This window comes from Embleya sp. NPDC050154 (assembly GCF_044460165.1).
GTDB lineage: Bacteria > Actinomycetota > Actinomycetes > Streptomycetales > Streptomycetaceae > Embleya.
The window spans coordinates 1-57,671 of record NZ_JBITJP010000032.1 but is presented as its reverse complement, the minus strand read 5'-3'; the positions used below and the strand labels follow the sequence as shown (position 1 = coordinate 57,671).

Genomic DNA, 57,671 nt, shown 5'->3' with positions numbered 1-57,671 from the left:
TTCTCGCGCGCCTTGTCCAGCAGTTGCGGGTAGCGGGTGGCGACCCATCGCGCGGCCCGCTCGTCGAACACCGCGCCCGTGGGCGCCGCGTCGTGGTGCGCGGTCACCACGAGGGTGCGCGGCGCGTCCGGGTCGCCGACGGAGGCGACCACGTTGTAGGCGCTGCACGGTCGGCCGCCGAGGGCGCGGCGCGCGTACTGGCCGCGGTAGGAGATGTCGTCGGCGATGCCGAGTGTGGCGGCGCCGGCGACCAGCGTCGCGGCCACGCGGGAACGCTTCGCGAGCAGGCCGGCGACGGCGGCGAGGGCGGTGAGGGTGCCGATCGGGCGCGCGTACGACGCGTACGCGGGCTCCTCCTCCACCACCGCGTCGCGCGCCCCGAGTTCGCGCAGCAGCCCGGCTATCCGATGCGCGGCCTCGCGCTCGCCGGACGACGTGGGCAGACGCTCGATCTTGGCCAACGGCTCTATCACGGCTCGCAGTTCGGCCTCGGAGGGTCGGCGCGACCGGCTCCTCGTGCCGTTCCCCCGACGCGAATCGTTTCCCTCACGGCTCGTCATCCCGCCACGATGCCACGGCCGGGCGGGTCGTGTCCGCCCCGAGGGGGACCTTTGTTACTCGCGAGTCGGCTCGGGTGCGGGGCGTGCGTTGCGTTGCGTTGCGCCTGGCGCGATGCGGTGCGGGGCGGCCCGATGCGGCGCGCGCGGCGCAGTGCGATGCGTGCGGTGCCACCACTCGATGGTGGAGCCCATAGGTCCGCTCCACCACCTGGGCTATTCATGCGACTTATCAATTTCGTTCATAAATATCCCGCTCATTACGCTTCGTTCCGTCGGTGACGGCATGTCGGGCCGCCATCTCCCGATGGTTCGGAGATTCATGACCTTGCAAGAAGCGGAAGCGTTGTCCGCGCCCTGGTCGCGCGCGCCGTCCCTGTCCTGCCCGGCGGTGCCCGCGCAGGGCTTCGCCGAGCGGTACGCGGCGCCCGCGGCGCGGCCCGGTGTGATGGCGGTGCGGCTGGCCGGCGGGCTGCCGGCGTGGGCGGTGACCGGGCACGCGGCCGCGCAGGCCATGCTCACGGATCCGCGACTGGTCAACGACATGACCGTGGTGGATGCCCTCTCCGCGAGTACACCGCATGGGCTGCCGCGCACCCGCTACCCCGAGAGCTTCCTGTCCACCGAGCCCCAACTCCTGGCGCGCGACGGTGCCGAGCACCGCCGTATGCGCCGGATCGTGAGCCCCTACTTCCAGACCGCCCAGGCCGGGCTGGTCGAGGCGGAACTCGATTCCTGTACCGCGGACTTGGTCGATGCCCTGGCCCGTCGGCCGCAGGGCGACCTGGTCGCCGACCTCGCGATCCCGCTGGCCGCCGCGGGTGTCGCCTCGATGTTCGGCATCACCCCCGACCGGGCGACGGCAGTCGTGCGCGCCACCATGGCCGCGGGTCTGGCCGGCCACCCCGACGCCCCGCACGGCCGCGCCGCGGGTCAGGCCTTCGTACTGCGGGTCCTGCAGATCGTGGCCACCGCCCGCAGGAAACGCCAGGACAATGCCGCCCGGGCACTGCTGACCGCCCACGGCGACGGGCGTCTGACCGGCCCGCAGACGGCCGCGATGGTGGGACTGCTGCTCGTCGGCATGGTGGAATCGCTCACCACCGTCATCCCCACTGCGGCCCTGATCGCGATGCAGCGCCCCGAGGTGCGGGCCGCGCTGCGGTCCGGCGACGCCGTACGCGTCGACGCCGTGGTGGAGGAACTGCTGCGCTTGTCCACCCCGTTCCACCACAGCGCCTGGCGCATGGCCAGTGAGCCGCTGGTCCTGGACGGGACGCCCATCCGGGCCGGCGACGTGGTGGTGGCGTCCTTCCTGCACACCAACCTCGACGAGCGGCGCTGGCCGCGGCCCACCGAGGTCCGGCTCGACCGCCCGACGCCCCGCGGCCACCTCTCGTTCGGGCACGGCGCGCACTACTGCCTCGGCGCCGCCCGGGGCCGCGCGCAGACCCGCATCGCGCTGACCCGGCTGTTCACCCGCCTGCCCCTGCTCACCCCGGCCGCCGACCCGGCCGGCCTGTCCTGGCACGGGGGCGGTCTGCGCCACCTGCACAGCCTGCCGGTGCACACGACCGGCGATCCGGCGGGACCGGTCGGAGCGGTCGGAGCGGTCGGACCGGTCGGACCGGGGGACGCCGGGTGAACACCGCCGGGAAGCCGTACGTCACCGGCGCTCTTCCGGCCGGAACCCCCGCCCGGGGCTTCGGTTGGCGCACCCGGCACATGCGGCACATCCGGCACACGTGAGATCTCCCTCTGGTGCCCTTCCCACCGAGACCCGGGCGCCGTCCGCACGCCCGAGCAGCACTCACCCGGAGCGCGGGCGGCCCCGGCCAAGGAAAAGAGCCGGCCGATGTCCGACCCCGACACAATCCTCCCCGCACGTCTTCCCTCGCTGACCAGCCTGCGGTTCGTCCTCGCGCTCACCGTGGTGCTGTGTCACCTGACCCTCATCTCGGGCATCTTCGATGTGGGGCCGGACAGCCCGCTGGCGGTGATGGAGCCGATCGCCACCGGCTCGGTCAGCGGCTTCTTCGTGCTGTCGGGATTCGTCCTGACCTGGGCGCACACCCCGGGAGAGTCACGGAGGGCGTTCTGGCGCAGGCGCCTGTGGAAGATCGTCCCCAATCACGTCATCGGCTGGGCCCTGGCCGTAGCCTTCTTCGCCGTCATCACCGCCACGCCGGCCACCGTGCTGGCCGACGGCGACAGTATCGGCGCCGCGGTGGCGGGCCTGTTCCTGCTGCAAAGCTGGATCCCGGACCCGGACTTCTTCTTCAGCTTCAACGCCCCGGCCTGGTCGATCTCCTGCGAGGCGTTCTTCTACGCCCTCTTCCCCGCGCTCCTCACCGCCGCGTCGAGGATTCCCACCCGGCGGCTGACCGCCTGCTGGGCGGCGCTGGCCGCGGCCACGCTGCTGATGCCGATGATCTCCACCCTCGTCCCGGGGCCACCCCTGTACGACTGGCTGCCCATCAACGCGACCAGCCTCTGGTTCGTCTACCTCTGCCCGCCGGTGCGGCTCACGGAGTTCGCCCTCGGAATCCTCACCGCCCGCCTCATCCGAACCGGCCGCTGGCCCCACCTGAACCGGGCGCAGGTCGCCGCCCCCGCGGTGGTCGTCTTCGTGGCGGTGGCCTACCTCCCCGCCCAGTACGCCCTCGGCATGGCCATGGCCGCCCCGCTCGCCCTGATCATCGCCGCCCTCACCCAGGCCGACCTCCAGGGCCGCACCCGGGTCATGCGCCATCCGTACCTGATCGCGCTGGGCGAGGCGTCCTTCGCCCTCTACATGACCCACTACCCACTCATACTGACGATCCGCCACATGCTCGGCGTCGAGAAAACCTTCACCCCGCTACCCGGCACCCTGATCGTCACGACCTTGACCGCAGCCTCCATCGCGCTGTCCCTGGTGGTCTACCGCTACTACGAACTCCCCCTCATACAGCGCTGGTCCCGCCCCCGCCGCCCGGCTCCCGCCGCCTCCGCCCGGGTTGCCGAAACCCCGCCCCGAGTCCTCACTCCCCGTCCCCCCACCACCGCACCGATCCATCAACCCGCCGACCCGACCGAACGGGACCCGCTCGACCGGGCGCCCACGTGAGGACCGCCTAGCAGCGCTCGGAGGCGTCCACCGCTCCCGGCAACTCCGGGGCGTCCTCCGTCGCCGCGACCGGCGTCGCGTTCTTGCGGGTCGCCAGCACCGCCCCGCCCAGGATCAGCACGAACGACGCCCCGATCGCCACCGTGAACTTCTCGTTCAGGATCAACACGCCGGCCGCCACCGCGACCGCCGGGTTGACGTACGTGATCACCGTGGCCCGCGCCGCACCCACCTCGCGCACCAGCTCGAAGAAGATCACCATCGCGATCGCGGTGCACACGAGCGCCAGCACCCCCATCGCCCCGAGCGCCTTGCCGCCCGGCACGTGGGCGGGCCACTGCGCGGCGGCGAGCGGTATGTACACCAGCGCGGTGAAGCCCAGGCAGACCACCGTCATCGGCAGGCTCGGCACCTCCTTGAGCCTGCGCTCGGCCACCAGCGCCGCACCGGCGTAGCACAGCGCGGTCGCGAGCACCTCGACCGCCGCCCACGGGTCCCCGCCGCCGAGCGTCGGCCCGGCCAGCACCGCGACCCCGCCGAACCCGATCGCCAGCCCGATCCAGCGCACCGCCCCCATGCGCTCGGTGCCACCGGTCAGGTACACGAGCACCGCGCCGAAGATCGGCACCGACGCGATCAGCAGCCCGGTCGTCGAACTGGACAGCCGCCGCTCGGCGTCCGAGAGCAGCCACCAGGGCCCGACGAACTCGGTCACCGCGAAGACGAGGAGCGGCCACTTGTACGGGGTGAGCCCGCGCAGCCCCGTGCCGCGCAACGCGAACGGCAACAGCAGCAGGGCCCCGAGCCCGGTACGCACGAACACCAGCACGCCCGGCGAGACCTCGTCCACCGCGACCTTGATCAGCAGGTACGGGATCCCCCAGATCACGCACATGCACGCGAACAACAACGCTCCACGACGACTCACGGCCGTGTCCCCTCAATCTCTGGATCGAAGAGGATGATCAACCACGCGGGGCCGATCGGTCTAGAACGTTGTTGCGCAGCACGCTGCTGCGGTAGCCGGCCGGGGTGACGCCCAGTACCCGCCGAAACCATCGCCCCAGGTGTGCCTGATCGGCGAACCCGACCGCGAGCGCCGCCCGGGCGGGCGTCATCCCCTGGGCGAGCAGCGCCTGGGCGCGGGCGACCCGGTGCTGGGCGAGCCAGGCGTACGGGGGCAGCCCGACCACGTCGCGGAACGCGCGCAGGGTCTGGTAGCGGGACAGTCCGATCCCGGCCGACAGCTCGCTCAGCGAAGGGGGCCGGACGAGTTCGTCGGCGAGCCGCTCGCGGACCGCGCGGGCCACCCGGGCGGCGTCCGGCGAGCCACACCGATCGGCCCGGGAATGTACCGCGTGCCGCCCGACGAGCGCGCGCAGCACCTCCACGACCCGGGTCTCGCCCTCGAACGCGTCGCCGCCGGCGGTCAGGTGCGTGTGTACGGCGACCAGTTCGGCGGCGAGCGCCGGGTCGGCCACGAGCAGCGACGGGAAGTGCGGGGCGGGGCCGGGCAGGTCCTCGCCGACCAGCGCGGCCGAGGGGTAGAAGACCCGGTAGGCGTACCCCTCCGGGATGCCCGGGCCGCCGGTGTGCGTCTCATGCGGTTCGGCGACCACGATCGTCCCGGGTCCGGACCGGTGCACCGCGCCGCGATAGTTGATCTGCTCGACCCCCTCGACGCACACCCCGATCGCGTACTCCTCGTGCGCGTGCGGCGCGTATCGGTGCCGCCGAAATCGCGCGGTCATCAGGTCGAGCGGCGTGTCCTCGACCCCGTACACGCGCGTCCACACCGCGGACTCGCCACCTCGGCCGCCCCTGCCGCCTCCGCCGCCTCGGCCGGCGAGGCCGTCGCCCGGGGCGCCCGGGGCGTCCGCGAGCCCGCCGCCCCCGCCGACGAAGTCGTTGCCGGGGGCGTCCCCAGGGCCGCCCCCGGCGGCGAAGTCGTCGCCCGCAGCGCCCCCGGGCCTGCCCGGTCCCACGTCACCACTCATGTCGATTCGCTCTCAAGTACCCGTGCACGGGCCGCCCCGGCACGATCGGCTCGAACCACTCCTCCGGCCCGGGATCCGACAACCGCAGCTCGACCGACTCCGGATCGTCCGACGCCGCGTCACTGAACGTCACGAACGCCGCCTCGACGTCGTCGTCGTACAACCCGTGCCGCTCCAACAGCGACGCCGCCTGATCCACCAACAACCGCAACGCCATCTCCTCCGCGAAGCACGCCGGCGGCGCCCAGTCGGTCCCACCGAGACGCCCGGTGACAGTCACGGCGGCCACCACGAACTGCCGGACGAACCCCTCCTCCAACAGTGGCAACGCGTCCAGCACGAAAAACGAGGCCCCGTCCGCCTCACGAAGATTCACCAGATCCGTGAACAGCAGATCCACCAGCACCCCGACCGAACTCGCCACCGCCCCCGCCGCGAGCCGGGCCTTCTCCTCCGGCACATCCGGCTGCGCGGTGTCCGGCTCACACCCGAAGGCGTCCAACCCGAAGGCCCGTACCCCCGCCGCCTGCCGCTCGATCCGCAGCCGCTCCTCCGGCATCGGCCGGCGCGCCCGCAACGCCGGATCCCCCGCCGGCGCGTCCGGCCCGTCGGCGGCCATCAAGCTCTCGTACACCAACTCCTCGTGCAACTGCACCTCACTGCGCACCACCCGCCAATCCGCGAGCAGCACACTGGCCTCCAACACCGCCAACACGATCTGCCGAGCGGTGCGCTCGGCCGCCTCCAACGTCGGCGCGTCCACCGACAACAACACCGCGGCCCCATCCGACCGAGGCGTGACCCGATAGTCCACCAGGTCCACCCCGACCCCGTCCGCCTCCTCGAACCCCTCCACGGACTCGAGCCCATCACTCAGCAACGCCCCGACCCCGAGCCGCTGGAGTTCATCCAGATCGGGATAGGTCTCGAGCGGCACGACATCGACATTCACCGGGTAAGCCACCCCAAGATCTTCCCGTGCCCACCCCCCTCCCCACGCCCGACACCACCGAACAACCACGTGGCGGACCACCCCCCAAAGTGCGATATGGTTTCCGTGTTCGGCCAGCCGAACACCGGGACGTGGCGCAGCTTGGTAGCGCACTTGACTGGGGGTCAAGGGGTCGCAGGTTCAAATCCTGTCGTCCCGACCAGCGTTTACGCAGGTCGGAGGTCGTCTTCTCAGAAACGGGAAGGCGGCCTTTTCTGCGTTCTGGGGCGTGGTGGTCGCAGTGTGGTCGCAGTGTGGTCGCACGACCGGCGCTCGGCTTTGGGACTCACGAGCAATCGGCCCGCGATCGCAGTCGTGTAGAGCGGTTTGAACAGGTCGCGCAGCCGGGCCGAGTGGTCGCGATGTGGTCGCGACCGATTCGGCGGGTGCCTCGCCACGTCCACTCAATCCAAGGACGTGGGCAAATGGACGACGCCCTCGGCGGGGCCGGCCGACCCCGCGAAGGTGTCCGGCACCGTATACGGCCGAACGTCCGCGTACCGCACACGTGCGTCCATGCCTCCAGTATGCCGACGGGCGCCCGGAGGCCCCGCCGGTGGGACCGCCACACGTTCCGGTCCATGTCCATCCGGTCCGGCGATGCGTCCGGGTGCGGCGGTGGCAGCAGCGCCTGTGTCGCGGGGCTCCGCGTGCGGCGGTGGCGGCGCCCGTGTCGCGGGCTCCGAGTTTCGGGTTTCACCGCTCGGTCGTCGCGCGCGGCGAGGAGACTACACATGGCGCCGAGACGGGCGCGCGTTCCGGAGGCGGGTCCATACCGCGCGGGGGCTTCGGGCGGATCGACGGGTTCGGCATGAACTCTCCTTCCGCGCGCTCTCGTTCGCGTGACGCCGCGCACGCGCGCGGCGAGGACGGGAAGCCGGTGGGGGCGGGCGCGGATGACACCGTCACGTCACCGCCGCCGACGCCCTCCTCGCCCCGCGCCGAGCCGGCTCACGCGGTCTCGGGTGTCCGGCTCGGAACATAGAAGTGTCACATGTGAAATGGTACCGTCCGGAATATCACAACGCGATGATCGGGGCGTGCAATGGGTGACATGGGCGACATGGGTGACAACGACATGACCGGCAACAGGGCGCGTGGGGCCGAGAAGCATGACCACGCGGTGCCGGCGGCGCTGGCGGAGGCGTTTCGACATGGGTGGGCCGACACCGCGATACAGGCGCCGCCCATGTCCGGGGCGGCGTACGCGGCCAAGCGGCGGGCGGCGGTGTCCGAGCGCTTTCCCGGTGAGCGGATCGTGGTGCCGTCGGGTGGGCTGAAGGCGCGCAGCAACGACTTCGACTACACGTTCCGGCCGCACTCGGCGTTCGTGCACCTGACCGCCGAGCAGGGCACGCAGGCGGTCCCGGACAGTGTGCTGGTCTTCGAGCCCGACGGGAACGGGCACTCGGTCACGCTGTTCACCCGGCCGCGCTCACCGCGCGACGGCGGGCCCGACGGTGCGGGGTTCTACGGCGACCGGCGGTACGGCGAGTTCTGGGTCGGGCGCCGGCGCACGCTCGCGGAGACCGCCGACGCCCTCGGGATCGAATCGGCCCCGCGCGAGGACCTCGAACGCGCCCTGCGTGGACGGAAGGTACCGACCCGGGTGGTGCGCGGCGAGGACGCGCTCGTCGACGCGCTGGTGCCGCCGGCCTCGGGAGCCGGCGCCGAGGCCGAGGCCGAACTGCTCACCTTCCTGTCCGAGTCGCGGCTGGTCAAGGACGAGTGGGAGGTCGAGCAGCTGCGTGCGGCCGTGGGCCACACGGTGGCCGGATTCCACGACGTGGTGTGCGAGTTGGATCATGCCACCGGTCTCGAGCGTGGTGAGCGCTGGATCGAGGGCACGTTCAATCGGCGGGCCCGGCTCGAGGGCTACGGGCTGGGCTTCGAGACCATCGCGGCGGCCGGCGCGCACGCGTGCGTCCTGCACTGGATGCGCAACGACGGACCGGTGCGCCCGGGCGACCTGCTGCTGCTGGACGCCGGTGTCGAGGCCGACTCGTTCTACACCGGCGACGTCACCCGTACGCTGCCGGTCGGCGGACGCTTCACCGACGTGCAACGCCGGGTCTACGACCTCGTCTTCGCCGCCCAGTCGGCGGGTATCGCCGCGCTGCGGCCCGGCGCGCGGTTCGGCGACTTCCACGCAGCCGCGATGCGCGTGATCGCCGAAGGCCTGGACGAATGGGGCCTGTTGCCCGGCGGAGCGGAGGCGGCCCTGGCCCCCGACTCGGGCCTGTATCGCCGCTTCACCCTCTGCGGCTCGGGCCACATGCTCGGCCTGGACTGCCACGACTGCGCCGCCGCCCGTCGACAGAGCTACCCGGACGGCCTGTTGGCACCCGGGCACGTACTCACCGTCGAGCCCGGTCTGTACTTCCAGCCCGACGACCTGACCGTGCCGGAGGAGTTGCGCGGGATCGGCGTTCGCATCGAGGACGACTTCCTGATCACGGCCGACGGCGCACAATGCCTGTCGTCGGGCCTGCCACGCGCCGCGGACGAGGTCGAGGCCTGGATGGCCTCGCTGCGATGACCGCGCGCGGTCCGCTGGTGGACCAGGTCTGCGGACAGTTACGGCAGGCCGGCGTGGTGGCGGTGGTCGGGCCCACCGGATTCGGCAAGTCCGCGGTCCTGGACGCGGTGTGCACGGCGTGGCAGGCGGCCGGGGATCCGGTGGTCCGGCTCAGCTCGGCGCGCGCCGACGCGAACATCGCCTACGCGCCGCTGATGGACCTGTTCACCGCGTGCCCGGCCGAGGTGCGCGGCGAACTGTCCGAACTGCAACGCTCGACGATGGACTGGGTGTTGCGGCGCGTTGCGGGGCCCGAGCCGGACACCGCTACGTTCCGCGGCACGGTGTTGTCCTGCCTTCAGGCGTGGGGACGCAGGGCCCGGCCGCTGTTGTCCGCCGACGACGTGCAGTGGTGGGGTCCGGGCAGCCTGGACGTCTTCGGTTTCGCCGCGCGGCGCAGTCGCGGCAGCGTGTCGCTGCTGGCCGCGTTGCGGCCCGACGGCCCGTCGCCGCACGACGTGCTCGGCGGCGGCGCGGTCGAGATCGGGATACCACCGCTGAGCCCGGAGGAATCGGCGACGGTCGTAGGGTCGTTCGGCATCCCGCTGCGCACCGCGGGTCGCATCCACGCGGCGACGGGCGGCAGTCCGCGACTGGTCTCGGACATCGCCGCCGGACTGGCCCGGGCCGGGCATTCGGCCACCGCGTGGGACGCCGAACCGTTGGCCCCGCACGCCCGCAAGGCGATGCGCGCGTGGCTGGCGGACCTGGCCGAACCGGTGCGCCGGGTGCTGCTGTTGGCGGCGTTGGCCGCCGATCCCTCGCTCGACGGCATCCGTCGGGCCACCGGGTACACCGCCGACGCCGCGCCGACCGCGGACGCCGCTCTGGCCGCCGCCCAGGACGCCGGGCTGATCCGGGTGGTCGACGGTGCCGTGTCCTTCCCGGCGCCGGTGCTGCGCGAGGGCATCGTCGCCGAGGCCGGCCGCGAGTCGGTGCGCCGCGCCCATCGCGCGCTGGCGGCGGTGTCGACCGGTGCCGACGACCGGACCTGGCACGAGGCGTCCGCCCTGGCCCCGGCCACGACCGCGGCGCGTCTGGTCCTGGTGCTCGCCGACGCCGCCGCGGCGGCGCGCGAGCGCGGCGACCACACGCGGGCCGCGGAGTTCGCCCTGCTGGCGGTCGACCGGGCCGGCGGCACCCGACCCGATCTGCTGGTGTGTGCCGCCCGGGACGCCGAGACCGCGGGGCGCTTCGACCTCGCCTGGACGGCCCTGGACCGGCTGGACCGCACCCGGGCCGGACCGGCGCAGCGCGCCCGGGCACGCATCGCGGTCGTGGACGCCGCCGGCCGCGGCGCCGCGCTGCTGGCGGACATCGCGGCCAGGGCGCTGGCCGACGCCACGGCCGCCGACGAACCCGCGCTGGTTTCGGCGGCGCATCTGCGACTCGCCTGGAGCACGCACCTGACCCGGGGCTATTCCGCCGAGGCCCTGGCACACGCGTGCGCGGCCGTGGAGTGGGCGGAACGGGCCGGCGACCCGGCGAGCCGCGCCGCCGCGATCACCTTGACCGCCCGGATCCAACAGGGCCGCGGCTCGCCGGAGCACGCCGGGACACTGCGCCTGGCGTTGGAGCCGGGCGCGGCGGGCGGCACCGGGGCGAGCGCCGGTGACCCGCCTCCGATCTCCGATGATCCGCGCCGGGTCGCGGTGTCCTTCGCCCTCCTGGAGGACCGCCTGGACGAGGCCGGGCAGTTGTTGGACGCGCTTCGCCCGGGGTTCGGGTCGGTCGCCGGGCGGGCCGACCCGGGGCGGCTCCTGGGCTGCGCCGTACTGATCCACGCGCACGGCGGCGACGGTCGGGCCGCGCGCGAGGAGGCCCGCCGACTGCTGGCGCTGGCCCGCGAGTTGGGCGCCTCCCCCGGTCCGCCGTGGTACGCGGCGGCGATCGCCGAACTCGCGGGCGGAACCCTGGAACAGGCGCTCGCCTACGCGGGGCTGGGATTGACCGCGTCGGAGGAGGAGAAGGACACCGTCTTCGCGGCGCACTGCCTGCATCTGTCCGGCCGTACGCGGCTGTTCCTGCGCGACACGGTCGGCGCGCTGGCGGATCTGCTGCGGGTGCGGGATCTGGTGCGCGAGTTGTCCGTCCGGGATCCGGCGGCGATCCGCTACGACGCCGACCTCGCCGAGGCCCTGGTCGCCGCCGGGGATGTCGAGGCCGCCGCGCGCACCATCGCCGATGCCCGAGACCCGGCGCGCGAGTTGGGGCGGCGCGGCGTGCTGGCCTCGCTCGACCGCGCCCAGGCGCTGTGCGCGGCGGCGACGGGCGAGTTCACGGCGGCCGAGCGGCTGCTCACCCGGGCTTGGGAGGCGTTCGCGCGGCTGGGCTACCCGTTGGAGTGCGGTCGGGTGTTGCTGACCCACTCGGCCGTCGAGCAGCGACGCAGACGCCCCGCCCGCGCCCGGGAGTTGCACGCGGCCGCGGAGGCGGTGTTCCGCAAGGCGGATGCGCCGCTGTGGGAGCCGGACCGGCCGGAGCGAACCGGGGCAAGGGCCGGGCTCGCGGGCCTGACCGACGCCGAACAGCGCATCGCCGAGCTGGTCGCCGACGGGCGCGGCAACCGGGACATCGCGGCGTCGTTGTATGTCAGCGTCAAGACCGTGGAGGCGGTCCTGACCCGGATCTATCGCAAGCTCGGCGTGCGGTCGCGGGTCCAACTGGTGGCGCTCGTACACAAGGACAGGCACCAGCCGGCCCGGTAGTGCCGACCGTGGTTGCTCCCGGGCGGGAGCGATCGGGGGAGGCGGGTGGGTCATCGAAGGCCGGGTGTCGTCGTAGGCGGGTGTCGTCGCAGGAACGGCAGTGTCGTCGCAGGAGTGGCGGTGTCGTCGCAGGAGTGGCGGTGTCCTCGCAGGAACGGCGGTGGCGCCGCAGGAATGGCGGTGGCGCCCAACCGTGGGAGGTGTCGTCGAGGGCTTGGGAGGCGTCGGGGAAAGCATGGGGAGTGTCGTCGAAGGGGGTATGTCGTCGAGGGGCCAGGTGCGTCGTCGAAGACCCGGCAAAGGCCCGGTGCAAGGCCCGGTGCAAGGCCCGGTGCAAGGCCCCGCGAAGGTGTCGAGGTCAGTCCGCGAATGCCCAGGAGATCGCGCCTCGGGAGGCGTTGACCACCTTGGAGTCGGCCGAGCCGCGCACCAGCGCCCCGTTGGTGCGATCGCCGTAGGCGTAGACGCCGAGCACGAAGTCGAACTCGACCGTCTTGCGGTGCCCGGCCTCCTCGGCGCTCGGACCGTCCGCGACCGGGAGTTCCAGTGTGGACGCTTCGACCATGCGCTGACAGGTCCAGGTCTCGACCCCGTCCGCCACGAAGCGCGCGCGCAGGGCCGGCGCGGAGTGCTCGGCGCCGATCAGGACGCCGTCGCCGCCGTAGGTGTAGCTGTGCTTGAAGACGTAGTCGCCCCGGGAGGCCAGTACGTCGTCGAGGATGTCCGGCGCGAGGTCGAAGGTCATCGGTACGTGGCGTCGGAGCGTCTCCACCTCTTCCGGGTCGAGCAGGTGGTGCAGGTCGGGATCGCACAGCAGGGAGAACCACTTGCGGTGCATGCCGAGTTCGGCCTCGAACATGCACGAGACGGTGGCGCCGCTGTCGTCGACGGCCTTGAGGAAGGCGCCGTCGTCGTCGGTGTCGGCGAAGGTGATCAGTCGGTGGACGAGGATGCGGCGCGCGTGCGGCGCGCGCAGCCATTGCGCCCGGTAGGAGGTCTCGTTGCAGTAGACGACGTCCAGGTCGGGCGCCATGATCCGGAGGAAGTCCACGAGCGGCTGGTCGCGACCGTAGCCGCGCCGGGAGTGCCGCACGGAGTCCAGGATGACCAGGCGGTCGAGCCCGAGTCGGGTGCACTGCGTCAGGTAGTGCCGGGCCAGGTCCAGGAACGGTGAGGCGCCCGCCGCGGGGAGTCCCAGCAGTTCGGCGTGCAGTCGCGCGCTGTGCTGGCATTCGCCGCCGCCCACGCCGGAGAAGGTGTTCAACTCGCAGAAGGCGTAGCCCGATTCGGTGGGGATGATGTCGGCCCGGGCCAGCGCGGTGCCCTCGGTCATCCATTGCCAGTGGATGTGGCCCGCCATCGCCTCCGGGATCCGGAACGTGGCGGCCAGTTCGGCGGTCGACAGGGACGAGCACACGTGCCGCATCACCTTGCGGTGGGCGGAGACCAACCGGGCTGTGGCCGAGTGGAGTTCGTCGAGGGTGGTCCGGTCCAGCCGGAAGTGTGTGGGCAACGTGGGGAAGAGGAAGCCGAGATCGCGCAGGTGCCGGTCGGAGATCTCTCGGGCCAGGGCGAGGTCGTGCGAGCTGTGTTCGGTGAACACTCGGTTCAGGAAGGCGCGGTTCTCAGCGGCGAACATCGGCGGGCTCCGATTCCGGGTCGGGGCGATGGGCGCGGATGGCGAGGTCGGGGCGCAGGCCCGGGTGAAGGCCGGGGCCAAGCCCGATGCCGGGGCCGGATCCGGCCCCGACTCCGGCTGCTCCACCTACGGCTCGGGTTCGGGCTCGGGTTCCGGCTGCTCCACCTACGGCTCGGGCTCCGGCCCCGGCCCCGGCCCCGGCCCCGGCCAACCGCGGCCTGGTGTCCCGCCGGCCGAATTCGGCCTCCAGCGCCGCCCCCGCCCGGAACAGGCTCGCCTCACCGAACTTGCGTCCCACGAGCTGTAGTCCGATCGGCAGCCCGTCGGCGGCGAATCCGAGCGGCAGCGACAGGGCCGGGTGTCCGGTGACCGCGAACGGGATCGTCTGCATGTCGTTGGCCAGACGCGGCGGCGGCCAGTCGGTGGGAAAGTCGTCGAAGCGGGCTGCGGTGGCCTGGCCGCAGGCGGTGACCAGCACGTCGTGGTCGGCGAAAACCTTCTGCTGGAAGGACTCGACGAGGCGCCGGCGCACGTCCATCGCGCGGAGCAGGTCACCCGCGCCGACCCCGGCCCCGGGCATCAGCTTCTGGTAGGTGAACCGCCCGTAGGACCAGGGGAACCCGCGCAGGTTGCGCTCGTGCACTGCGAAGCCCTCCGCCGCCAGGATCACCCGGCCGCAGGCGTCGAGCACCTCGTACGGAGGCAGTTCGCACTCCTCGACGATCGCGCCGAGCTTGTCCAGGTGGGTCAGGGCCCGCTCGATGCCTTCGGTGATCTCCGGCAGCGTCGCGGGGTCGTGGGCGTACCACGCGGTCGAGTACGCCACGCGCAGGCCCTTGACGTCCTCGCTCGCCGCGCCGAGGAAGTCCGGCGCGGGTGTGTCGCGGGTGCGCGGGTCGCGCGGGTCCGGTCCGGCGATCACGTGGAGTGCGGCGGCGGTGTCGGCCACCGTCCAGCCCAGCGGTCCGAAATGGTCCATGGTGTGCGACAGCGGGGTGGCGCCGTACCCGGACACGCTGCCGTAGGTGGGCTTGAGGCCGACGGTCCCGCAGTGGAACGCCGGGCCGCGGATCGAGCCGGCGGTGTCGGAGCCGAACGCGACCCGCAGGAACCCCGCGGCGACCGCGACCCCGGCGCCCGACGATGAACCGCTGGGGATGTGCTCGCCGTTCCACGGGTTCCGTGCCGGCGGGAAGGGCAGGTCGACGCTCGGCCCGCCGAGCGCGAACTCGTAGGTGGCCAACTTGCCCAGCAACACGCCGCCGCCGGCCCGCAGTCGGGCCTCCACGGCGCTGTCCTCGGCGGCCACGTCCGACACGGTCAGCCACGAGTGGTTCGTGGTGGGCAGTCCCTCGGCGGCGAAGATGTCCTTGAGCGCGTACGGGACGCCGTGCAGCGGACCTCGGTCGAGGCCCTCGCGCAGTTCCCGGTCGGCCTGCCGGGCGCGCCGCAACGCCTGCTCGCGGGTGACGAGTACGAAGGCGTGCAGTGTCGCGTCGCGCGCCTCGATCATGCCGAGCGCGTTCTCCACCAGGTCCACCGAGGTGAGTCGGCCCGCGCGCAGCAGCGCGCCGGCCTGTGCGACGGACAGTTCGGCGAGCGCGCCGGGGCCGGTGCTGTCGAGGTCAGCCATCGGTGGCCTCCGTGGTGCGCAGCAGTTCCATCTTCGCCCGCAGCCCGCGGTAGCCGGCCAGCACACCGGGCGCCAGGTCGCGCGGCATCTCGATGCCGAGCCGTTCCAGGGTGGCGGTGAACTCCCGGTCGGCGGGATCTACTTCGACGCAGGCGGGGAGTTCGGAGCGATCGGGAGGATCGGGGCGGTCGGCGTCATCGATGCCGGCACGGGCGCCGGCGATACCGGCGATACCGGCGATGCCGGCGCGGTCGGCGTGGCCGGCGCGGTCGGTGTGGCCGGTGTGGCCGGTGTGGCCGGTGTGGTCGGCGCCGTCCACGGCGATCCGGTCGGCGCTCACGCGGTGGGCCCGTGCCCGCCGGGCAGGCGCGGGCCGGCCTCGCGTTGCGCGGCGAGCCAGGTCTCGGTCTCGCGCGCGCCGACCGGCAGCGCCGCCGACAACACCTGAACGCCGTCCGCGGTCACCCGTACGTCGTCCTCCAACCGCACGCCGATCCCCCGCAGGCCCTCCGGCACCAATTCGTCGTGCGGTTGCAGGTACAGACCGGGTTCCATGGTCAGCACGTGGTCCTCGCCGAGCACGCCCTGTCCGTAGTACTCCGGGCGCGCGTGCCCGCAGTCGTGCACGTCCAGGCCGAGCATGTGGCCGAAGGCGCACAGGGTCCACCGCCGGTACGGCTGCCGCTTGTCCTGCATGGCCTCCTCGACGCCGCACTTGAGTACGCCCAGGTCGCGCAGGCCCTCGGTGAGGGTGCGCCGGCAGGCCAGGTTGACGTCGTCGAACGCGACACCGGGCGCCATCGCCGCCAGGCCCGCGTCGCGCGCGGCGTGCACGATGTCGTAGACGTCGCGCTCGGCGGTGGTGAAGGTGCCCGAGACGGGCAGGACGCGGGTCACGTCGGCGGTGTAGCAGCTCCGCGCCTCGGCTCCCATGTCCATCAGCAGGATGCCGTCCGGTCGGACCGGGCCGTCGTTGCGGCCCCAGTGCAGGATGGTCGAGTGCGCGCCGGCGGCGACGATCGAGTTGTAGCCGACGCCGTTGCCGTCGTGGCGCGCGCGGGTGGCGAAGATGCCTTCGAGCAGCCGCTCGGAGACCGCGCGATCGCTCGGCAGGGCGCGCGCGACATCCTCGAAACCGCGGACGGTGATGTCTACGGCCTCCTGGAGTTGCGCGAGTTCCCAGTCGTCCTTGCGCAGCCGCAGTTCGGCGAGCACGCTCGCGAGCAGCGCGTCGTGGGCCGCGTTCTCCTCGGTCGCGGGGAGCAGGCCGCGGTCGATGCCCGCGTCGTAGCCACGCAGCACTCGGGTGTTGCGGCCGGCGCGCCGCAACACCGTCGGGAGGTCGCCGATGGGACGGGTCTGCACTCCCAGCACCGTGGTCTTCTCCTCGGGCGAGAGGCAGCGGCCCTGCCACACCTCGCCGAGGATGCGGTCGAGGTAGCCGACGCCGGAGGCCGGGTCGTGCCGCGGGTCCACGTACAGCACCGCGTCGTGGCCGCCGGTGATCGGGTGCATGACGAGCACCGAGTTCGGGTCCTGGTCCGCCGTCAGCCACAGCAGGTCGCTGCCGCCGCGGAACGGGTAGGGCGCGCCGTAGCTGCGCCATTGGATCCGGCCGGTCGGGATGACCAGCGTTTCGCCCGGAAAGGCGTTCGACAGCAGGGCGCGGCGCGCCGACAGCCGGTCGAGGTGGGGTACCGGGACGAGCTCGATCTCCTGTTCCCGCCAACCGCTCGTCATGTAGTCGACGAACTCGGTGGGGATCTCGGTGTCGTGCGCTCCGGTGATCTCTTCCTTGCCGACGTTGGGCACGTTCGGTATTCCCTTCGATGCGGTTCAGTGGTTCGAGTGCGCGACCAGGTGGGCGCACGTGACGAGGTCGAGTGCGGCGTGGCCGGTGGAGCTGAAGACGGTCGGACGTTCGTCGAGTCCGGGGTGCTCGCCGGTCTCCAGGGATTCCAGGTCGATCGCGGTGCGGTGGATCTCGCCGGCCTCGGCTACGGCGGTCTCGATGGATTCGACGATCAGCGGGCCGGATGCCAGCCGTTCGCGCGACAGTTCGCGTGATTGCGGGGTGTGTGCGCCCATGCAGTTGATGTGCACGTGCGCCGGGAGGTCCGTGGCGATCGGCAGCGGGCTCGTCGAGGTCGTCGCGGTGGCCACGACGTCCGCTCCCGAGGTGGCTTCGGCGGCCGAGGCGCAGACGTGAGCCGTTGCCCGGCCGGCGGCTCGGATGCGCGCGCACAGGGCCTCGGCGTGCGCGGGGTTGCGCGAGTGCACCCGTACCCGGGTGATCTCCCGTACGGCCGAGACGCCGAGGTATTGCTGCCAGGCCTGGACGCCGGATCCGATGATCGCCAGGTCGGCGCTGTCGCGGGCCGCGCAGCGGTCGGTGACCACGGCGGTGACGGCGGCGCATTTGAGATTGGTGACGGCGGCGCCGTCCAGGACCGCGAGCAGTTTCCCGGTGCTCGTCGAGAAGACCGGGACCACGGAAGTCACGGTCGGCCCCGGGCCGTTGCCGATGGTGGCGATCTTGGCGATGTAGAGGCCGTGGTCGAGGGAGACGGCGGGCATCGACACGAACTTGACGCCGTGTCCCTCGTCGACGACTTGGCGCATGGGCACGGTCATCCGGCCGAGCGTGCCGCCGCGCAGGCCGTCGCGGATCAGCTCGGCCACGGCCAGGACGTCGCCGACGCGGGTGTCGGGCGGGGCGAGGCTCATTCGAGTCCCGCAAGGGCGTCGACGAGGTCGTCCGCGAACCGCTCGGCCAGTTCCGTGGGCATGTCGCCGCGCAGCATCATCCGCACGCCCGCGTCTCCTTGCGCCACGATCGGGAAGAACATCGCGGAGCAGTAGTAGCCGCGCCGGTAGAGGTCGGTGGACAGCCGTACGGCCCGGTCGTTGTCGCCGACGGTGACGAATTTGATGTGTGACCCGGTGCCGCGGACCTCGTGTCCGCGTAGCCGGTCGTCGAAGAGGGCGATGTTGTGGGCGAGTTGCCGTTGGCGTTGGGTCAGCTCGGGGCCGCGGTGTACCCGCAGGGCGCCCAGGGAGGTGCCCACCGCGGCCGTGCGCAGGCCCTGTGACCAGGCCAACGGCCCTGATCGGTAGAGGAAGTCGTAGATGTGGCGTTCGCCGATCATGGCGATGCCGCCGGTGCTGCCGAACGCCTTGGCGATCGAGGCGACGATCACGGTCCGTGCGCCGAGGTCCTCGAACACGGTGCGTGCGTAGCCTTCTCCGCGCGGCCCTACGGCGGACAGCGCGTGCGAGTCGTCGAGGTAGACGAACATCCCGTAGCGGTCCTGGAGGGCCTTGATGCCGGCCAGGTCGGCCTGTCCGCCGACCGAGTAGACGCCTTCGCAGACGTAGGCGACGCGCGGGTATCGCCGGCACACGTCCTCGAGGAACTGCATGTCGTTGTGCGGGCAGGTCAGCACCAGCGTCTCGTCGGCGACGATCGGCTTGAGGAAGTTCATCGAGAAGTGCGCGAACCGGTCGAAGACCACGACGAGGGGCTCGCCGTCGCCGAGGTGCCCGGAGGCCAGCAGCGGCAGGATCGCGGCGCTGAGCACCCCGCAGGACACGGACGGCAGCACGTGGGTGCCGAAGTGTTCGGCGAGTTCCTCCTCGAGTCGGTTCATGATGCCCAGCCGGATGCGGAACTCGCCCATCGACAGGCCGGTGATGCGCTCGTCGGCGAGCGCGGCGCGCCCGGCCTCGATCACCGCGGGGTGGCTGTTGAGTCCCAGGTACGAGCACGAGGACAGGTTGGCGAACTCGTGCCCGGAGTCGATCTCGCGCAGCCGGTTCTGGCCGTCGACGGCCTCGACCACCAGTCCGAGCATGCCGTGCTTCTCGGACAGGCCCCACGCCGCCTCGGCGGCCGGCACCATCTTGCGGTTGTTGCGGAATCGGTGCGGGCCGACGATGTCCTCGCTCATCGGGCCGCCTCGGCCCGCTCGTGCAGCCAGCCGCCGAGTCGGGCGATGGCCTGGCGTGCCTTGCCCAGCCGCGTGTAGTGCAGGTGCCACACGTGCACCATGCCGGGCCAGACCTCCAGGACGCCGGTGGAGCCGGCCCGGCGCAGCGCGGCGGTGAACCGTTCCGCGTCGCTGAGCAGGATCTCCCGGCTGCCCACCTGGATGAGCACGGGCGGCAGTCCGGTCGGGTCCCCGTACAGCGGGGACGCGTAGGGGGTGGTCGGCTCGGCGCCCGCCAGGTAGGAGCCGGCCACCAGTGCGACGATGTTCTTGCCGACCAGGGGGTCGTCGTCCGCCAGGGTGCGGAAGGTTTCACCGGTGCCGGCCAGGTCGGTCCACGGCGATACGCAGGCCGCCGCGGCGGGCAGCGGCAGTCCGAGGTCGCGGAGTTTGAGCAGTGTCCCCAGGACCAGGCCGCCGCCCGCGGAGTCCCCCGCGAATACCACTTCCCGGGCCGGCACGCCGCTCGCGAGCAGGTTCTCGTACGCGGCGACCGCGTCGTCCAGTGCCGCCGGATAGGGGTGTTCGGGCGCGCGGCGGTAGTCGACGAAGAACATCCGGCTGTGCGCCGCCCGGGCGATCTCGGAGACGAGTCCGCCGTGGCTGCGCAACGAGCCGTAGACGTAGCCGCCGCCGTGCAGGTAGATCCCGGTCCGCTCGCCGCGCACGTCCGGTGGGGTCAACAGCACGCCGCCGTCGCGGTGTTCGACCTTGATGTCGTCGGCGATCGGGGTGCCCCACGCGTCGTAGAACGGACGGGCCTCGTCGATCGCCTCGGGCCATTCGTCGGCCGTCAACGCGGCCAGCAGTTCGTCGAGTTCGGCCACCTCGTGCTCGGACATCACCGGCACGTCGGGTTCGGTCGGTGTGCTCACCGGGCCGTCCCGCCGTCGGCGCCGACCGGGTCGACGCCTCGGTGGTAGCGCTCGCGGGCGGCCTCGTCCGGGACCTCGAGGGTGGGCTCGGGGATCTCGAGGCGGTAGTGCCGGTACCACTTGGCCAGTTCGTCGCTGTCGGCGAACTGGTACTCCAGGTGCCGGATGGGCCGGCGCGAGGGCTTGCCGGGGTCGGCCGGGCGGGGGATGGAGCCGGCGTGTGCGAGGCCGCCGTCCACCTCGTTGAACAGCACGATCATCACCAGGTCGGTGTCCAGGTCGACGTCCACCGCGGTGGCGTGCTCGGCCAGGATGCGGTCGGCGTGTTCCTCCTTGACGGCCACGTTGAAGCTGTGCGGCATCAGCTCGACCAGGTCGGCGGGCGGTACCTCCGCGTCCCGGCAGTAGGCGCGGGTGTCGCACAGGATCGGGATGCCGCCGTCGATGTTGGTGTTGGGTCCGTAGATGTTCGCGATGAACGGCGTGGCGGCGTCGAAGTGCACGCATTTGGTGGTGAGGAACTCGCGTGCCGTGGTGTGGTCGTCGTTCGGGGTGAAGTGGGTGTTCTTGTTGTAGCCGTCGACGTCCATGCCGGCGATGCGGTCGTAGCCGATCGCGACCGGGGTGAACTTGGCGACCTCCACCCGGGTGCCGAAGGCGCGGAAGAGCGATTCCAGGTAGTCGCGGGCCACCGCGGCGTCCCGTTCGTCGTGGATGTCCAGCCCGTGGCGGGCCAGCGTGCGGTCGAGGCCGTGGCAGACGGCGACGCCGGCGCCGCCGGTCACCAGGCGCACCAGTTCGTCGACGAGTTCGTCGTCGGCCCGCTCCAGTCGGCCGTCGACGAGCACGCTCTCGTGGGCCGACACGTCGATGATCGCGTGCTGCGGCAGGATCTTCACTGGGTTCTCCCGATTCAGTGGTGCCGGTGCGGGGCGGGTTCGGCGTCGGCCGCGTACAGCCGGAGCATGCGTCTGGCCCGCAGCACGAACGGTGGGGCCAGCACGCGGTCCTTCTCGACCGCGAAGCCATAAGGCGTGGCGTCGTAGTCCTCGACCACGCGCCGGTATTCGGCGATCTCGTCCGGGCCGACCTTGAACGTCTGGGCGATCACGTCGACTTGGCGGGGGTGGATGGCCGCCTTGCCGGTGAAGCCGGCCTCCCGGGCCGCCTGGCATTGGGCCTGGACCACTGCCAGGTCGTGCAGTTCGAAGGAGTTGGTGTCGATCGCGGGCAGCCGGTACTTGGCCGCCGCGACGCACAGTCGGGCCCGTGCGTGGTCGAGGTAGGACTCGTTGGCGGTGTACATCTCGGCGGTCAGGTCCGCCTGGCCGAAGCACAGGCCGTCGCTCTCCGCGGCGATCGCGAAGGCGTTCTCGACGGCGTCGACGGTCTCGATGAAGCTGATCACGCTGGGTGGTTTCGAGGTTTGCGCGAGCAGTGAGCGGTAGATGGCCACGTCGCCCGCTCCGGCGATCTTGGGGATGAAGATCGCGTCGATCGCGATGCCGCCGATCATGGCGTCCTGTTCGATCACCGCCTTCATGTCCTCGAGGCCGTCGAGGGTGGCGATGGTGTTCACCCGCAGACCCAGCGCGGGCAGGCCGGCCCGGGTCAGATCGGCCGCGGCCAACATCGCGCGGGCCTCGGCCTTCCTGGCCGGGTGGGTGGAGTCCTCCAGGTCCAGGACGAGCATGTCCGCGTGCATCTTGCCCGGTTCGGCCACCGCCGCGATGCGCAGCGCCGGGGTGTACAGCAGGCTGGCGTGCGGCTTCATCGGGCACTCTCCCGTCCGAACAGCAGGTTCATCTTCCGCAGCGAGAACTCCTCGTAGCGGATCGGCTCGTAGCGCGCGGGGCGGTCGGTGGCGAACTTCGGGAAGCACTCGATGACGGTGTCGTCGTTGGCGAGCTTGAAGAACGCGATGGATTGGCGTCGCCGGTCGGCCAGGCGCACCCGGTGCGGGGTGGAGACGTACTCGTCGTTGGACCAGCGGGCCATCAGGTCGCCGATGTTGACGATGAAGCTGTCCCGGTCGCGGACCTCGATGTCCAGCCAGCGGCCCGAGCGGTCGCGGATCTGCAGGCCGGGCCCGTCCTGGGTGAGCAGCGTGATCAGGGTGCCGTCGGTGTGCTCCCCCATGCCCTGGTCGTTGACGAACTCGGGGTCGGTGCCCGGGTACAGGTGTGAGCGGAGCGAGTCGTTGGCGGTGTCGGTGCGGGTGGCGAAGAAGGTGCGCGGCAGGTCCAGGGCCAGCGCGAGCAGTTCGGCGATCCGGCCGGAGACCGCTTCGCAGGCCACGAAGTAGCGCTTGAGCGCGGTCCGCAGCGCGGCCCCGGACTCGTCGGCGGGGAAGGGCAGTTCCTCGTCGTCGTTCAGGATCAGTCGGCCGACGCTGAACTTCTCCACGTAGTCCGAGGGCATGCCCTGTCTGCCGGTGTAGGCGTAGGCGTTCTCGGACAACAGCGCGCTGTGGCCGTAGGGGCTGTAGTCGTTGTCGCCGCGCGCGGTGCTGGTGCGCATCGCGAACTCGCGCTTGGTGTCGAGCGGGAGCCGGAAGAAGCGCAGCGACTCGGTGTAGGCGTCGTCGAAGACCTCGGGGGCGATGCCGTGGCCGCGCGCGATGAAGAATCCGGTGGTCCGGCACGCGTCGGAGATCTCGTCGGCGATGCGCCGCTCGGCGTGGGGGTGTTCGGCGTGCAGGCTGATGACCGGGATCATCGGTCTTCCTTCTGCCGGGGGACGAGGATCGTCCGCTCGAAGTCGATCACGGTCGCGCCGTCCTGGTTGAGGCCGGTGGAGTGCACGGTCACGATGCCCTCGCCGGGTCGGCTCGCGGATTCGCGTTTGGTGAGCACGCGGGTGCGGGCGTAGAGGGTGTCGCCGATGAACACCGGTGCGGTCAGCCGTACCTTGTCCCAGCCCAGGTTGGCCACGCCCTTGGCGCTGATGGTGGCCACCGTCATCCCGTTGACGATCCCGAAGGTGACCAGGCTGGAGACCACCGGGCGGCCGAAGGGGGTCTGTTCGGCGTAGACGGCGTCGATGTGCAGCGGGTGCTGGTTCAGGCACAGCAGCGAGCTCCACACGTTGTCGCTCATGGTGATCGTCCGGCCGGGCCGGTGTTCGACGACCTCGCCGGGGACGAAGTCCTCGTAGACCATGCCGCCGTCCTCCCGGTAGGTCCCGGGACCGACGGCGATGAAAGAGTTCGTCTTCACCGTTCTCCTTCTTCGATGCCGGCCCGGCGCAGTGCCGAGCGGGTCGATCTCAGTGCCGCGTCGGCGGCGGTCGCGGCCAGGCCCAGGCCCCAGAAGGTGCGTCCGTCCGCGTCCAGGGCCGTGAAGCAGGCCTTGGCCTCGCGGCTCGCACCCGCGGTGTCGGTGACGAGCACCTGGGTGAACTCGACGCCGTGCGCCGCTGCGACGTCGGCGCGCACCTCGTGCTCGTCGGCGTAGGCGTGCGTGGTGGGCGTGTCGTCGACGCAGTAGGTCTCCCGCAGGAGCCGGTGGATCTCCGGCGGGTCGAGTTCGCGGCCGGTGGCGTCGGTGACGTCCTGGACGACGGCCGCGAAGTCGCGCCGCAGGGCGATCGGCAGGTCCAGGCCCCATCCGCTCTTGAGGACGTAGGCGATGCCGCCCTTGCCCGACTGGCTGTTCACCCGGATGATCGCCCGGTAGTCGCGGCCGACGTCCTTGGGGTCGATCGGCAGGTACGGGACCTGCCACGGCGCGTCCCCGGTGTGCCTGCGGGCGCGTTCGGCCTGGGCGGCGAGCCCTTTGGCGATGGCGTCCTGGTGGGTGCCGGAGAACGCGGTGTAGACCAGGTCGCCGGCGTAGGGGTGTCGGGGGTGCACGGGCAGCCGGTTGCAGTCCTCGACGATCTCGCGGACCGCGTCGATGTCGGGGATCTCCAACTCGGGATCGACACCGCGGCTGAACAGGTTGAGCGCGAGCGTCACCAGGCAGACGTTCCCGGTGCGTTCGCCGTTGCCGAAGAGCGTGCCCTCGACCCGGTCGGCCCCCGCCAGCAGGGCCAGTTCGGCCGATGCGACGGCTGTGCCGCGGTCGTTGTGCGGATGCACCGACAGGATGATCGCATCGCGTCGATCGAGGTTTCGGTGCATCCACTCCACCTGGTCGGCGAAGAAGTTGGGTCCGTGTGTCTCCACAGTGGTCGGCAGGTTCAGCACGAGCGGCCGGTCGGGCGTGGCGTCGACGACCTCCGCGACCCGGTTGGCGATCTCCAGCGCGAAATCCGGCTCGGTCACGTTGAAGGTCTCCGGCGAGTACTCGAACCGGATGTCCGAGCCGCTCTCCTGCTCCGCCAGGCGCACCATGTGCCGGGCGCCGTCGACGGCCATCCGCAGCACGTCCTGCCGCGACATGCCGAACACCACGTCGCGCCACAGGCACGCGGTCGCGTGGCACAAATGCACCACCGCGCGTTCGGCTCCGCGAATTGCGTCGAAGGTCCGCTCGATGAGTTCGGGACGCGCCGGTGTGAAAACCGACACCGTCACGTCGTCGGGAATCCCTTCCTTGATCACCGTTTCCCGTACGAAGTCGAAATCGTCGACACTGGCCGCCGGATATCCGATCTCGATATCCTTGAAACCCATCGTGACGAGCAGTTCGAACATTCGCTTCTTGCGGCGCAGGTCCATGGGTTCGGCCAGCGCCTGATTTCCGTCCCGGAGATCGACCGAGGCCCACATCGGGGCCCGGTCCAGTGCCCGGGTGGGCCACTCGCGCGGGAAATCGGCCGCCGGTCCCGGTGGCTCGTCCCGCGTGTAGCGGTGGAACGGCATCGATGAGGGGCGTTGCGGAAATCCCCGCCTCGGCCCCGGCAAAGAAAATGGCGAGCCCGGCGCACTCACGTCCACGACGACTCCCTCTCACAGTTTTCAGCGCTGCGAAGGTACCGAGCGCCCACGCACCGGGAAATCAGAGGATCCTCTAGAGCGAACCCTGGAATCGGGCCAATTGCCCGCATATTGGCCGATGGGGTGAACTCCGCGGTTGACGTCACCGGTTTCGTCCCGGCTAGGATTTCGGCATACCGATCGGCACCGAATTCATCGGCTCCTGCGAAATGGCGGCCCATGGCCAACTCGACCAGTTCGGACAACCACGCGCCGAAGGTGGCCGACCCGACCGTGCGGACCGGCCGGGTGCTGACGGTGGTCAGCCTGGGCTACGGGATGATCGTGATCGACATCAGCATCGTCAACGTGGCGATCCCGGCGATCCGCTCCAGTCTCGACGCGAGCCTGGCCACGATGCAGCTCGTGGTGGACGCGTACGTGATCGTGTTGGCGAGCCTGGTGCTGGCCGGCGCGGCGGCGGTCGGCCGGTTCGGCGCGGTGTCGATGTTCCGGTTGGGCATCGCGGTGTTCGGGGCGACGTCGGTGTTGTGCGGAATCGCGCCCGACGGGGGCACGCTCGTGGCGATGCGGGCCGCGCAGGGGCTGGGTGCGGTGTTGCTGGTTCCGGCCACGCTGGTGATGCTCACCGAGACCTACCGGGATCCGAACGACCGGGCCAAGGCCGTCGCGGTGTGGGCGATGGTCGCCGGGAGTCCGGTCGCGTTCGGCCCCATCCTGGGCGGCGCCCTGGTCACCGCGATCGGTTGGCGCAGCATCTTCCTCGTGAACGTGCCGATCGTGCTGGTCACGTTGTGGTTGTCGGCCGCGCACATGCCACGCGACGATCCGCGGGCGCGGGCCGCCGCGCGCGAACCCCAGGATTTCCCGGGCCAGTTCCTGGCCATTGTGCTGCTCGGGGGCGTCGCGGTGGCGCTCACCGAGGGCCGCGAGCTGGGTTGGACCGCGCCGCTGCCGGTCGCCGCCGCGGTGACGGCGCTGGTCGCGCTCGTCGCGTTCGTGATCAGACAGCGCACGTACGCGTTTCCGATGATCCCGGGCGATCTGTTCCGGGCCCCGGGGTTCCGCGGTTTCGTCACGGTGGGGCTGTTGTTGTTCACCGGCTACTACGGACTGGTCTTCTCCATCAGCGTGTTCCTCCAACAGGTGCACGGGTATGGTCCGGTCGCCACCGGACTGTGCTTCCTGCCCTCCGCGTTGCCGATCACCTTCATGCCGCTGGTCGCGGGGCGGGTCAACGCGCGACTCGGTCCCCTGCGGGTCCTGGTCGTCGCGATCGTGCTGACCCTGGTCGGCGGCGTGCTGCTGGCCCTGATCGGCGGGGACGCGCCGATCGGCGTGGGTGTCGGGCTCACCTTCATCGGCCTCGGCTTCGGTCTCGCGACCGTTCCGCAGATCACCCTGGTCATGGCGACCGCTCCGGCGCACCGGATGGCGGTCGCGAGCGGACTGCTGTCGGCGGCCCGGCAGTCCGGAACCATGATCGGCGTCGCGCTGCTCGGCGGCCTCCAGTCCGGCGACGACATCGCCGCGCCGGCGATCGGTGCGGTCGTGGCCTACCTGTTGATGGGGGTGGCCGCCGGGCTGGGGGGCCGGAGACTGCCGGCGCACGGCACGACGTAGCGACATCGGCGCCGCGCGACGCGGGGGCGCACGTCGGTTCATCGGAACTCATCACATCCCGGAGTACTCATGTCCGATCAGCAACCGGATCGCGTTCGCGACCTTGCCACCCGGGTCGCACAACTGCGTGCGAGTGACCGCGAGTTCGCGCGGGCGGCGCCGTCACCGGAGGTCGTCGAGACGATCCGGCGCGCGGACGGCGGCCTGATCGCCACGATCGCGGCCGCCATGAGCGGCTACGCGGACCGGCCGGCGCTCGGACGACGAGCCGAGCGCTTCGTCCGAGATCCCGCCACCGGTCGTAGTGGCCTCGAACTCCTGCCCGAGTTCCGGATGTCGACCTATGCCGAGGTGTGGCAGCGGGTACGCGTACTCGCCACCGCCTGGGCCGGCGAGGGCGCCGGCCGCCTGGGCGTCGGCGACTTCGTGGGTGTACTGGGCTTCACCGGAGTCGACTACGCGACGATCGACCTGGCCTGCATGTACCTGGGCGCGGTGCCGGTCCCGCTGCCGACCGGATCGCCGGCCGTACGGCTGGCGCCGGTCGTCGCCGAGACCCGGCCGCGGATCCTCGCGGCGGACGTCTCTTCGATCGAGGCCGCGGTCGACACCGTCCTGGGCTGCGACTCCATCGAGCGCCTGGTCGTCTTCGATCACGACGCGCGCGTGGACGACCACCGGGACGCGCTCGTCGCCGCGGTCGACAAGCTGAGCGGGCGCGCCCCGGTGGTGTCGCTCGGGGACGAGTTGCGTGCCGGCGCGCGGCTGCCGGCGGTGGAACCCTGCGACGACGACGATCCGGATCGGCTGGTCGGCCTGATCTACACGTCCGGCAGCACCGGCACCCCCAAGGGCGCGATCTACACCGCGTCGATGCTCACCCGGATGTGGCAGACCGGGCGCGGCGGTATGAGCAACGCGGGGGCTAGCGGCGACACCCCGCTGCCGACGATCGTCCTGCACTACATGCCGATGAGCCACGTCAACGGCCGCGCGTGGCTGATCTCCGGTCTCTCCTCCGGCGGGATCGGGTACTTCGCGGCCCGCGCGGACATGTCGACCCTGTTCGACGACATCCGTCTGTCGCGCCCCACGGTGCTGAGCCTGGTGCCCCGGATCTGCGACATGGTCCACCAGCGGTACCTTCTCGAGGCCGACCGCCTGTGCCGGACCACCGCGGACGCCGGCATCGAGCGGTCGGCGGCCGAGACGATCGCGCGCGAACGGGTTCGGGACGACATGCTCGGTGGCCGGATCGTCAGCGCGCTGTGCGGCAGTGCGCCGCTGTCGGCTTCGATGCACACGTTCATGGCCTCGGTCCTGGGCACGAAGGTCGTCGACTGCTACGGGTCCACGGAGACGACCCGGGCGGTCGTCGTCGATCAGCGGGTGCGCCGACCACCGGTGACCGACTACAGGTTGGTCGACGTACCCGAACTCGGCTACTTCGCGACCGACCGGCCGCACCCGCGAGGCGAGTTGCGGCTGAAGTCGGTGGGGTTGGTTCCCGGCTACTACCGGCAACCCGACGTCGACGCCCGGACCTTCGACGAGGACGGCTACTACCGCACGGGCGACGTGTTCGCCGAGATCGCGCCCGACCGACTGGTCTACGTCGACCGGATCAACAACGTCGTCAAGCTCTCCCAGGGGGAGTTCGTCGCCATCTCCGCGCTGGAGGCGCTGTACGCCACTAGTCCGCGCATCGCGCAGCTCTATGTCTACGGCAGCGCCGAACAGGCGTTCCTGCTCGCGGTGGTCGTGCCCGACCGGGAGCGCACCGACACGACCGACGACGACCGGCTGCGGGCCGCGATCCTCGACTCGATGCGCGAACTCGCCCGCGCGGCCGGGCTCCAGCCGTACGAGGTGCCGCACGACGTGATCGTGGAACCGCATCCGTTCACGGTCGGGAACGGCCTGTTGTCGGGAGCCGGCAAGGTGGTGCGACCCGCTCTCAAGGAGCGCTACGGGGCGCGGCTGGAGCGGTTGTACGCGGACATCGCGGCCGGGCGCGCGGGGCGGTTCGCGGCTCTGCGGGACGCGGGCGCAGGCGTCGAGCCTTTGGCCGCCGTGCTGGCCGCGGTGCAGATCACCCTCGGGTATCCCTCGTCGCTGGTCCGACCCGACGCGAACTTCACCGATTTGGGCGGTGATTCGTTGTCCGCGCACACGTTCTCGACCGCGCTCGAGCAGATCTTCAAGCTGGAGGTCCCCGTCCAGGTGATCCTCGCGCCCACCGCGACGCTGATCGGCGTCGCGGAGTACATCGAGGCGGCGCGCGGGGGCGACGTGACGCGTCCCACGTTCGCGTCGGTACACGGCCGCGGCGCGGTGGAGGTGCGGGCAAGCGAGTTGACCCTCGACCGGTTCGTGAACGAGCGTGTCCTGGCCCGGCTGCCGGGTACTTCGACCGCTCCGGCCGTTTCGGGCCCTGTTGATCCGGTCCGGAACGTGCTGCTCACCGGGCCGACCGGGTACCTCGGCGGCTTCCTGGCGATCGAGTGGCTGCGGCGTGTGGTGGCAACGGGCGGGCGGCTGACCTGCCTTGCCCGTGCGGGCGACGACGCGGCGGCACGGCGACGGGTGCTGGAGAGTCTGCGCGCCGCGGCGGCGGACCGTCTCGAGTGGTTCGACACGGTCGCCGCCGAGCACCTGGACGTACTGGCCGCGGACGTGTCCGCGCCGAGGCTGGGCCTGGACCGGGGCGCGTGGGAGCGGGTGGCCGCCGAGACGGATCAGATCGTGCACGCCGCCGCACTGGTCAACCACGTGCTCCCGTACAGCCGGTTGTTCACGCCGAACGTCGTCGCGACGGCCGAGCTGATCGAGCTCGCGCTCACCGGTCCGATGAAGCGCTTCGCCTTCGTCTCGACGATCGCCGCCGCGATGGAGGCGGACGGGTCGATCCTGGACGAGCGGGTGGACGTGCGTACGGCCTCCCCGTCGCGGCGGTTGCACGACTTTGACGCGAACGGATACGCGACCGGCAAGTGGGCCGCCGAGGTCCTGCTGCGCGACGCGCACGAGCGTACGGGTCTGCCGGTCGTGGTGTTCCGTCCCGACATGATCCTGGCGCACAGTCGCCTGCCCGGCCGGCTGAACGTCCCCGACCGGTTCACCCGACTGATCCTCAGCGTCGTCGCCACCGGCATGGCGCCGTACTCCTTCTACCGACTCGACGAGAGCGGCGAACGCCGGCGGGCCCACTACAGCGGACTGCCGGTCGACTTCACCGCCGAGGCGATCACCGCACTCGCCGCGCGTCACCGGGACGGATACGCCACCTACAACACCGTCAACGCGAACGACGACGGCGTCTCACTCGACGAGATCGTCGACTGGCTCGTCCACGCGGGCCGCCCGATCACCCGATTCGCCGACTACGACCAGTGGCGCATGCGCTTCGAGGCGGCCGTCCGCGGCCTCCCCGACCACCAACGCCGTGCGTCCCTGCTCCCCCTCCTCCCGGCCTACGCCCGCCCGGCCATCCCGCGACCCCCCGGCACGGTCCCCACCACCCGCTTCACCGAAGCGGTGGCCGGCCTGCCCGTCGCCGAAGGCCGAATCCCGTCGATCACCCCGAAGTTCATCACCAAATACCTCACCGACCTGACCGAACTGGGTTTGCTCCAGACGCCATAGCCACGGGCGCACAGGCGACGAGGCCACGCGCGCACGGCCGACCGCGTCACGAGGTCATGCGCCGATACTCGCTCCGCAGTTCGTCAAGCAGTACCGGGCCATCCTCGAACTGGGCGTTCCAGAAGTGCCAACCGTTGGTGTTCCCACCCAGGATCCGAACGGCGGCAGGCGACGGGGAATCGAACTCCTCACCATCGAGGACAATCCAGCCTCGGGCATCGACCACTGCCTCCGCCTCGTGACCGTCGCGCGCGGGCGTGAGCCTGGTTTCCGGAGCGAGCAATCCGGCGTCCAGCAGGTCGCTGAGCCGGACCCATCGCTCCTGGGCCGGGATATGGACTGGGGAAGGGTAGGTCGGTTCATAGCCGGGCTCTCGCAGTTGCTGATACGCGTCGTGCACAACCTTGGCAATCAGCGGCCGTCGGGCTGCCAGGAAGTCTTCGTAGGCCATCGACTCCCACCCCTTCGGCAACGCGTGCCAGTACATCTGACGGGACAGGCGCTCCTTGGACATCGGCTTGGATACGAGTTCGGTCGGCCAGTATTCGGCGGGCGCGCGATCGGAGATCTCGATGTTGTCGTGCCACTCGACAAGGGCCATGTTGGCCACCTGGTTGATCCGCTGGATGTCCTTAACACCCCGAGACTTCAGGAAGTTCCTTGGGAAGAGGTGATGGCGCTCGATGCCCTTCTTCGTGAGCACCGCGGGATCCAGCCTGGTGCGCACTCTCGTCGTCGACAGCAGCAGTTCGGCGTCCAGGATGTTGAGCGCCGCGATGTAGGCGAGTTGTGTAGGCGATCTCGTGCCGGAGGCGTCCAGAGCGTTGGGCAGCGTGATGCTCCAGAAGTCCGGTGTCAGAGTGGACTTGACCACACGATCCAGCACGGCAAGATATCCGTCCGCATCGCCGAGGGCGACTCCGTGCAGACGGGCGAGATCCTGCTCGACCCGGGTCTCGAACGATCCCGAATAGCGACTTGTCAGGTGGGCCATGAAGAACCACCGCGCGATGCTCTCGCGCAATCGGCCCACCGGAACCTGATAGTCGACGCGCCCGATGAGCCACATCGCGTAGCTGAAGAGCACCGCGTTGTCCGACGAGATCATCTTGCTGCCGCGATAGCCGGCACGTTCCAGGCATTGCATGAACTCGTGCCAGTTCGTGAGATCCAACACCCGGCTCTGCGCGTCCTGGAGCGTGGCAAACCGAGCTTCCCTCAGCTCCGGGGAGCGCTTGCCGGTCTCGGGGTCGCGTCCACGCAGAATCGTGTAGACCTGCTTGAGTACGGCCCGACGCAGAGCGAGCGTCGTGGTGACCCGAAGCAGTTGGTCGGCCTCGGGCCTGATGTACCAATTGAACGGCGACGAGCCACCCAGCGCCGGTTCGCGGGCGTTCCGGCAGAACCGTTCCAGTTCGCCGCGACCGGCGGGCCAATAGACGGACATCAGGGTAAGAATGAAGTCGGCCTGATTGAGCTTCACGCCCTCGCTGTTGATCCGGACGAAGATCTCGGCGACCTGCTCCTCGTCGATGTTGGCGTCGAGTTCGACCACCTTGAACATGGCCTTGTTCAAGTCGTGCAACTCTTCGAGCGCGGTCTCGAGGCGGTCGCGCTCGTCTTGATCCAGCGGACGCTTCTCGACAAGTTTCTTGATGAAGCGGCGGATCGTGGGCTTGCGGTTGTCGGGTTGCCATAGGGCACTGATGTCGGCCAGGAACTCCGGATCCTTCTCGACGGCGGCATCAGTAACCGCGAACGTGGCATCCGCCGGCCGGAAGGCGATCCGAATGGGTCCCGTGGTGTAGTCGCCGCGCAGGACGGGTTCGCCGGTAAGCACCGCGTACAGTGCGGTGAGCCGCTGCTGCCCGTCGACAACGAGGGCGCTCGGTGCGTGATCCTTGGCGTTGGTCCCGATCTGCCGCGCCGAGGGTTCGGCGCCGGTCAGCCAGAACAGCAGCGAACCGACCGGGAACCCCTTGTACATGGAGTCGAACAGGTCGCGGACCTGGGTTGCCTTCCACACGAAGGGACGCTGAAGTTCGGGCAACGCGATGTCACCCCGGCGGATCTCCGCCACGAGGTGGTCCACCGTTCCCGTGGTGTCCTTGTACAGCGTCCGAGCCATGAGTGGTTTCCCCCCGGGTCGATGAGCGGCGTGGGTCCACGCTCGGTCGAGTTGTCGTCGTGGAAACGGTGGCCGGCCGTCGCGAGGCAATGTGAGGCTACGCGACTTCCGCCTTCCTCGTGGCCGAAAGACATCCGACGGGTTCATACCTCGACATGAGCTCTTAAGTGGGGGCGGGTCGAGGTTGCCAGTGGCTTGTCAGGGAGTGGGCGGGGTGCCGAACCGGTGGTGTAGGGCATCGGTGAGGGCAGTGGGGTCGGTGGTTGGGGTGTCGGTAGCCCGGGCGGTGATGCCGTCGGGGCGGATCAGCAGGGCCGCCGTGGGGGTGTTGGCCCGGGTGGTGTGGATGGTGACGCGATCGGGGATAGGCGGCGGGCTTGCGGAGTTCGGGGGTGTCGCGGAGGTCGAGGAGCAGGGCTCGGCCGTCGTGCAGGTGCTCCGCCAGGCGCGTGCCGTCGGCCGGTTCGAGGTCGGGGGCGCTGCGGCCGACCAGGGGGCGGTCGCCGGGCAGGTCGTAGCGGTGCAGGACACCGAAGATGTGTTTGACGAAGTACGTGGTGCCGGTGGTGTTTTCCAGCAGGCCCTTGATCACGGCGCGCAGCGCGCGGGCGTGTCGGTCCGGGCGCATCATCGCCACTTGGGCCCGGCTCCAGTCCAGCACCCAGGCGCCGATCGGGTGTCGTTCGGCGGTGTAGGTGTCGAGCAGGCCCTCGGGCGCGTGGCCGGTGATCTCGGCGGCCGGCTTCCAGCCCAGGTTCAGGCCCTGGCCACCGAACGGCGAGTGCATGTGCGCCGCGTCGCCGGCCGGCAGCACGCGGCCCTTGCGGTACGTGCTCGCCTGGCGTGCGTTGTCGGTGAAGCGGGTCGCGGTGTGCACCTTGGTGACGGTCACCTCCACGCCGGAAACGGCGCGCAGCGCGGTCTGCAACTCCTCGGCGGTGTCCGGGGTTCGGCGGTCGGCCGGTGGGCCGTCGAACTCCACGGTCAGGATCCGGCCCGGCATCGGGCCGTGTGCGTAGCTGCCGGTGTCGGTCGTGTTCCCGCCGAGGGCGAGTCCCTCGGCGCCGGTCATCTCCACCATCGCCTTGTGGCCGGTGATCTCGGGGGGTGTTCCGGGGAAGTCGAATCCGGCGAGCTTGCGCGCCGTGCTGCGCTCGCCGTCGCATTCCACCAGCCAACCGGCCCGGAGTCGGGTGTCGCCGGCGCGGACCGTAACCCCGTGCTCGTCGGCGGTGAAGTCGGTCAGCTCGCTGCTCCGGCGGACTTCGACCTAACCGGGCGGCGCGCTCACTGAGCAGGCGCTCCAACGGCTCCTGCGGGATAAGGCCGACGTCGCCGGCGGGGTGCAGCGTAAAGATGGGGGTAATCAGGCGGACGAGCGCCCGGGTGGTCTGCGGTTGCGGAAGAAGTTGGCGACCCGACAGCGGATCTCCGACGTCGCGACGTCGCTGTTCGGCGCGCGCGGATTCGACCGCGTGACCGTCACCGAGGTGGTCGAGGTCGCAGGCGTGTCAACGGTGACCGTGTTCAACCCCGTCCCGCGCAAGGGGGACCTGTTCCTGGATCGCATCCCCGAGGGCGTCGAACTGGTGACGTCGGCCGTACACGATCGAGCCGAGGACGAGTCGCCGCTCGGCGCGCTGCGCCGGGTGTCGCTCGACCTGGCCGATCGGTGTCACCCGTTGTCGGCGGTCGGGGACCGGTTTCCGCACTTCTGGCAGGTGGTCCTGGACTCCCCCGCGCTGCGGGCTCGCGCGCGCGAGGGGTTGGCGGAGACCGAGGACGCGCTCGCGGCGGCGCTCGCGCACGACCGCGGAACGCGGCCGGACGATCCGCGCACCCGGCTGTTCGCGGCCCTGGTCGTCGCGGCCTACCGCTGCGTCTACGCCGGCACCGCCGCCCGGCTGATGGCAGGCGAGTCGGCCGACGACGTGGTCGAAGACCACAGGACACGCCTGAACGACGCCTTGGAGCGCGCTCTGGAGGCGTGAACCCGCCCGGACGGCCGGGCGCCGGCGACACCGAGGGCCGCCGACACGACTGCGCCGACCTCACCCGCGATCGTGAGGTCGGCGCAGTCGTGGTTCGCGAGGCTCGCCCCGGTTACGGCGTGGCGGGCTTCCCGGCGGTGAAGAGCCAGGTGTTGAACAGCGAATCGAGGTTCTTGCCGGAGATCCGCTTGCTCAGGGCGATGAACTGGCGGGTGTCGCCGTGGCCGTAACGGCGGTCCGTGGCCCAGGTCTTCAGGATGGTGAAGAACGCCTTGTCGCCGACGGTCCGGCGGAGCTTCTCCAAGACCATGGCGCCGCGCTCGTACGGCGGCTTGTCGAAGATGTGCCCGCCGTCGCCCGGGTCGGCGGCCGGGAAGGACCACAACGGGTCGGTGGCCGGCAGGGCGTAGTCGGCGGCGAACTGCTGGGCGGTGCTGAGGCCGCCGTGCTCGGCGTCCCAGAGCCACTCGGCGTAGGTGGCGAAGCCCTCGTTCAGCCAGATGTCCTGCCACTTGGTGAGCGACACCGAGTTGCCGAACCACTGGTGTGCCGTCTCGTGCACGAGCGTGCCGATGCTGGGCGCCCGGTCGTAGATCGGCCTGGTCTGGGTCTCCAGCGCGTAGCCGACGTCGGGCGCGTCCTCGACGATGGCGCCGGCCGCCTCGAACGGGTAACGGCCGAACAGCTTGGTCTCCCACTCGATCACGGCGGGGAGTTGGTCCAGGACCGGCTTGGTCGCCGCGGCCTGGCTCGGCGCGACGGCGTTGTAGACCGGCAGGCCGTCCGCGGTCACGTATTGCTCGACCTGGAACCTGCCGATGCTCGCGGTGGCCAGGTAGGCGGCCATCGGCTTGGCCTCGCGCCAGGAGAAGGTGGTCTTGCCGGCCCGGTGCCGCTGGTCGCGAAGACGCCCGTTGGACACGGCGGTCCAGCCGTCGGGAACGGTCACCTCGACGTCGTAGGTGGACTTGTCGGTCGGGTGGCTGTTGCTCGGGAACCAGGTCATCGCGCCCTGCGGTTCACTGGCCACGAAGACCGAGTCGTCCGGCTGGATGATCCAACCGTCGGGCGAGCCGTCCGGGTCGTACACGTGCGCCGGGACACCCGAGTAGCCGATGACCACGGTGAACCTGCGGCCCTTGTCCAGCGTGCGGGCCGGGGTGATGGTGAGTTCGGTGCCGTTGCGACTGAAGCCGGCCCGCCTGCCGTCGACCCGGACGCTGTCCACGTTCAGGCCGGACAGGTCGAGGTTGAAGGAACTCAGCCGCTGGGTCGCCGTGACGGCGAGCTCGGCGGTGGCCTCCAGGCGTCTGGTCGTGGGGGTGTAGTCGAGATCGAGATCGTAGTGGGCGACGTCGACCCCGCCGTTGCCGGACAGCGGGAAGTACGGGTCGCCCGCGCCCGGGGCACCGGGCGTCGCGGCACCTCCCGAGGTGGCGGCACCGACCAGGAGCGCGGCGAGTACGGGGGTCGCGACGAGCGCGAGGGCGGGACGAGCGAACTTCGATGCCAAGGCGTGGGCCTCCTGTGTCGTGGCTGAATTCCGAGCCGGCGGCGGATCTGGCGGGCGCACGATCAACGCGTCGCCGGGTCCGCGCGCCGGTCTCCGCGCGTCGACCGTCGACCCGGCCATGGCGCGACGCGACACACGAATCCGACCCGGCGAAGGGTCGGACAGAGGACGAGTCGGACGAAGGATGACAAGAAGAACGTAAGGAGGGACGTGATCAGGGACGTGAGTGCCGACGGACGTACCGGAGCGGGACGAGGGGGCGGAGCGGGAACAGGCCGGGCGGGTCGAGGCACGCGGCGAAGCGCTCCGCGCCGGCAATCACTCTACGGTCGAACCCCCGACCGATGAACCTGCTGCGGGCAATCATCCGGATGAAGATCCTCGCGCTCGGGCCCAGGCCCGGGCTGCGCTCCGAGCCCGAACCGACCCGACCCCGGGACCCGCGCCCGAACGGATCCCGGCCGCACCGGACTTCGGCTCGGGCCGACGCGCGGCCCTGCCGGTCGAGGTCGGCACGGCGCCCTCGTCGATGTCCGAAACTGTACGACCCATGTCGTTTCAGCCACTGGTAGCGCCCGGACCGCTCGGACAGGATGATCGAGCGCTCCTTCCCACCAGGGAACTTCCGCCCGGGAACCTCCGGACGGATCCAGCGGAACCGGAAAGAGAAACGATGACCCACAACGCCTCGAACCCGCCGGCCGCCGAGACCTCGGACGCCGCCTCGGCCCGCCCGGTCGCCGTCTACGGTGCCTACGGGCACACCGCGCGCTTCGTGGTCGCGGAGTTGATCGCCCGAGGCCGGGCCGTGGTGCTCGTCGGTCGCGACGCCGCGAAGCTCCGGGAGATCGGCGATCGATACCCGAACGCGCCGCTATGGGTCGCCGCCGCCGACGATCCCCAGGCGCTGGACCGCGCGTTCGCCGGCGTCGGGGCCGTGATCAACTGCGCCGGTCCGTTCTCGAGCACCTCGCTGCCGGTGGCCGACGCGGCGGCCCGCGCGGGTGCGCACTACCTGGACGTCGCGGCCGAACAGGCGGCCTCGGCCTCCCTCTTCGACACCCGCTCCGAACGGTTCCGCGCGGCGTGCCTGGTCCTCGCGCCGTCCGTGGCCTTCTACGGTGGTCTCGGCGATCTCCTGGCCACCGCCGCGATGGGCGACTGGTCGGAGGCGGACGAGATCACCATCGCCTTCGCCCTGGACAGTTGGCTGCCGACCCAGGGCACCCGGCTCACCGGCGAGAGCAACGCGGGACACCACCTCGTCTACACCGGAGGCCGGTTGAGCCCGTTCTCGTACAGCACCGAGGTCTCCGACTGGGAGTTCCCGGCGCCGTTCGGGAAGCAGCGGACCAACGAGTTCGCCACGGCCGACCAGGTCACCATCCCGCGGCACCTGCGCACCCCTGAGGTGCGTGCCGTGATGAACCTCGCGCCGCTGGAGGACATCCGCCACCCGGCCACGCCGGAGCCCTCCGCCGCCGACGACCGGGGCCGCTCGGCCCAGACCTACCTCGTCGAGGCGGTCGTGCGCCGCGGCGACCGCGAGCGGCGCGCCGTGGTCACCGGGAACGACATCTACGCGGTGACCGCGCCGATCGTGGTGGAGGCCACCGAACGTGTCCTCGCCGGGCGGCACACCGGCACCGGCGCGCTCGCCGCCGGCGAGGCGTTCCCCGCCGCCGACTTCCTGCGCGCGCTCACCCCGGAGCACCTGACCCGCTTCGAGGTCCGCACCGAGACCGGCGTGAGCTGACCCGGTCGCGGCGAGACGACCGCCGCCGGGCGTTCTCCGGAGGTTCATCCATGGGCCACGGGTTCGTCCTGGCGAGAGGTCGGCCGATGCGGGTTGACTCGGCGTGCTCGCACGATCGGTGCTCCCGCGCGGTCTCGCCGCGTCCGGACGCAGAGAACAGGAGATGGCGTTGCGACGTATCCTTCCCGCGCTCGGTGTGGCCGGCGTGCTGCTGGCGACCCTGGTCGCGGTACCCGCCGCCGCGGCCCAGGACGACACGTCCCGCGCCTCGTCGCGGCCCGCGGCCGACCCGATCGTGATCGGGCACCGGGGTGCCAGTGGCTACCGCCCCGAGCACACCCTGGAGAGCTACCGCCTCGCGATCCGGATGGGCGCCGACTACATCGAGCCCGACCTGGTCTCGACCAGGGACGGCGTACTGGTCGCCCGGCACGAGAACGAGATCTCCGGCACCACCGACATCGCCGCGCACCCGGAGTTCGCCGCGCGCAAGACCACCAAGACCATCGACGGGACACCGGTCACCGGCTGGTTCACCGAGGACCTCACCCTCGCCGAGCTCAAGACGCTGCGGGCGAAGGAGCGGCTGCCGCAGGTCCGGCCCACCAACACCGCGTTCGACGGCAGGTTCGAGGTGCCCACCCTCCAGGAGGTGCTGGACCTGGCCCGGACCGAGGGCCGTCGGGTGCACCGCACGATCGGGGTGTACCCGGAGACCAAGCACCCGACCTACTTCCAGTCGATCGGGCTGCCGCTGGAGGAGCCGCTGGTGCGGACCCTGCGCGACAACCGGCTCACCGGGCGCAAGGACAAGGTGTTCATCCAGTCCTTCGAGACCGCGAACCTGCGCAAGCTGAACCGGATGACCGATGTCCGGCTGGTGCAGTTGCTCGACGCGAGCGGTCGGCCGTACGACCTGGTGGTGGCCGGCGACCCGCGCACCTACCAGGACTTGGTCAAGCCGGAGAACCTGAAGTGGATCCACACGTACGCGGACGGCATCGGCACCAACAAGAACCTGCTCGTCCCGCGTGACGCGGCGGGCAAGCTGCTCGCGCCGACCTCGGTGATCCGCGACGCGCACCGCGCCGGACTGATCGTGCACGCCTGGACGTTCCGCGCGGAGAACCAGTTCCTGCCGCTGGACTTCCGCCTCGGTGCCGACCCGAACGCGCGCGGCGACATCACCGCCGAGTACGAGCTCTTCTACGGCCTGGGCCTGGACGGCGTCTTCACCGACCAGCCCGACACCGCGGTCGCCGCCCGCGCGGGGCTGCCCGACTAGGCAGGTCCCGGATCCGCCCGGCACGATCGCCGGGCTGCCGCCGGCACGACCGCCGCGTAACGACAGGCACGTTCGCCACGTGACGGCAAACAGGTTCGACGCGCAGGGCCCCGCCCCGTCCACCCGGCGGCGCGGGGCCCTGCGTACGCCCGGGCGGGGGGGTCGCCCGGGCGGCTGCCGGGCGGACCGCACCGCCTCGTCGACCGGCTACCCGCCGAGTGCCGGCGCCGGCTTCGGGTCGGCCGGCAACCGGGGCAGCGCGCTGAGCAGTTCCCGGGTATAGGGGTGTTGCGGGCGCTCGAAGAGCTCGTCGACCGGGCCGGACTCGACCACCCGACCGGCCTGCATGACGATCACGTGGTCGCTGGTGTGGTGGATCACGCCGAGGTCGTGCGAGATGAACAGCAGGGCCACGCCCAGGCGTTCGCGCAGGTCGGCGAACAGGTCCAGGATCTGCGCCTGGATCGACACATCGAGCGCGGAGACCGGCTCGTCGCAGACCACGATCTCCGGCTCGGGAGCCAACGCCCGAGCGATGGCTACACGTTGGCGTTGGCCGCCGGAGAGTTGCTGCGGGCGGCGGGTCAGCACCGTTTCGTCCAGGCCCACCAGGCGCAGGAGTTCGACGACGCGGTCCCGGGCGGCGCGGGTCGCGCGGCGGGTGAACGCGCCCAGGGCCTCGCCGACGATGCGTTCCACCGTCCAGCGCGGGTCGAACGAGCCCAGTGGGTCCTGCTGCACGTGCTGGATGTGCCGGCGCAGGTCTCGGCGCTCGGATTCGGGTCGGTCGGACCACCGTCGTCCGAGCAGATCGATCTCGCCCGCGTCGGGTGCCAGCAGTCCCAGCACCAACTGTGCGACGGTGGTCTTACCCGAGCCGGACTCGCCGAGCACGCCCAGCGATTGCCCGGCCCGCAGCGTGAACGAGACGTCCTGGACGGCGGGGCGCTCCACCCGATCGGGTCCGCGGTAGCTCTTGGCGACGCCGCGTACGTCCAACACCACGTCGTCGGTGCCCCGTTCGCGCGCGGTCGTCGGCTCGGCGACGATCCGCACGGACTCGGGTCGCGGCCACGGCTTCGCGGTGTGCCGGCAGCGGGCGGTGTGTCCGGCGGCGAGTTCGACGCGCGGGGGCGGCTCGGTCCGGCATCGGTCGGTGACCAGCGGGCAGCGGGCCGCGTACGGGCAGGCGTCCTCGATCACCGGCCCCGGGACACCGGCGGGGCCCGAACCGGCCGAGGAATCCGGGGAAGAGTCCGAGCCGGCCGGGGAATCCGAGGCGGTGGAGGAGCCCGAGCCCGCCGAAGCCGCCGCTCCCGGCAGCGACAGCCGGGTCCGTCGCGCGTGCGCCGACGGCACCGCCGCGAGCAGCGCCCGCGTGTAGGGATGGGCGGGCGCGCGCAGCAGGTCCTCGACGGTCCCCTCCTCCACGAACCGCCCGCGGTACATCACCGCGACCCGATCGGCCAGTCGCGCCACCACCGACAGGTCGTGGCTGATCAGCAGGATCGCGGTGCCCGCCGCCTTCTTCGCGGCCAACAGGTCCAGGATCCGGGCCTGCACGGTGACGTCGAGCGCCGTGGTGGGCTCGTCCGCGATCAGCACCGAGGGCTCGGCGGCGAGCGCCGAGGCGATCAGGGCGCGTTGGCGCAGGCCACCGGAGAGTTGGTGCGGGTATTGCCGGGCGCGCAGCTCGGGTTCGGGCACCCTGGCCTCGTCGAGCAGGGCGACGGCCCGGGCGGCGCGTGCGCGGGCCGGGACGACCCGGTGGTTGGCGAGGGTCTCGGCGATCTCCGCACCCACCCGGCGCAGCGGGTCCAGCGAGACCAGCGCGTCCTGGAGCACGAAGCCCACCCGGCGCCCACGGATCGCCCGCCACCGGCGGTTGTCCAGGCCGGTGAGGTCCTCGCCGTCGAGTTCGAGGCGATCCGCCCGCACGCTCGATCGTGCGCCGGCCAGGCCGACCAGCGAGCGAGCGGTGACGCTCTTTCCGGAGCCCGACTCGCCGACGATGGCCAGGCATTCGCCGGCGGCGAGCGTGAGGCTCACCCCGCGCACCGCGTGGATCCGGTCCCGCCCGCTGCCGAAGGCGACGTCGAGCCCCTCGACGACGAGCGTGGGATCGTCCGGGGCCGAGGTCGCGGTGTCGACCGCCGAGGCGGTCCCGGTCGCTCTCGTGTCACTGGCCGGCATCGACGCGCCGCCCTTCGAATCGACGTTGCAGGGTACGGCCCACCACGTTCACCGCGACCACGGTCACGGTCACGGCCAGGCCCGGGAAGACCGCCGGGGCCCAGGCGATCTCCAGCAGGTCCCGGGACTGGGCGAGCATCGCGCCCCATTCGGCCGTGGGCGCCTGCGGCCCCAGGCCCAGGAAGCTCAGCGAGGAACCGGCGATGATCGCGGTGCCGATGTTGACCGTGGCGAAGACCAGCAGGGGCGGCAGCGCGTTGGGCAGGATGTGGCCGAGGAAGATGCCGCTGCGCCGGCGGCCGAAGGTGATCGCGGCGCGCACATAGTCCGACTCGCGCACCACCAGTGCCTGGCCTCGGGAGAGCCGGACGAATCCGGGCGTGGCGGCGATCCCGATGGCCAGGGTGGCGTTGCCGGTTCCGGGGCCGAGCACCGAGACCACGATCAGCGCGAGCAGCAGGCCGGGGAAGGCCAGCAGGATGTCGGTCACGCGCATGATCGTCTCGTCCAGCACCCGGCTGCCGGTCGCCGCGAGCACACCCAGCAGGGCACCGGCCACGACCGCGACCAGGGTGGAGCCGAGACCGATCAGCAGCGACGGGCGGGCGCCGTGCACGACCCGGCTGAACACGTCGCGGCCGAGTTGGTCGGTGCCGAACAGGTGTTCCGCGCTGGGGCCCTGCAACCCGTGCACCGGGTCGACGGCGTTCGGCGGGTCGGTGGCGAACAGGCCCGGCCACAGTGCGGCGAGCGCGATCAGCGCCAGGACCACCCAGGCCACCGCGACTCCGGGGCGCAGCAGACGGACCCAGTCGCGGGTCCGGGCCCGCGCGCCGACTCGGCCGCCGCCGGTGGCGGTGCCGGCGAAGGCGCCGACGTCGACGGCGGTCATCGCGGGATCCCTTCCGCGCCGACCGGCACCGGCGCGCGCCGGGCGTCCGGTTCGCCCTCGACCGCCGGCGACCCGAGTGCGGCGCCCAGGCCGCCGTCCGCCGGGGTGTGTACCCGGCCGCGCGCGAGCACGAGTCGGATCGCGCGCAGTACGGCCAGGTCCTCGCGGGGGTCGCCGGTCACCACGATCAGATCCGCGTCCAGGCCCGGGGCCAGCCGGCCGGTGCGCTCTGCCAGGCCGAGCGCCTCGGCGGCGATCACGGTGGCGCTCTCCAGCGCGGCCGTGGTCGGGATGCCGGCGCGCACGAACCATTCCAGGCCGTCGACGTACAACTCGAACGGCACGCCCGGGGTGCCCGCGTCGGTGCCCGCGATCAGTCGCACGCCGTTCTCGTACTGGTGGCGGGCCACCTCCAGCCACGGACGCATGCGGGCGTCGCCGATCCGCGCGGCGGTCTCGCTCATGGTGATGCTCCAGGTCGGGCACACGAACGCGCCGCTCGCGGCGATGGTGGCGATCAACGCGTCCCGCGCGGCGGGTTCGATCACCGGGCCGGCGGGCGTGCCGAACGAACAGTGCTCCAGGGTGCGCACGCCGGCCTCGATGGACGCCTCGATCGCGTCCGCGCCCAGCACGTGCGCGGCCACCGGTCGGCCGAACCTGCGGGCCTCCTCGACGGCGGCGGCGATCTCCTCATCGGTCAGTTGGCGGTGCCATCCACGCGGGCCGCCGGGGGTCAGCCGGCTGCCGTTGACCAGAAGCTTGATCACGTCGACGCCGGCGCGCAGGTTGCGCCGTACCGCCGCGCGGATCTCGGGTACGCCGTCCGCCTCGCCGCCGAGGAACCAGAAGTGGCCGCCGGTGACCGTGATCGGCACGCCGGCGGTGAGGATCCGCGGGCCGGGCAGGTCGCCGGCCGCGACCGCGTCGCGCAGGCAGCCGGCGAGGTTGCCCCGGCCGCCGAGGTCGCGCACGGTGGTGACGCCGATGTCCAGCAGGCGCCGCGCGTGCCCGGCCATCGCCAACAGGAGTTCGCCGTCGCCGGCCTTGCCGATCGCGGACGCCTGCGCCGCGGTGGGGTCCAGGCTGAGGTGCACGTGCGTGTCGATCAGCCCGGGCAGGATGGTCGCGCCCGGGAACCGGTGGTGCGGCGTGCCGGGTTCGGCGCGTGCCAGGACGTCCGCGCGTGGGCCGAGGTCGGCGATCAGGTCGTCGCGGACCAGCACCGCGCCGTCGGTGATCGCCTCTCCCTCGGGTCCGGCCAGGAGCAGATCGGCGCTGAGGATCCTCGTGGTCACCAGCTCGCCTCTTTCAGTCGGGGGTCCACGACCCGGTACAGCCAGTCGACGGCCAGGTTGATGACGGTGAACAGCAGCGCGGAGACGACCACGATCCCGGTGACCACGTTCAGGTCCCGCGAGGAGATGGCGGTCGCCAGGGTGCGGCCGATGCCCTGCCGGCTGAACACGCTCTCCACCACCACGGCGCCGCCCAGGAGCGCGCCGACCACCCAGCCGGAGAGGGTGATCATCGCGACCATCGCGTGTCGCAGCGCGTGCCGCAGGCGCACCGTGGTCTCACCGGTGCCGCGGGCCCGGGAACTGGTCACGAACGGTTCCTCCAGGGCTCGTTCGAGTCCCTCGCGGAGCACCTGGGTGAACACGCCGACCATGCTCAGGCTGAGGGTGACCGCGGGCAGCACCAGACCGCGCAGGCTCGTTCCGCCGGTGGCCGGGAACAGCCGCAGATGGAAGGAGAACACGGTGAGCAGCAGTACGCCGACCCAGAAGCTCGGGCTGGAGGTGAGGATCAGCTCGATGCCGGAGGACAACCGGCGCAGCGCCGGGCGGCGGCCCGCCGTGGCCACCGCCAGGAGCAGCGCGATCACGATCGCGATCAGGAAGCCGGCCAGCGCCAGTTGCACGGTGGGCCACAACTGACTGCCGATGATGTCCGAGACCGAGTCGTTGAGTTGGTAGGAGGTGCCCAGGTCGCCGTGCAGGAGTCGGCTCAGGAAGTTGCCGTACTGCTGGATCAGCGGGCGGTCCAGGTCCATGTCGGCGCGGATCTGCGCGACCGCCTCGGGAGTGGGGGTGGTGCCGCCCAGCATCACCCGCACCGGGTCGCCCGGGGTCAGGCGCATCGCGCCGAAGGCGAGTGTGGCCGCGCCCAGCAGGACCAGGACGGCGAGCAGGACGCGGCGGATCAGCCATCGCAGGGTGGTCGAGCGCATGGTCACTTCCCCAGCCAGGCGTCGTAGAACAGCGGATAGGCGGCGGCCTCGAAGGTCACGCCGTGCACCTTCTTCTCGGCGCCGATCAGGTAGGTCGGTACGTACATGGGCAGCGTGAGCGCGTGCTCGACCAGGTACTTTTGGATCTCGCCGTAGCGGGCCGCGCGGATCGCCGGGTCGGTGGTCGTCACGGCCTGCTCGAGCCAGGTGTCGATCTGCCGGTCGGCCAGCTTGAAGACGTTCAGGCCGCCCTTGGCCAGAGTCTGTCCGGAGCCGAACAGGGAGCGCAGCACGTCCGGTTCGGCCCGTACGTTGCTGGTGTCCCAGATGTCCATGTTCCCGGCGTAGACGTCCTTGCTGTAGGTGCCGGTGTCCTGGCCCACCCGGTCGATCTCGATGCCGACCTGCCTGGCCTGGGCCTGAATGCCCTCGCCGAGGATGTCGCGCTGTTCGCGGATCTTGGCGGTCAGCACCGGCCAACGCAGGCTGAGCCGGGCGCCGTTCCTGGTCCGTACGCCGTCCGAGTCGCGCCCGGTCCACCCGGCCTCGTCCAGGAGCCGGTTGGCCAGCGCCGGGTCGCGCGGCCAACTGCCTTCCACGGCGGGGTTGTAGCCGACCCCGTTGGGGCTGAGCGCGCCCCAGGCACGGCGGTACTGGCCGAAGTAGATGGCCTTGATCAGGCCCTCGACGTCCACGGAGCGTTGGAAGGCGATCCGGACGCGTTCGTCGGCGAAGGGTCCGCGCCCGGAGTTGAGGAACACGCTGTACACGCCGCCCGGGGCGTCGGCGCGCAGCAGTTGCAGCGAGCCGTCGCGCTTGACGGTACGCACGTTCGCGGCGGGCAGACTGCCGATCACGTCGACCTGACCACTGGTCAGCGCGCCGACGCGGACCGCGTTCTCGGTGATGAAACGAATGCTCAGCCCGTCCAGGTGGGCCGGTCCGTCGTGCGCGGCGGTCGGTGGGGCCCACGCGTAGTCGGGGTTGCGGCGCAGCGAGATGCTCTGCTTCTTCGTCCACTTCTCGAACCGGAACGGCCCCGAGCCGACCGGCCGTGCGCAGGGGGCGGCGGGGTTGGTCAGCGACCTGGGCGACTGGATGCCGAGGTAGGCGGTGCTGAGCACTTGGAGGAAGGGCGCGTACGGGCGGGACAGGGTGATCCGCACGGTGCTCGGATCCGGCGCCGCGCTGCCCTTGTAGGCCGCCATCAGGCCGGCCGCGCCCTGCGACTTGGTCTTGGGGTCGACCACGTGGTCCAGGCTCGCCTTGACGGCGGCGGCGTCCAGCGTGGCGCCGTCGTGGAAGCGCACTCCCGATCGCAGCCGGAAGGTGTAGGTGAGGCCGTCCGGCGAGATGTCCCAACTCTGGGCCAGCCAGGGGTGGATCACGCCGTCGGGGGTGAGGTTGACCAACGAGTCGAAGATGTTGCGGTCGATCAGCGCGGTGACGTCCAGGGGGCTGACCGCCGGGTCGATGCAGGCCGGTTCCACGTCGGTGGCGAAGCTCAGCGTGCCGCCCGGGCGCGGTGCCGCGCCCGCCTGTTCGGCGGGCCCGTCGTCCGCCGCACAACCCGACAGGAGCACCGCCAGGGCCGCGCCGAGGGCCACGAGCAGGCGGGGTCTGCCCCGAGCCGTGCGTCGAACGATCGTGTGCATGCTGGGGCTCCTCGAGGGTGTGGCCGGTTCCGCCCGACGAACGCGGAACCCGTGCGGTGCGGACGGGCCGGCACCGGGGCGCCGGGGAACCGGGCACGGGGACGTTGATCGATCACTCTCGGTACGGGCGCTAAAGCCGTGCTGAAGTCGGGCGCGGCAACCGGTCCGCGGGCCTTTCGGCAACCGGCCCGCACGCCCTCCGACAGCCGGCCCGCGAGCCCGTCGGCGCGCGGTCCGCGGACTCTTCGGCCAACGGACTGCGGCCCGTCGGCGCCCGGCTCGGCGGGCCGGTCTTAGCCGCGTTTTAGCGCGCCCGCACAGCCTTGCCGCAGCCGTCCCCGCAGCACGGGCACCCACGGGGGCAGCCGGAAGGCGCGTACGCGGCACCGGACGCGGGCTCGTCACCGCTGCGGGCCGACGGCGCCGCCGGCATTCGCACACGTGAAGGAAGGGCAAGGATGCACGCCTCGGATATCCACATCCTCGCGGTCGGCACGGCACTCCCGGGCCCGGCCGTGGACAACGCCGCCCTGGCACGGCGGTTCGGCATGGAGGCGGTGTGGGAGCAGTGGATCGACGTCTTCATCGGCACCCGCACGCGCCACCTCTCGGTCGACCTGGACAGCGGCGAGATCCGCTCCTCACTGGCCGAACTCGCCACCGCCGCCGCCGGGCGCGCGCTCGCCGAGGCGGGCCTGGCCGCGGGCGACATCGACGTGATGGTGCTGGGTACGGCCACCCCGGACGTGCTGATGCCCGCGACGGTGAACATCGTCGCGGACCGGCTCGGCATCAACGAACTGCCGACCTATCAGCTTCAGTCCGGCTGCGCGGGTGCGGTGCAGGCGCTGGACGTGGCGAGCACCCTGCTGGCGACCGGCCGGCACCGCACCGCGCTCGTCCTGGGCGGCGACGTGTCCGCGAAGCACTTCGACCTCGACGTCGACCTGCGCGCGCTGTCCCCGGAGGAGCTGGTCAACTTCGTGCTCTTCGGCGACGGCGCGGGGGCCGCCGTGCTGAGCACCGAGCCGGTGGCCGGATCGGTGGCCATCCGCGCGATCGTCAACCGGCTGACCGGGCTGGGCCGGGCGCCCGGGCAGGTCATCGAGTGGTTCGGTCTGGCCGATCGGCACGCCGACCGGCCCGCCGCGAGCGAGGACTACAAGATGATCGAGGAGTCGGTGCCGGTGATGGCCGGCGAGATCCTCGCCGAACTCCTGGACGGCCTCGGCTGGGACGCGGACGACGTCGACTACCTTCTGCCGCCGCAGTTGTCCGGCCGGATGACCGCCCGGATCATGCGGACCCTGGACGCGCCTCGCGCGCAGGAGATCACCTGCGTGCACGAGACCGGCAACAACGGCAACGCGTTGCCGTTCCTGCAATTGGAGCGGGCACTGCCCAAGATGGCCGCCGGCGACCGTGCCGTGGGCATCGCGGTGGAGTCCAGCAAGTGGATCAAGGCGGGCTTCGCCCTGGAGAGGATATGACCACCACCCCATCGCCCACGGCCGAGAGCGTCTCCCCTGCCCCGACCGGAGTCGACGCGCTGCTCGCGCTGCACCGGGCCGATCGACTAATCGCGCGGTACCCGACCGTGCGCGAACTGTTGACCGACGCGACGCCCGCAGAACTGGCCCGGGCCGGAGTGTTGTTGTCCCGCCTGGAGCCGGACGCGGTCCTGGCCGCCCACCCGGGCGTGCGCACCGTCTCGGTCACCATCACCGGACACGGCACCCTGTCCGCGCTGACCGGCGCGCTCACCGGCGAACTGGCCCGACACGGACTGGTGTCCCGCCCGCAGGTCACCGACTTCGACAGCTACGTCTTCGAACTCTCGGACCCGGAGAGCTCGTTGTACGCGGCCAAGGCGGACCTGGTGCTGTGCGTGCTCGACGCGTCGGTGGTCTTCGACGAGGTGCCCCTGCCGTGGACCCCCGCCGACGTGGAACAGGTGTTGTCCGCCAAGGTGGGCCTGCTCGAACAACTCGCCGCGCGCTACGCCGGCACCGGGACCGGCACGCTGGTGCTCAACACGCTGCCGCTGCCCCGGGCGCACTCGGCGCAACTGGTCGACCACCGCTCCCGGGCCCGGCTCGGCGCGGTCTGGCGCGAGGCCAACGCGCGCCTGCTCCGGATCGCCGACGCGCACGCGAGCGTCGTCGTCCTGGACCTGGACCCGCTGCTCGCCGACGGCATCGTGGCCACCGAGCCGCGGCTGCACGTGTACGCCAAGGCGCACCTGTCCGCCGAACTCCTGGCCGGGTACGCCCGCGAGGCCGCGCACCTGGCCAACAACGTGGTCGGCCGGACCCGCAAGGTGTTGGTGCTCGACCTGGACAACACGCTGTGGGGCGGCGTCCTGGGCGACGACGGGATCGAGGGCATCGAGGTCGGCGCCGGCTACCGGGGCGAGGCGTTCACCGCCTTCCAACGCGTGGTCAAACAACTGGGCGCACAGGGCGTCCTGCTCGCGGCGGTCAGCAAGAACGACCCCGACCCGGTCCGCGAGGCGCTGCGCGAGCATCCCCGAATGACGCTGCGAGAGGACGACTTCGTTCGCGTCGTGGCCAACTGGGCGCCCAAGCACGAGAACCTCGCCGAACTCGCGGCCTCGCTCAACCTGGGTGTGGACGCCTTCGTCTTCGTCGACGACAGCCCCTACGAATGCGGCCTGGTCCGACGCGAGTTGCCGGAGGTCGCGGTGGTCCGGCTGGACGAGGAGCCGGCGCTGCACCCGGGCCGGCTGCTCGCCGACGGCTGGTTCGACACCCGCGAGCTGACCACCGAGGACCGGGCCCGGACCTCGCGCTACCGGGACGAGCTGGATCGGCGGGACTTCCTCGACTCGTTCACCTCGCTCGACGACTACCTGAACGAACTGGGCGTGACCGTACGCGTCGCCCCCGCCGGGCCCGACGACACCTCCCGGGTGTCCCAGCTCACGCTGCGCACCAATCAGTTCAACCTGACCACCGAGCGGTTGCAACAGCCCGCCGTCCGGGCCCTGCTCGCCGACCCGGACGCACTCGTCCTGACCATCCACACCGCCGACCGTTTCGGCGACAACGGTCTGGTCGGCGCGATCCTCGCGCACCGCCGCGACGACGCGCTGCACGTGGACAACATGCTGCTGAGCTGCCGGGTGTTCGCCCGGGGCGTCGAGCAGTCGGCGCTGTCCGCGCTGCTGCGGCACGCGCGCGCGACCGGCGCCGAGGCCGTCTACGGCACGTATCGGGCCAGTGCCAAGAACGGCAAGGTCCGCGACCTCTACCCCCGGTACGGGTTCGTGCCCGTCCCGGGCCAACCCGCGGTGTCCGGCGCGGATCCGGTGGATCCGGCCGCCGCGGACGAAGACGCGCTGACCTTCCGGCACGACCTGGTGGACATCGTCCCGGTGCCCGGGCACGTCGCGCTGACCGAGACCTTCGAAGGGGAACCCGAGCGATGAGCACGTTGAACACCCTTGACGACTTCGTCGCGCTGGTCCGCGACGAACTGGGCCTGCCGATCACCTCGGCGAACGCGGCGGACTCCTTCGACCGATTGGCCGGCTGGGACTCGGTCCACCTGCTGTGGCTGCTCACCGCGCTGGAGCGGCACACCGGTCGACGCATCTCGCTGCCGGACGTCCTGGAGGCGACCAGCCTGGAGGCCGTCTACACGCTGGCGGTGTCCGGATGAGCGGCGCGGGCGTACCGGCGGCCCGCGAACGCCGGCACACGCTGTACTTCCTCGGCGAGATCCGCGTGTTCGCCCCCGTCTTCCTGGACACCGAGGTCGACATGAGCGCGGTGCTGGCACACCGGGCCGCCACCCGGGGCACCGGCCGGCCGTACTCGCTGGTGACCTACGTGCTGCACGGTGCCGCGAGAGTGCTCGCCGACCATCCCGAGGCCAACGCGGCGGCCCTGGGCGGGCTGGTGCCGCGCGTGCTGCGGCACGGTTCGGTGGACGGCAAGCTGACCCTGGACAAGACCCTCGGCGGCCGGCGTGTCGTGCTCTCGGCGGTACTGCCCGATCTGGATCGCGCGAGTCTGGCCGAGATCCAGCGGCAGGTGTGGCACTACGCCGACGGAGACCCGGCGACCATGCCCGAGTTCGCCGCGCTGACCAGACTCCAGCGGCTGCCCAGGCTGATCGGCGCCCTCGCCTTTCGCCGGGTGGTCCGGCCGCTGCGGACCCGGGCGCGGCGCTTCGGCACCTTCGCGGTCACCTCGCTCGGGCATCGCGCCGTGGACGGCTTCCACTCGGTCGGCGGCACCACCATCACCCTGGGCGTGGGCCGGATCGTGCAACGCCCGGTGGTACGCGACGGGCGGATCGTCATCGCTCCGATCATGCGCTTGAACCTGGCCTTCGACCACCGCGTCGTCGACGGCGCGGAGGCCGCGGACGTGCTGACCGAGATCAAGCAGGCCCTGGAGGACTTCACCGAGCCCGACCCGGGACCGGCCGAGCCGGCCGCCGCCCCGGAGCCGGCCGAGGCCGCCGAAACCCGCTCCCCCCTCACGGAAGGCAGCCCGAGGTGAACGACATCGACGAGCTCAAGCAGTTCGTACTCGTGCACGCCAAGGCCCAGAACATCCCGCCGGCGCACTACGGCGAGCTGCTCGGCCGGATCGACAACGACGACGACGGCGCGCCCGGCTCCTGGGCACGCGAGTGGTCGCGGGGCGCGGCCCGGCTGGTGGGCGACGGGAAGCTGCTGGAGGCGTGCCGGGACTACAACATGGCGCGTTTTCCCTACGTCGACGGCCCGGCCCGGCAGCAGGCCCTGGACGGCTGCGTGTCCACGTTCGGCCGCTGGGCCGCCGAGCAGCCCGATCTGGAGCGGATCGACCTGGACCTGCCCGGCGGTCGGGTGGGCTGCTGGGCCACCGGGTTGACCGACGGGCCCGACGGCGTACGCAAGCCGCTGCTGCTGGTCACCGGCGGCATCGTGAGCATCAAGGAACAGTGGGCCCCGGTACTGCTGATGGCCCGCAAACTCGGCCTGGCCGGGGTCGTCACCGAGATGCCCGGCGTGGGCGAGAACACGCTGGCCTACGACCGGGACAGCTGGCGGATCCTGTCCGACGTGCTGGACGCGGTGGCCGATCGCGCCGACGTCTCGCGTACGTACGCGGTCGCGCTCAGCTTCAGCGGCCACCTCGCACTGCGCTGCGCGGTGTCCGACCAACGCATCCGGGGCATCGCCACCGCCGGGGTCCCGGTCGGCGCGTTCTTCACCGACGCCGACTGGCAGAGCAGGCTGCCCCGGGTGACCGTGGACACCCTGGCCCGGCTGACCGGCGCCAAGCCCGAGAACCTGTACGCCCGGATGGCCGACTGGGCCCTGACGCCGGATCAACTGGCGGCCCTGGACATCCCGGTGGCCTGCACGGTGAGTCTGCGCGACGAGATCATCCCGCCGGCCGACCCGGACCTGCTGCGGGCGCACGTGCGCAAGCTGAGCCTGAACACCTATGACGACGTGCACGGTTCGCCCCGGCACGTGACCGAGACCAGGTTGTGGATCATCGTCTCCGTGTTGCGCATGATGGGCGCCCGCACTCCGCAACGCGCCCTTTTGGAGGGCCTGTTGGCCGTAATCCGATTGCGCCGCCGGCTCACCGGGAGCCGCGGATGAGCGCGCGGGCGGGCCTCTCGTCCCGCTTCCTGCCGCGTGAACCCGACGGGATCGGCGCTCCGCTGCGACTGTTCTGCTTCCACCACGCGGGTGGCGCGGCCTCGTCGTTCGGCGACTGGCGGCGTGCGCTGGGCCCGGGCGTCGACGTCCTGCCGATCCAACTCCCCGGCCGCGAGGGGCGGGCCCGGGAAGCGCGCGCCGGGGAGCTGACCGAGCTCGTCGCCGAGCTCGACGCCGACCTGGATCCGTGGCTGAGCGACCGGCCGTACGTCTTCTACGGGCACAGCATGGGCGCCCTGGTGGCCCACGCGTTGACCCGACGGCGCTTCGAACACGAGCGCACGCTGCCCGAACGGCTCGTGGTGGGCGCGTGCCCGGCACCGCATCTGCGCACGCCCCTGGACGGCGCCGCCGAGCGCACCGACGAGGAACTGGGGCAATTCCTCCTGGACATCGGCGGCATGTCGCCGACGCTGCTCCGGTATCCGGAGTGGCGCCGAGCGGCGATCGCACTGCTGCGCGACGACCTGCGGTTGTGCGCGTCCGACCCGCATCGGGGCCACCCGGAGTACGGCGCGCGGCTGCCCTGCCCGATCGAGGTCTTCGCGGGCGTCGATGATCCGCTCGTATCGCTCCCGCACGCCGCGGCCTGGCACACCTACACGTCGGCACGGTGCCGCGTACACGTGCAATCGGGCGGCCACTTCTTCGCCCAGGAACCGGGCGCGGCCTTCGCGGCCCGCGCGCTGGCCCCACTCCTGCGCGCACCGGCGGTCGCCCGGGCCTGTTGACCGCCGACGGCCGGGCCGGCCGGCGTACGACCACGAGCGTCGGGCGTGGGGCGTCTCCCAACCCGGGGGCCGAGGCCGTGTGTCGGGCGTCGCACGACGGGAGCCGGCCGAAGCGGGCCGCCGAAGGCTGTACCACGAACGTCGAAAACCGGATATCGGACCAGGTCCGGTGGGGTGCCCAAGCACCGTCCCACCGGGCCTTGTCGCGTTCCGGCGCCGGTCGGCTCCCGGTCCCGGACGGTCCGCGCCGACGGCGGCGGTGCGCGGCCGGCCGCTTTAGACGATTCAAAGGCCGGCGTTAGTACCCGCGACAACTTTGGAGCCTGGCAGCACACGAACGGTCCTCAGGCATCCCCGCACGGTGCGGCCGCCGCGACCTGTTCACGACGAGGGGCAGTGACACGCGATGACAGGAAAGCCCGTGCCGGCCGCGACGACGCCGGCGACCGACGTCGACACCGCCGGCATCGACACCGACGCCGTCGCGATCGTCGGCATGTCCTGCCGGTTGCCCAAGGCGGAGCATCCGGCGGCCTTCTGGCGGCTGCTGCACGACGGCGTGGACGCGATCACCGAAGTCCCGGCCGACCGCTGGGACATCGACGCCTACTACGACGAGGACCCCTCGGCCCCGGGCAAGGTCGCCACCCGGCACGGCGGATTCCTGGACCGTGTCGACGGCTTCGATCCCGCCTTCTTCGGCATAGCCCCGCGCGAGGCGGTGGCCATGGACCCGCAGCAGCGGCTGATCCTGGAACTGGGCTGGGAGGCCCTGGAGGACGCCGGCATCGTCCCCGGCACCCTCGCCGGCAGCCGAACCGGCGTCTTCGTCGGCGCCACCATGGACGACTATGCCGCGTTGCTGCACCGCGGCGGTCCCGCGGCGATCACCCGGCACAGCCTCACCGGCGTCAACCGCGCCATCATCGCCAACCGAGTCTCGTACACGCTGGATCTGCACGGGCCCAGCCTCACCCTCGACGCCGCCCAGTCCTCCGCGCTGGTCGCCGTGCACACGGCCTGCGAGAGCGTCCGGCGCGGCGAGTGCGAACTCGCCATCGCCGGTGGCGTCAACCTCAACCTCGTACCGGAAAGCACCGTCGGCGCGAGCAAGTTCGGTGGACTTTCACCCGACGGTCGCTGCTTCACCTTCGACGCCCGGGCCAACGGCTACGTGCGCGGCGAGGGCGGCGGCGCGATCGTCCTCAAGCCGCTCGCCCGCGCGCTGGCCGACGGCGACCGGGTGTACTGCGTCATCCGAGGCGGCGCGATCAACAGCGACGGCGCCACGCCGGGCCTGACCGTCCCCGACGCACGCGCCCAGGAAGCCGTCGTCCGCCTCGCGCACCGCGCCGCCGGCGTCCGTCCGGACGACGTGCAGTACGTGGAGCTGCACGGCACCGGCACCAAGGTGGGCGACCCGATCGAGGCCGCGGCGCTCGGCGCGGCGCTCGGGACCCGTCGCACCGCGTCCGGTGAACCGCTCACGGTCGGGTCGGCCAAGACCAACGTCGGGCATCTGGAGGGCGCGGCAGGCATCGTGGGACTGCTCAAGACCGCGCTGAGCATCCACCACCGAGTGCTCCCGGCCACCCTCAACCACGAGACGGCGCACCCCGACATACCGCTGGCCGAGCTCAACCTGCGCGTCCAGACCGAATCGGGTGCCTGGCCGCAGCCCGATCGTCCGCTGATCGCGGGGGTCAGCTCGTTCGGCATGGGCGGCACGAACTGCCATGTGGTACTCGCGGAATCACCTACCGCACGACTTCGGGACGACGTCTCGACGGCGGCGGGCGCGAGCGCCGGAACGAACTCGGGTCCCGGTTCGGACTCGGACTCGGGCGCGGAGCGGCCGTCGGCACCGACGCCGTGGGTGCTGTCCGCCCGTACCCCGCAGGCGCTGCGGGACCAGGCGACCCGCCTGCACGCGTACGTCACCGCGCGCCCGGACGCGGACCCGGCCGCGATCGCCCGGACGCTGGCGACCCGGCGGACGTTGTTCGCCCATCGGGCGGCGGTCGTCGCGGACCGGCGGGCCGGCTTCCTGGCCGGGCTGGCCGGGCTCGCGGAGGACCAGGGCGGCGCCACGGTCGTGCAAGGCACGTACTCGGGAACCGCCGGCGGGACGGCGTTCATGTACACCGGGCAGGGCAGCCAACGACCCGGCATGGGCTCGGAACTCCGCGCCGCGTACCCGGTGTTCGCCGACGCCTTCGACGAGGCCGTCGCCCACCTGGACCCGCACCTGGACCGACCGCTCCGCGACGTGATCGACCACCACCCCGAGCTCCTCGACCAGACCCGCTACACCCAACCCGCGCTCTTCGCCCTCCAGAGCGCACTGCACCACCTGTTGATCCATCACGGCATCACGCCGAACTACCTCATCGGCCACTCCATCGGCGAACTCACCGCCGCCCACCTCGCCGGAGTCCTCGACCTCCCCGACGCCGCCACCCTCGTCACCGCACGCGGGCGACTCATGCAGACCGCACCTTCCGGCGGCGCGATGATCGCGATCGACGCCACGCCGGAGCAGCTCGCGGAACTCATCTCCGACCAACACGACTTCGTCTCGATCGCCGCGCACAACGCGCCTCGGGCCACGGTGATCTCCGGCGACCGCGACCGATGCCGCCGGATCGCGGAACAGGTGCGCGGCGCGGGACACAAGACCAAGGAACTCACCGTCAGCCACGCGTTCCACTCACCGCACATGGACCCCGTGCTGGCGGAGTTCCGGGACATCGCGGAATCGCTGACCTATCACGCACCGCACACCCCGCTCGTCTCCAACGTCTCCGGCACGATCGCGACCACCGAGCAACTCACGGATCCCGCCTACTGGACCGAGCACATCCGGCACGCCGTGCACTTCCACGACGGCGTCACCACGCTCCACCGGCACGACGTCGCCACTTACATCGAACTCGGCCCCGACAGCACTCTCACCACCCTCGCCCGGGGCACCGTCGAGAGCCTGCGATCGGGTGACTCCGCCCGGGACGCATCGCCCGTCTTCATCCCGACTCTGCACCGCAAGCAGCCCGAGGCCCCCACCGTCGCCACCGCCATCGCGCACACCCGGCTCCTGGACGCCGCCCCCGACTGGAGCACGCAGCTCGCCACCGACCAGGTCGTCGACGACCTGCCCACCTACGCGTTCCAGCGTCGCCGCTACTGGCTCGCCGACCCGGCGCCGGGCGCCGATTCCGGACCGACCGTCGAAACCGCCGCGAAGACGGGCCCGGATCCCGCGTCGAGCGTGGAACTCGCGGAGGACGCGGAGACCACCGAGGACGCGGAGGCCACGGAGCCGGCCAACCCGCTCGCGCGCCGCCTCGGCGGCCGGTCCGAAGCCGAACAAAGGCGCGTACTCCTGGAGTTGGTCCGCACCCAGGCCGCCATCGCGCTGGGCCACGTGACCTCCGACGCCGTCGACCCCGGGCAGAGCTTCAAGGAGTCGGGATTCGACTCGCTGACGGCGGTGGAGTTCCGCGACCGGCTCGCGACCTCCACCGGGCTGGACCTGTCCGCGACGCTCACCTTCGACCATCCGACGCCCCGGGTCCTGACCGACCACCTGTGGGCCCGGTTCTCCGGAATCGGCACCACGAACGACTCGCGAACCCGGATGATCGCACCGCGCGACGACGATCCGATCGCGATCGTGGCGATGAGCTGCCGCTATCCCGGTGGCGTGCAATCTCCGGATCAGCTTTGGCAGTTGGTCAGCCAAAGCATCGACGCCATCACCGCGTTGCCGACGAACCGGGGCTGGGACGTCGACGAGCTGTATGCGCCGGAGCCAGGTGTACCGGGCAAGACATACGCGCGAGCGGGCGGATTCCTGCACGACGCGGACGGGTTCGACGCGGAGTTCTTCGGGATCAGTCCGCGCGAGGCCGCCGCGATGGATCCACAACAACGCCTGTTGCTCGAAACCGCGTGGGAGGCGTTCGAACAGGCGGGCATCGACGCGTCCACGATTCGCGGCAGCGACGCCGGAGTCTTCGTGGGCGCGATGAGTCAGGACTACGGCCCGCGCCTGCACGAGCCCGCCGACGGCTTCGAGGGCTACCTGCTCACCGGCAATACGGCGAGTGTCGCGTCGGGTCGGGTGGCCTACACGTTCGGGTTCGAGGGTCCGGCGGTGACGGTGGACACCGCGTGCTCGTCCTCGCTCGTCGCGATCCACCTCGCCTCTCAGGCTCTTCGGCATGGGGAGTGCTCGCTGGCGCTCGCCGGCGGCGCCGCCGTGATGGCGACGCCGGGCATGTTCGTGGAGTTCAGCCGCCAGCGCGGGTTGTCACCGGACGGCCGCTGCAAGGCGTTCTCATCGACGGCGGACGGTACCGGCTGGGCCGAGGGCGTCGGCCTGCTCCTGCTCGAACGCCTCTCCGACGCCCAACGCAACGGCCACCCGGTCGTCGCCGTACTACGCGGCTCCGCCATCAACCAGGACGGCGCCAGCAACGGACTCACCGCACCCAACGGCCCCTCCCAGGAACGCGTCATCCGCCAGGCACTCGCCGCGGGCAACCTCACCCCCGACCAGATCGACGCCGTCGAAGCACACGGCACGGGAACCGTACTGGGCGACCCCATCGAAGCCCAGGCGCTCCTCGCCACCTACGGGCAAAACCGCCCCACCGAACACCCCCTCCACCTCGGCTCCCTGAAGTCCAACATCGGCCACACCCAAGCCGCCGCAGGCGTCGGCGGCGTCATCAAAATGGTCCTCGCCATGCAACACGGCCTCCTGCCCAAAACGCTCCACGTCGACGAACCATCACCGCACGTGGACTGGGCCTCCGGCGCGGTGGCACTCCTCACCGAACCCACACCCTGGCCCGACACCAACCACCCCCGACGAGCAGGCATCTCCTCCTTCGGGATCAGCGGCACCAACGCGCACGTGATCATCGAGCAGGCTCCGGTACCCGGTCCGGCACCGGAGCCGGTCGACCCGGAGCCGGAAACCCCGGTCGCCGCAGACCCGTTGCCGCTGCCTTGGGTCTTGTCGGCGCGTACGCCGCAGGCCCTACATGATCAGGCGCGGCGGTTGAGTGAACACCTGGCGGCTCGACAGGGGTCGGACCCTGCGGCTGTCGCCCGTGTACTGGCCGGGCGCACGCTGTTCGAGCACCGCGCGGTAGTCATCGGCAACCACACCGCCGGCCTCAACGCCCTCGCACAGCAGCAGGAAACCCCGGACCTCATCCAGGGCATCGCGACCACCGACCCCGGCAAGATCGTGTTCGTCTTCCCCGGACAGGGCAGCCAATGGGACGGCATGGCACTCGACCTGTACGCCACGTCCACACCGTTCCGCGAACACCTCGACGCCTGCGCCGAAGCCCTCAAACCCTA

At 71.5% G+C, this 57,671-nt stretch carries 40 protein-coding genes, 1 tRNA gene and 1 pseudogene (1 of these 42 running past the window's edge); 17 read left to right on the top strand and 25 right to left on the bottom strand.

Going from position 1 to position 57,671, the window contains the following annotated elements:
- Positions 1–473: the start of a M28 family peptidase gene (locus tag ACIBSV_RS43285; protein ID WP_395872985.1), read on the bottom strand. It extends 844 nt beyond the left edge of the window; 473 of the gene's 1,317 nt are visible here — the first part of the coding sequence; it begins with the start codon at positions 471–473; its stop codon lies beyond the left edge, outside the window.
- Positions 474–879: 406 nt separating this feature from the next.
- Here ACIBSV_RS43285 and ACIBSV_RS43280 point away from each other — a divergent pair, with 406 nt between their 5' ends.
- Entirely contained in the window at positions 880–2,202 is a 1,323-nt protein-coding gene (locus ACIBSV_RS43280) for a cytochrome P450 (RefSeq protein ID WP_395872984.1), read from the top strand.
- Positions 2,203–2,412: 210 nt separating this feature from the next.
- Positions 2,413–3,666 carry an acyltransferase family protein gene (locus ACIBSV_RS43275; RefSeq protein WP_395872983.1) on the top strand — a complete coding sequence of 418 codons (1,254 nt, stop codon included), beginning with the start codon at positions 2,413–2,415 and terminating at the stop codon, positions 3,664–3,666.
- 7 nt (positions 3,667–3,673) lie between these two features.
- On the opposite strand, the gene ACIBSV_RS43270 is transcribed toward ACIBSV_RS43275, so the two are convergent.
- Genes ACIBSV_RS43270 through ACIBSV_RS43260 form a run of 3 tightly spaced genes read right to left on the bottom strand, consistent with a single transcriptional unit; the run spans position 3,674 to position 6,600 of the window.
- On the bottom strand, positions 3,674–4,594 hold the full coding sequence (locus ACIBSV_RS43270; RefSeq protein ID WP_395872982.1) for a DMT family transporter: 921 nt from the start codon (positions 4,592–4,594) through the stop codon (positions 3,674–3,676).
- 37 nt (positions 4,595–4,631) lie between these two features.
- On the bottom strand, positions 4,632–5,663 hold the full coding sequence (locus ACIBSV_RS43265; protein WP_395872981.1) for a helix-turn-helix domain-containing protein: 1,032 nt from the start codon (positions 5,661–5,663) through the stop codon (positions 4,632–4,634).
- Positions 5,653–6,600, bottom strand: a complete 948-nt coding sequence (locus ACIBSV_RS43260) for a hypothetical protein (protein ID WP_395872980.1) — start codon at positions 6,598–6,600, stop codon at positions 5,653–5,655. Before ACIBSV_RS43260 ends, ACIBSV_RS43265 begins: the two co-directional genes overlap by 11 nt.
- Before the next feature lie 140 nt (positions 6,601–6,740).
- On the opposite strand from ACIBSV_RS43260, the gene ACIBSV_RS43255 reads away from it, so the two are divergent.
- From ACIBSV_RS43255 to ACIBSV_RS43245, 3 genes are all read left to right on the top strand, one after another.
- A tRNA-Pro gene (locus tag ACIBSV_RS43255) sits at positions 6,741–6,817 on the top strand.
- A gap of 891 nt (positions 6,818–7,708) precedes the next feature.
- Positions 7,709–9,193, top strand: coding sequence for an aminopeptidase P family protein (locus tag ACIBSV_RS43250; RefSeq protein WP_395872979.1), 1,485 nt, complete (start codon positions 7,709–7,711; stop codon positions 9,191–9,193).
- Positions 9,190–11,940: a LuxR C-terminal-related transcriptional regulator gene (locus ACIBSV_RS43245; RefSeq protein WP_395872978.1), complete on the top strand. Its 2,751-nt coding sequence runs from the start codon at positions 9,190–9,192 to the stop codon at positions 11,938–11,940. The genes ACIBSV_RS43250 and ACIBSV_RS43245 overlap by 4 nt, the downstream gene beginning before the upstream one ends.
- Before the next feature lie 358 nt (positions 11,941–12,298).
- Here ACIBSV_RS43245 and ACIBSV_RS43240 read toward each other — a convergent pair whose 3' ends face one another.
- Genes ACIBSV_RS43240 through ACIBSV_RS43185 form a run of 12 tightly spaced genes read right to left on the bottom strand, consistent with a single transcriptional unit; the run spans position 12,299 to position 24,958 of the window.
- Positions 12,299–13,579 (bottom strand): hypothetical protein, encoded by a 1,281-nt coding sequence (locus ACIBSV_RS43240; RefSeq protein WP_395872977.1) that lies wholly within the window; start codon positions 13,577–13,579, stop codon positions 12,299–12,301.
- Positions 13,566–15,212, bottom strand: coding sequence for an amidase (locus tag ACIBSV_RS43235; protein ID WP_395872976.1), 1,647 nt, complete (start codon positions 15,210–15,212; stop codon positions 13,566–13,568). The genes ACIBSV_RS43240 and ACIBSV_RS43235 overlap by 14 nt, the downstream gene beginning before the upstream one ends.
- Positions 15,205–15,552: a hypothetical protein gene (locus tag ACIBSV_RS43230; RefSeq protein ID WP_395872975.1), complete on the bottom strand. Its 348-nt coding sequence runs from the start codon at positions 15,550–15,552 to the stop codon at positions 15,205–15,207. The genes ACIBSV_RS43235 and ACIBSV_RS43230 overlap by 8 nt, the downstream gene beginning before the upstream one ends.
- Positions 15,549–17,024, bottom strand: coding sequence for an aminopeptidase P family protein (locus tag ACIBSV_RS43225; protein ID WP_395872974.1), 1,476 nt, complete (start codon positions 17,022–17,024; stop codon positions 15,549–15,551). The genes ACIBSV_RS43230 and ACIBSV_RS43225 overlap by 4 nt, the downstream gene beginning before the upstream one ends.
- A gap of 24 nt (positions 17,025–17,048) precedes the next feature.
- Positions 17,049–17,939, bottom strand: a complete 891-nt coding sequence (locus ACIBSV_RS43220; protein ID WP_395872973.1) for an ornithine cyclodeaminase family protein — start codon at positions 17,937–17,939, stop codon at positions 17,049–17,051.
- Positions 17,936–19,162: an aminotransferase class I/II-fold pyridoxal phosphate-dependent enzyme gene (locus ACIBSV_RS43215; RefSeq protein ID WP_395872972.1), complete on the bottom strand. Its 1,227-nt coding sequence runs from the start codon at positions 19,160–19,162 to the stop codon at positions 17,936–17,938. Before ACIBSV_RS43215 ends, ACIBSV_RS43220 begins: the two co-directional genes overlap by 4 nt.
- The gene (locus ACIBSV_RS43210) at positions 19,159–20,076 is read right to left on the bottom strand and encodes an alpha/beta hydrolase (protein WP_395872971.1); all 918 of its coding nucleotides are present in this window, start codon (positions 20,074–20,076) and stop codon (positions 19,159–19,161) included. The genes ACIBSV_RS43215 and ACIBSV_RS43210 overlap by 4 nt, the downstream gene beginning before the upstream one ends.
- Complete coding sequence (locus ACIBSV_RS43205) at positions 20,073–20,975, bottom strand: hypothetical protein (protein ID WP_395872970.1); 903 nt, start codon at positions 20,973–20,975, stop codon at positions 20,073–20,075. Before ACIBSV_RS43205 ends, ACIBSV_RS43210 begins: the two co-directional genes overlap by 4 nt.
- Before the next feature lie 14 nt (positions 20,976–20,989).
- Positions 20,990–21,850: an HpcH/HpaI aldolase/citrate lyase family protein gene (locus ACIBSV_RS43200; protein ID WP_395872968.1), complete on the bottom strand. Its 861-nt coding sequence runs from the start codon at positions 21,848–21,850 to the stop codon at positions 20,990–20,992.
- On the bottom strand, positions 21,847–22,794 hold the full coding sequence (locus ACIBSV_RS43195) for an isopenicillin N synthase family dioxygenase (RefSeq protein WP_395872967.1): 948 nt from the start codon (positions 22,792–22,794) through the stop codon (positions 21,847–21,849). Before ACIBSV_RS43195 ends, ACIBSV_RS43200 begins: the two co-directional genes overlap by 4 nt.
- Entirely contained in the window at positions 22,791–23,237 is a 447-nt protein-coding gene (locus ACIBSV_RS43190) for a MaoC family dehydratase (protein WP_395873036.1), read from the bottom strand. The genes ACIBSV_RS43195 and ACIBSV_RS43190 overlap by 4 nt, the downstream gene beginning before the upstream one ends.
- Positions 23,238–23,290: 53 nt before the next feature.
- The gene (locus tag ACIBSV_RS43185; RefSeq protein ID WP_395872966.1) at positions 23,291–24,958 is read right to left on the bottom strand and encodes a 2-isopropylmalate synthase; all 1,668 of its coding nucleotides are present in this window, start codon (positions 24,956–24,958) and stop codon (positions 23,291–23,293) included.
- A 219-nt stretch (positions 24,959–25,177) separates the two neighbouring features.
- Here ACIBSV_RS43185 and ACIBSV_RS43180 point away from each other — a divergent pair, with 219 nt between their 5' ends.
- Positions 25,178–26,581 carry an MFS transporter gene (locus tag ACIBSV_RS43180; protein WP_395872965.1) on the top strand — a complete coding sequence of 468 codons (1,404 nt, stop codon included), beginning with the start codon at positions 25,178–25,180 and terminating at the stop codon, positions 26,579–26,581.
- A 69-nt stretch (positions 26,582–26,650) separates the two neighbouring features.
- Entirely contained in the window at positions 26,651–30,226 is a 3,576-nt protein-coding gene (gene car / locus ACIBSV_RS43175; protein ID WP_395872964.1) for a carboxylic acid reductase, read from the top strand.
- Positions 30,227–30,272: 46 nt separating this feature from the next.
- Here the strand turns inward: car and ACIBSV_RS43170 are convergent, their stop codons facing one another.
- The 3 genes and pseudogenes from ACIBSV_RS43170 to ACIBSV_RS43160 form a co-directional block, all read right to left on the bottom strand.
- Complete coding sequence (locus ACIBSV_RS43170; RefSeq protein ID WP_395872963.1) at positions 30,273–32,354, bottom strand: DUF262 domain-containing protein; 2,082 nt, start codon at positions 32,352–32,354, stop codon at positions 30,273–30,275.
- A gap of 198 nt (positions 32,355–32,552) precedes the next feature.
- A complete protein-coding gene (locus ACIBSV_RS43165) occupies positions 32,553–32,885 on the bottom strand; it encodes a hypothetical protein (RefSeq protein ID WP_395872962.1) in 333 nt (110 codons plus the stop codon).
- Positions 32,886–33,060: 175 nt separating this feature from the next.
- Positions 33,061–33,600: pseudogene (locus ACIBSV_RS43160) on the bottom strand (FAD-dependent monooxygenase); the annotation flags it as partial.
- 151 nt (positions 33,601–33,751) lie between these two features.
- Between ACIBSV_RS43160 and ACIBSV_RS43155 the strand changes: the two are divergent.
- Positions 33,752–34,345, top strand: coding sequence for a TetR/AcrR family transcriptional regulator (locus ACIBSV_RS43155; protein ID WP_395872961.1), 594 nt, complete (start codon positions 33,752–33,754; stop codon positions 34,343–34,345).
- A 112-nt stretch (positions 34,346–34,457) separates the two neighbouring features.
- Here ACIBSV_RS43155 and ACIBSV_RS43150 read toward each other — a convergent pair whose 3' ends face one another.
- On the bottom strand, positions 34,458–35,858 hold the full coding sequence (locus ACIBSV_RS43150) for a M1 family metallopeptidase (RefSeq protein ID WP_395872960.1): 1,401 nt from the start codon (positions 35,856–35,858) through the stop codon (positions 34,458–34,460).
- A gap of 673 nt (positions 35,859–36,531) precedes the next feature.
- On the opposite strand from ACIBSV_RS43150, the gene ACIBSV_RS43145 reads away from it, so the two are divergent.
- Together ACIBSV_RS43145 and ACIBSV_RS43140 are read left to right on the top strand one after the other, a co-directional pair.
- Positions 36,532–37,614: a saccharopine dehydrogenase family protein gene (locus ACIBSV_RS43145; RefSeq protein WP_395872959.1), complete on the top strand. Its 1,083-nt coding sequence runs from the start codon at positions 36,532–36,534 to the stop codon at positions 37,612–37,614.
- Between the two features lie 163 nt (positions 37,615–37,777).
- A complete protein-coding gene (locus tag ACIBSV_RS43140; protein ID WP_395872958.1) occupies positions 37,778–38,899 on the top strand; it encodes a glycerophosphodiester phosphodiesterase in 1,122 nt (373 codons plus the stop codon).
- Between the two features lie 207 nt (positions 38,900–39,106).
- Here ACIBSV_RS43140 and ACIBSV_RS43135 read toward each other — a convergent pair whose 3' ends face one another.
- The 5 genes from ACIBSV_RS43135 to ACIBSV_RS43115 are packed head-to-tail and all read right to left on the bottom strand — an operon-like array spanning position 39,107 to position 45,872.
- Positions 39,107–41,092 (bottom strand): dipeptide ABC transporter ATP-binding protein, encoded by a 1,986-nt coding sequence (locus ACIBSV_RS43135; protein WP_395872957.1) that lies wholly within the window; start codon positions 41,090–41,092, stop codon positions 39,107–39,109.
- Positions 41,079–41,984: an ABC transporter permease gene (locus ACIBSV_RS43130; RefSeq protein ID WP_395872956.1), complete on the bottom strand. Its 906-nt coding sequence runs from the start codon at positions 41,982–41,984 to the stop codon at positions 41,079–41,081. Before ACIBSV_RS43130 ends, ACIBSV_RS43135 begins: the two co-directional genes overlap by 14 nt.
- Positions 41,981–43,282, bottom strand: coding sequence for an amidohydrolase family protein (locus tag ACIBSV_RS43125; RefSeq protein WP_395872955.1), 1,302 nt, complete (start codon positions 43,280–43,282; stop codon positions 41,981–41,983). The genes ACIBSV_RS43130 and ACIBSV_RS43125 overlap by 4 nt, the downstream gene beginning before the upstream one ends.
- A complete protein-coding gene (locus tag ACIBSV_RS43120) occupies positions 43,279–44,217 on the bottom strand; it encodes an ABC transporter permease (protein WP_395872954.1) in 939 nt (312 codons plus the stop codon). The genes ACIBSV_RS43125 and ACIBSV_RS43120 overlap by 4 nt, the downstream gene beginning before the upstream one ends.
- 2 nt (positions 44,218–44,219) lie before the next feature.
- On the bottom strand, positions 44,220–45,872 hold the full coding sequence (locus ACIBSV_RS43115; RefSeq protein ID WP_395872953.1) for an ABC transporter substrate-binding protein: 1,653 nt from the start codon (positions 45,870–45,872) through the stop codon (positions 44,220–44,222).
- Between the two features lie 458 nt (positions 45,873–46,330).
- Here ACIBSV_RS43115 and ACIBSV_RS43110 point away from each other — a divergent pair, with 458 nt between their 5' ends.
- From ACIBSV_RS43110 to ACIBSV_RS43080, 7 genes are all read left to right on the top strand, one after another.
- Entirely contained in the window at positions 46,331–47,362 is a 1,032-nt protein-coding gene (locus ACIBSV_RS43110) for a 3-oxoacyl-ACP synthase III family protein (RefSeq protein ID WP_395872952.1), read from the top strand.
- Positions 47,359–49,323 carry an HAD-IIIC family phosphatase gene (locus ACIBSV_RS43105; RefSeq protein ID WP_395872951.1) on the top strand — a complete coding sequence of 655 codons (1,965 nt, stop codon included), beginning with the start codon at positions 47,359–47,361 and terminating at the stop codon, positions 49,321–49,323. The genes ACIBSV_RS43110 and ACIBSV_RS43105 overlap by 4 nt, the downstream gene beginning before the upstream one ends.
- Positions 49,320–49,556, top strand: coding sequence for an acyl carrier protein (locus ACIBSV_RS43100; RefSeq protein ID WP_395872950.1), 237 nt, complete (start codon positions 49,320–49,322; stop codon positions 49,554–49,556). The genes ACIBSV_RS43105 and ACIBSV_RS43100 overlap by 4 nt, the downstream gene beginning before the upstream one ends.
- Positions 49,553–50,404, top strand: a complete 852-nt coding sequence (locus ACIBSV_RS43095) for a 2-oxo acid dehydrogenase subunit E2 (protein WP_395872949.1) — start codon at positions 49,553–49,555, stop codon at positions 50,402–50,404. The genes ACIBSV_RS43100 and ACIBSV_RS43095 overlap by 4 nt, the downstream gene beginning before the upstream one ends.
- Positions 50,401–51,504 (top strand): alpha/beta hydrolase, encoded by a 1,104-nt coding sequence (locus tag ACIBSV_RS43090; protein WP_395872948.1) that lies wholly within the window; start codon positions 50,401–50,403, stop codon positions 51,502–51,504. Before ACIBSV_RS43095 ends, ACIBSV_RS43090 begins: the two co-directional genes overlap by 4 nt.
- Positions 51,501–52,295, top strand: a complete 795-nt coding sequence (locus ACIBSV_RS43085; protein ID WP_395872947.1) for a thioesterase II family protein — start codon at positions 51,501–51,503, stop codon at positions 52,293–52,295. The genes ACIBSV_RS43090 and ACIBSV_RS43085 overlap by 4 nt, the downstream gene beginning before the upstream one ends.
- Before the next feature lie 406 nt (positions 52,296–52,701).
- A partial coding sequence (locus tag ACIBSV_RS43080; RefSeq protein ID WP_395872946.1) for a beta-ketoacyl synthase N-terminal-like domain-containing protein occupies positions 52,702–57,671 on the top strand: 4,970 nt, incomplete at its 3' end.

What these genes read in the sequence shown, in the direction of transcription:
- ACIBSV_RS43265 (WP_395872981.1), bottom strand. Translation starts at nt 5,663, where the DNA reads ATGAGTGGTGACGTGGGACCGGGCAGGCCCGGGGGCGCTGCGGGCGAC.
- ACIBSV_RS43180 (WP_395872965.1), top strand. Translation starts at nt 25,178, where the DNA reads ATGGCCAACTCGACCAGTTCGGACAACCACGCGCCGAAGGTGGCCGAC.
- ACIBSV_RS43220 (WP_395872973.1), bottom strand. Translation starts at nt 17,939, where the DNA reads ATGAGCCTCGCCCCGCCCGACACCCGCGTCGGCGACGTCCTGGCCGTG.
- ACIBSV_RS43170 (WP_395872963.1), bottom strand. Translation starts at nt 32,354, where the DNA reads ATGGCTCGGACGCTGTACAAGGACACCACGGGAACGGTGGACCACCTC.
- ACIBSV_RS43095 (WP_395872949.1), top strand. Translation starts at nt 49,553, where the DNA reads ATGAGCGGCGCGGGCGTACCGGCGGCCCGCGAACGCCGGCACACGCTG.
- ACIBSV_RS43250 (WP_395872979.1), top strand. Translation starts at nt 7,709, where the DNA reads ATGGGCGACATGGGTGACAACGACATGACCGGCAACAGGGCGCGTGGG.
- ACIBSV_RS43110 (WP_395872952.1), top strand. Translation starts at nt 46,331, where the DNA reads ATGCACGCCTCGGATATCCACATCCTCGCGGTCGGCACGGCACTCCCG.
- ACIBSV_RS43245 (WP_395872978.1), top strand. Translation starts at nt 9,190, where the DNA reads ATGACCGCGCGCGGTCCGCTGGTGGACCAGGTCTGCGGACAGTTACGG.
- ACIBSV_RS43140 (WP_395872958.1), top strand. Translation starts at nt 37,778, where the DNA reads ATGGCGTTGCGACGTATCCTTCCCGCGCTCGGTGTGGCCGGCGTGCTG.
- ACIBSV_RS43115 (WP_395872953.1), bottom strand. Translation starts at nt 45,872, where the DNA reads ATGCACACGATCGTTCGACGCACGGCTCGGGGCAGACCCCGCCTGCTC.
- car (WP_395872964.1), top strand. Translation starts at nt 26,651, where the DNA reads ATGTCCGATCAGCAACCGGATCGCGTTCGCGACCTTGCCACCCGGGTC.
- ACIBSV_RS43085 (WP_395872947.1), top strand. Translation starts at nt 51,501, where the DNA reads ATGAGCGCGCGGGCGGGCCTCTCGTCCCGCTTCCTGCCGCGTGAACCC.
- ACIBSV_RS43215 (WP_395872972.1), bottom strand. Translation starts at nt 19,162, where the DNA reads ATGAGCGAGGACATCGTCGGCCCGCACCGATTCCGCAACAACCGCAAG.
- ACIBSV_RS43195 (WP_395872967.1), bottom strand. Translation starts at nt 22,794, where the DNA reads ATGATCCCGGTCATCAGCCTGCACGCCGAACACCCCCACGCCGAGCGG.
- ACIBSV_RS43135 (WP_395872957.1), bottom strand. Translation starts at nt 41,092, where the DNA reads ATGCCGGCCAGTGACACGAGAGCGACCGGGACCGCCTCGGCGGTCGAC.
- ACIBSV_RS43145 (WP_395872959.1), top strand. Translation starts at nt 36,532, where the DNA reads ATGACCCACAACGCCTCGAACCCGCCGGCCGCCGAGACCTCGGACGCC.
- ACIBSV_RS43120 (WP_395872954.1), bottom strand. Translation starts at nt 44,217, where the DNA reads ATGCGCTCGACCACCCTGCGATGGCTGATCCGCCGCGTCCTGCTCGCC.
- ACIBSV_RS43190 (WP_395873036.1), bottom strand. Translation starts at nt 23,237, where the DNA reads ATGGTCTACGAGGACTTCGTCCCCGGCGAGGTCGTCGAACACCGGCCC.
- ACIBSV_RS43105 (WP_395872951.1), top strand. Translation starts at nt 47,359, where the DNA reads ATGACCACCACCCCATCGCCCACGGCCGAGAGCGTCTCCCCTGCCCCG.
- ACIBSV_RS43235 (WP_395872976.1), bottom strand. Translation starts at nt 15,212, where the DNA reads ATGGCTGACCTCGACAGCACCGGCCCCGGCGCGCTCGCCGAACTGTCC.
- ACIBSV_RS43200 (WP_395872968.1), bottom strand. Translation starts at nt 21,850, where the DNA reads ATGAAGCCGCACGCCAGCCTGCTGTACACCCCGGCGCTGCGCATCGCG.
- ACIBSV_RS43240 (WP_395872977.1), bottom strand. Translation starts at nt 13,579, where the DNA reads ATGTTCGCCGCTGAGAACCGCGCCTTCCTGAACCGAGTGTTCACCGAA.
- ACIBSV_RS43280 (WP_395872984.1), top strand. Translation starts at nt 880, where the DNA reads ATGACCTTGCAAGAAGCGGAAGCGTTGTCCGCGCCCTGGTCGCGCGCG.
- ACIBSV_RS43100 (WP_395872950.1), top strand. Translation starts at nt 49,320, where the DNA reads ATGAGCACGTTGAACACCCTTGACGACTTCGTCGCGCTGGTCCGCGAC.
- ACIBSV_RS43275 (WP_395872983.1), top strand. Translation starts at nt 2,413, where the DNA reads ATGTCCGACCCCGACACAATCCTCCCCGCACGTCTTCCCTCGCTGACC.
- ACIBSV_RS43130 (WP_395872956.1), bottom strand. Translation starts at nt 41,984, where the DNA reads ATGACCGCCGTCGACGTCGGCGCCTTCGCCGGCACCGCCACCGGCGGC.